The following is a 55,596-nucleotide window of genomic DNA, read 5'->3' as shown; positions in this document are numbered from 1 at the left end:
GACCGGCCTCCCCGCCGCGTCGCGGCCGTACCCGGCCGCGTGCACGACCTTTCCCTGGTACGTCACGACGACCGACATTCCGGGCAGGGCGGTGGATTCCCAGGCTCGGGTGAGATAGGCGTCAACGGCTGCGGATTCGAGCTCCGCGGGGGAGGCCGAGGCGGGGGCCGCGGGCGCGAGAACCAGTCCCGCACCCAGCGCCAGGGTCATGAGCTGCATCTTCTTCATGAGTAGAACCGTAGGAATCACCGGCCTGCCGCCGGATCCGGCGAACGACCACGATCACCCCTGACGAAAGTAGGAGACGTGTCCACAGCACCGGCCGGGTGGGCTGTCCTGAACCACAGAATGCCCTGTTCCGGTACGAATCCTGGAGCACAAATGCCCGCCAAATGCCCTGTCTGTGCCCTGATTTCGCGATCTCCCATGACCAAGACTTAGCCAGGGCCGGTGGGCGGCCCTGTCTGATCTCCGGTTCATCGGCCGGAGAAAAAGGGGTGGTACATGCGCTCTTCATTACGCCGCGGTGGGGCCGCCGCACTGATCGCCGCCGGTGCGGTGGCGATCGCGACATTGCCCGCCGGCTCGGCATCCGGCGTGGCGCGTGGGTCGGCGGCACCCGGTGACGGGTACGGGTTCGTAGCGGACGTCAAGGTAGGCAACGCCGTGCGCGGCTGTTCCGGCGCGCTCGTCGATCCCGAGTGGATCGTGACGGCGAGGGACTGCTTCGTCGAGGGATCCGCTCCGGTGCCGACCGGCCCGCCCTCGCAGCCGACCACCGTCACCGTCGGCCGGGAGGACCTGACCGCCATCGGCAGGGGACAGGTGCGCGGCGCGACCCACGTGGTCCCGCATCCGTCGCGCAACCTCGCGCTGGTCAAGCTGGCCGGCCCGGTGGTCGAGGTGACGCCGGTCAAGGTGAGCGCGACCGCACCGGCCGCCGGGGAGGTGCTGCAGGTCGCCGGCTTCGGGCGTACGGCGACGGAGTGGCTGCCGGAGCGGCTGCACACGGCGCCCTTCTCGGTGAAGAGGGTCAACCCAGGAGCCGTCGAGATCGGCGGCGACCCGTCGGCGCCGGCGAGCATCTGCAAGGGGGACGCCGGCGGGCCGACGGTGCGCAACGTCGCGACCGGCCCCGAACTGGTCGCCCTGCACAGCACCTCCTACCAGGCGGGCTGCCTGGGCACCGCCGCGTCGGAGACCCGTGACCTGGCGATCGAGACGCGGGTGGACAACGTCCGGGACTGGGTACGGCAGACCGTGCGCGGGGGCACCTTCGTCCGCCTGCCCACCAGCGCGCAGGTTCTGGACACCCGGTCGGGGCTGGGCGCGCCCGCCGGTCCGCGGCCCGCGGACAGCCTCACCCCGTTCCAGGTGACCGGAGTGGGCGGCATACCGGCCGGCGGAGTCACCGCGGTGCTGGTCGATGTCACGGCCATCACGACCGCGTCCACCTACCTGACGCTGATGCCGGAGGGCGCGCCCCGCCCGCCGCTCTCGATGCTGAACGCCAGAGGCAACCAGGTCATCTCCAACACCGCGGTGGTGCCCGTGCCCGCCAGCGGGAAGATCGCCGTCTACAGCCACGGCCCAGGCGCGCACGTCTCGGTCGACGTCCAGGGCTACTACACCACCTCGGGGACCGGGCGAGGCTTCGTACCGGTCAACCACACCCGGATCGCGGACACCCGCAGCGATCTGGGCGGTGCGCCCGGCGTCGTGCCGCCCTGGGGATCGCGGACCTTCAAGCTGACCGGTGGTGTCATTCCCGCCGAAGCGTCCGCGGCGCACCTGGACCTGATCGTGACCGGCGCGACGCAGCAAGGCTGGGTCGGCGCCTACCCGGCCGGAGGCGTCAACAATCGCAGCGTCATGGACTTCGTCGGCGGTACGACCGCCCACAGCGTGACGGTGCAACTGGGCACGGACGGGCGCGTGACGTTCACGAACAACAGCAACTCCCAGGTGCATTTCGTGTTGACCGCGCTGGGCTACTACACCGCCAGCGCCGACAGCGGAGCGGGGATGCGCACGATCCCGGCGGCGCGCCGACTGGACACCCGCACGGTCGGCACCGGCGTGCCCGTCCCGGCGAACAGCACCATCGACGTACCGCTCGGCGTGCCCGCGGGCACCACGGCCGTGCTGAACCTGACCGCCGTCGACAACACGGCGAACGGCCACCTCAACGTGTGGCCGCTCGACGGCACCGAGAGCACCACGTCGCTGGTCAACTACGCGCCACCCGGCCAGGGCCCCCGCGCGGGCAACACCCTGGTCAAGGTCGGCACCGGCGGCAAGGTCCGGATCAGGAACGCCAGCTCGGGTTCCGCGCACGTCATGGTCGACCTGCAGGGCTGGTACGCCCCCGACCTCGTACCCGCCGGGGGCACGGCGATGGCCCAGACGGTGCCGGAGCCGGACGACGTGAACGTTCCGGGTCCGACCGTCGAGGATTTCCGCTACCCCGGCGCGGAGTCCATCGACGACATCGAGCTGATCCGCGGCGACGGCCGCATCACGCTGGTGGAGTGCACCACTGACCCGCAACTGATCACGGTGGAGAGCGTCGGCCGGTCGAAGTTCTGCTTCCGGGTCAAGGGCGACACCGGCTGGCTGAGCCTCCGGCTGGACGCCGTCTTCCTGGTGGGCGCCGGCGACCAGGTGGTCGAGGCGACCATCACCGCCAACGGCGAGGAGGAGACGGTCGTCGTGCCCGAGGGCCAGGTACGGCCCACCGGCGCCACCGACCCGAACTTCGCGGTGCTGCTGGAGCTGCGCGCCTCCCCGTGACGGCGCCTGGACGCGGATCCGACTCGGTACACGTTCGGAAGGAGGGCGTCGTGAAGGCGTCCCGACCATGGCTTGGTACGAAGCATCTGCTGGTAGCGCTGCTCGCGGCCGGAGGGATCGCCGTTCCCGCGCACGCGGCGGAACCGGCGGACGGGCGGGCGCGGGCGCTGGAGCTGATGAAGACGGCGGGACCCGGGGTCGCCAGGGCGGCCCAGGTCGCGCTCCTCGGCTCCGACGAGGACGTCCGCCTGTTCCTGGAAACCGACCGGCACCAGCTGGGCGTACAGGACGACCGGGTCCGGACGGCCTACCTCATGGAGGTGAGCGGGCCGGCGATGGTCCAGGCCGGGCAGAGGGCGCTGGCCGGCCCGCCTGAGCAGCTCCGGGAGCTCCTGGAGACCGGCTACCGGCCGATCATGACGCAGGACCGGCGGATCCGTGTCGCCGGCCTCATGGAGGTCGGCGGCCCGTCCACGAAGGCGGCCGGGCGCGCCGCGCTGGACAGCGGCGACGACGCCGTCATCCAGTTCCTGATGGACGGGCGGTACACCGCGGCGGAGCAGGACGACCGGATCGCGGTGACCCGGCTGATGGCCGCCGGCGGGCCCGAGGTCACCCGGGCCGCGCAGGTCGCGCTCCAGGGCACACCGCAGGACGTCCGCGAGTTCCTCGACCACGGCCGGCATGTGGCGCGGGCGCGGGACGAGGAGATCACCACCGTCGCCCAGTTCGCCGAGATCGCGCGGCTGGCGCAGGTGACGGCCGCCCAGGAGACCCAGGCGGCGAAGGAGGAAGCCGAGCGCGCGGTCAACGCGGCCCGGCTGGCGAAGGAGGCGGCCGAACGGGCCGCGGCGGAGACGGCCGCGGCCGGCTCGTCGGCCAAGAAGGCCACCGAGGCGGCCGGCCGGGCCGCCGACGCCGCCCGCCGCGCGGCCTCCGCGGCACAGGAGGCGATCGGGGCGGCGCAGGCGGCCAGCAACGCCGCCCGGGTCGCGGCGAGCGCGGCGTCGCGGGCCGCGTCCGCCGCGGTGCTCGCGGGCCAGGCCTCCGCGCGGGCCTACCAGGCGGCGGCGAACGCGGCGACCGACGCCACCAAGGCCGATGCCGCCCGGCAGGCGGCACAGCAGGCCCGCGCCGTCGCGGCGGCCGCGGAGAAGGCGGCCGACGCGGCGAAGGCCGCCGGTGAGGCCGTGGACCAAGTCAGCGTGGCGGTCGACGCGGCCCGCAGCGCGGTCGGCAACGCGCAGGCGGCCGCGGCGGCGGCCGAGCAGGCCGGCGGCCACGCCAACGTCGCCGCGGCCGAGGCCGCCAGGGCCAGGCAGGCCGCGGCCGAGGCACGCGCCCACGCTGCCCGGGCGGATCGGGCGGCCGACGCCGCCGAGTCCCTGGCCAGGCAGGCGAGGGCGGCGGCGCGGGACGCGGAGCACTGGGCCCGCGACGCGGCGGCCCACGCCAGGGCGGCAGCCGCCGCGGCCGACGAGGCCGCCGCGCACGCGGGGGAGGCGGCGGAGGCGGCCCGGCGCGCTGCGGAGCACGCCAGGAACGCGGCCGTCGCCGCCGCTGCCGCCACCGCGGCGGCCCAGGTCGCGGAAACCGCCGAGACGACCGCCCGGGCGGCCGAGGCGGAGCAACTGCGCTCGTACACCGAGGTGCGGGTCGCGGCAGCCCGCGCGGCGAAGGAGAAGGAGGAGGCACTGCCGGCCGCGATCCCCTGGGACGCGCCCGAACAGGACCGGGTGGACACCGAGACGGCGCGGCTCCTCGCGGCCGCCACCGCCGCCGGCGCCCCCGCCGAGGTCGTGCTCGACAACGGCCGGCGGGCCGCCATGCGCCTCGTGACCGCCGGCGGCACCTGGACCAGGACCGCCGCCGAGGCGGCGCTGGCCGGCTCGGCGGCCGACCTCCGTAAGTGGCTGGAGGCCACCCGCGCCACCGCCGCCGAGCACGACGACCGCTCCCGCGTCGTCCGGCTCGCCGACCTCAGCGACAAGCCGGCGCTGAAGGCGGCCGCCGCGGCGGCTCTGGCCGGTACGCACCAGCAGGTCGTGCGGTTCCTGCGGCTGCCCATGTACGAGGGCAAGATCCAGGACGACCGGATCGCCATCGCCAGAATCATGGAGACCGGCGGCCCGGCGACGGACGCGGCGGCGCAGACGGCGCTCAACGGCACCCCGGCCGACGCGCACCAATTTCTGCGCACCGGGCGCCACGTCGCGGCCGAGCAGGACGACCGCGTCGCGATCGCCCGCGCGATGGAGGCGGGCGGCGCCGAGGTCGACGCCGCCGCGCAGGCCGCCCTCAACGGCCCGCGCCGCTACCTGAGCGAGTTCCTCCGGACGGGGCTGTTCAAGGCCCGCCAGCGCGACCACGACACCGTGCTGCACGTCGCCAACGTCCGCAGGTACGTGAGCGAGGCGGCCGAATCGGCGGCCCGGGCGCGTACGGACGCCGCCGAGGCCGCCCGGGTCGCGGCGATCGCCAAGCAGGCCGCGGACGAGGCGGCGTACTGGGCGGACCAGGCCCGCGCGTCCGCTGACCAGGCCGAGGCGTTCGCCCGGCAGGCGGCCCAGGCCGCCGTCGAGGCCCGCCAGTCCGCCGACCGGGCCGAGGCGTCGGCGCGCACGGCCCGCGAGGCGGCGAACGCCGCCGCCCGGGACGCGAAGGCGGCGGCCCGGTCGGCGGCCCAGGCCGACGCCGCCGCGGCCCGCGCGCAGGCGTCCGCCGCCGCGGCCTACGCGTCCGCGGAGCGGGCCCGGGCGTCGGCGCTGGAGGCCGGCGACGACGCCGCCGAAGCGGCACAGGCCGCCCTGGACGCGCTCAACATCGCGGCGGCCAAGCAGCGCGCCGAGGACGAGGAGCGACTGCGGGCGAACACCCCGCCGCCGACCGGCCCGGAGAGCGGCCTGACCACGTTCGAGACGTACGAGCGGGGAACCCTGCTCGTCGTCTTCGACGGCGCCTGCTATCTCAACGGCTACGAGCTGCCCGGCGATCTCGGCGTCGACTCCTGCGGCGAGCTGGCGAGCGACTTCGACAGGTGGCTGGGCGACTTCGGCGCCTTCTTCGACCTGGCGGGGATAGAGGCGGACGACTGGGCCGCGGTGCTGCTCAAGACGTACTGCACCGGCGAGAACAACCGTGGCGGAGACCCCTGCGGCAACGTCCTGCGCCACGAGCTCCGCGACGTGTCGATGGCGCCGATGGCCGAATTCGGCGGCCCCGGCCTCTTCCCCGGCGTCGGCGGGCGCAGACCGCCGCTGCACAACCTGGCCGCCAGCCGGGCGCTCTTCGAGGAGTACAAGAACATCCTCCGGACCGAGATGGTCAAGCCGTACGTGGTCGACAGCCAGCTCGCCAAGTGGTTCGACGAGCTGTGGCGGCCTGGCGCGACCGTCGGCAACGGCAGCACCGCGGCCGCCGTCCGGTTCGAGCTCAAGTTCGGCGGCTCGGTCGGTGGCGCCCACCACACGCAGAAGGCGAGGAACTACATCGACGCGCTGGAGAAGTGGCTGAAGAACCATCCGACCGCGTCGCCGGGCGACCGCGCGGCGGCGGAAAACGTGATCATCGACCTGCGCAACGCGCTGGCAGGCAGGTGAGACCCGGCCCCGTGACGACCAGGTCGTCACGGGGCCGCCGTCCCATGACCTTTCCGGGAAGAACGTCGGGAGATCCCCCCGCGCACCAGGGGGAGAGGGAACAGCCGTCGCGAGGTGAGCCCGCGGCGACCGTTCCTGTTCAGGGCGCCGGGATCACCCGGGTGGGACCGCGCCGGTCCAGACCACGCGGGCGGCCGAGTAGACCGCCAGCAGTTCGTTGTCGAAGTAGGGGGACAGGCCCGTGTCGTAGCGCAGGTTGCCGTCGGCGTCGGCGACGCTGACGGACAGGCCGTTCAAGTAGCCTCTGGCGCTGGCCGCGTCGTAATTCAGCAGCCAGGAGGAGCCTTGGGCGCCGTGCCCGGTGAACCAGGAGCGCACGGGCAGCAATCGCTCGCCCTTCAGGACGGGGGAGTGGGCGGTGGTCGTGACGCTGCCCACGGTCATCTTGAGGTTCTGTCCGCTGTACGGCCGCACGCCGTCGGGGTGCGGGCCCGCGGGGTAGCCGAAGACGTTCACCGAGTAGTCGAGCGGCTGGTTCCAGGCCAGGCCCAGCCCGCCGACGTTGTCGCCCAGCCTGCCGTAGCCGGTCAGCTCGCCCGTGGCGGAGGGGACGACGCCCTCGTACACGTTGACGAAGGCGTAGCCGCGGTCGAAGTCGCGGTAGACGTCGAAGTCGTAGTGGCCGAAGAGCTGCTTGCCGACGTACAGGCCCAGAGGTGCGGTGCCGTCGGTGTAACGGGGCACGAACACCCACTTGTCGAGCGCGGCGCCGGAGGTCTGCGTGTCGAACGCGCACTGTGCCGCGGTCGCCACGACGTTGCGGTACTGCGAGTTCACGGCGCTGCCCGTGCACCAGTGTGGCTGCCCGTCCGCGCCGATGAAGAAGACCTTGCCCAAGGTGGCCGGGCCGTCGGGTTGCGTCGGAGCGCTGTCGGAAGGAAGCGACGGCGCGAGACGGCCGGGCTTGCCGCTGGGCGTGATGACGGCGCCCGGGAGGGGCGGGTTGACAGCGTCGCGCACGGTGTAGGGGGCGGCGTTGACCAGGTTGGCACCGCCGTCGCCGAGCCAGAACGCGGCGACCTCAGCAGCGTCCTGCGCGGAGGCCAGCGGCTTGGTCACGACGACGGCGTCGACGTCAGCGGCGGTGGGTGCGGCCATCAGAGCGGCCGGCAGAAGACCGGCGGCTAACACACTGAGGGCTCTCCATGACATAGGCATCTCCTGTCTGTTCGCTGTTCTCCAGCCACGATTTCGAACACATTTTCGTGTTCCTGTTGAGACGGTACCTGCCCGGTTAGTGGCGATCAACGGGTTTCACGAACGTGCGGACCGAGCGGGCACGGCAGCCGTTGCGGGAGCGGTGCATCGCGTATCCGCCACCGTGCCGGCTCACTACGATTCCGCCATGCCTCTCGATCTTGTTTTCTACGCCGTCGGAGTGGTGCTCGCCGTACTCGTGGCTCTGCCCCTGATGCTTGCGGCGGGGGCCGTTCCTGCGGCGTTGCTCTCCGCCCCGCCCAACCGCCACGAGTTCACGAGCCGACGAGTCGTCGTCTTGGGACGTCTCACGTCGTTGGCGGGTGCCTTGTTGATGGGGCTCGGAGCGTGGTGGGCGCGTGAAGATCACCGCTACGGCGAAATCGATTTCATCGGGTTCCTGCTGATCACCCTCGTCGGTGCGGGCCTGCTCACCACCGGATTCGGCCCGCTGCCTTCACGGCTGCTGGAGATCCTCGGCCCGTTCTCGGAACGCCTGCCGTCACCCCTCCGCCTCGCCGTCCGTGACCTGTCCGACCGCCGGGCCCGTGCGGTGCTCGCGATCACGCTGGCGATGATGGCGACCGCCTCCGGTCTCTCACTGACGATCATCGCGGTCGGCACAACCGCGCAGAGCAGGGCCGAGTATTCCGCCCGTGGAAGGCCGGGCAGCTTATCGGTCTGGCCAAGCCCTGCGTACCTGGGGCCTTTCTCGGCCGTGGACGTGGCCACCGTTCGGGCAACGATGGAGCGAGAACTGCCCGGCGTGCCGATCGCCCAGAGGGAGATTCTCGCGGACTCGTCCTGGTACTTCGAGGCCACGGCGGAGAGCGTCGAGTTACCGGAGGAGGCCGTCTACTGGGATCAGGCCATCGGTGACGAGAAACTGCTGCGCTACCTCACGGGCGATCAGTCGACGCCGTACGACGAGGGCACCGCCGTGGTGATCACCTCGGCCGACGTGGCGGTCGACTCGGTGACCATCCACTACGAGATCGACGGGAAGCTCGGCGCGAGCAAGACCGTCCGGGCGATCGTCGCCGTGACCTCCGACCCCCATATGGAGACGATCTTCGTCCCCTCGAAGATGGTCCGGGATCTCGGCTATCAGCTCGAACCGACTGAGCTGATCGTCGACCCCGCCCTTCATCGGGTCACGGTCCGGGAGCAGCAGCGCCTCGACGATCGGCTGGACGATGCGGTCGCGGAGGTCCGCGTCGAACGGGGCTTCGTCGCCTCCACCGGGTGGGTGCCCGTCGCTGGGGCGGCGTTCCTCGTCGCTCTCGGGTGCGCGCTGACGCCCGGCTTCGGCCGAACCGCCAACGCGCGCCAGGCGCGGGTCATGAGACGGGCCGGCGGTGGATCGGCCTCGGCCTTCCGGTGGTTCTGCGCCGCCCGCGCCGGCCTGAGCGCCCTGTTCGGAACCGTCCTGGGCGCCGTCATCGGGTGTTCCGCCGGGATGTCGCTGCTGTGGCCGCTGACGATGCGCACCACCTGGGAGGCGCCGGTGCGGGTGCCGTTCGAGACGCCCTGGCCGGCGATCACGGCTGTCGTGGGTGGTCTTCCCCTGATCGCCGCAGCTCTCGGCGCGCTCTTCGCCCGCGAGCATCAGCGGGCATCCGCGCCTCAGCGTTCCGACGCCACCCGCGTTCCCTAGCGCGGACCGTGCTGCTCGCCGGTCTGGAAGCGAGCATCGCCGTCGCGGAGCCGGGCCTCATCGGCCGTCGCGGAGCGGTCTGACCGAGCACCGTCTTGGTCGGCAGGACGATCCCCGGCCAGCAGCAGCCCGAGAGCGGGCCCGAGCGCGAGACCTGCCATGGCCGGCGCGGCCGGAAGGAGCGCGCCCGCCGCGAGCAACGGTGTCACCAGCGCGGTGGATCCGGCCGAGTTGCCGGCCCGTGAGGTGCTCGGTCCCGCGCGCCTGACCGAGCTGGTCAGCCGGTACGGCAAGCCGTTGGCCGTACCCGTGGGCGAGGTGTCACGTACCTTCCGCAGGGCTGAGGCGCTGGCGGAGGCCGGCTCCGGCGGCGTCGAGATCGACTCGGAAGCCGACCCTGGACAGCTCCTCGGCCTGCCGGGGGTCTCGGAGCGCGCCGCCGCCCTAATCCGGATGCGCACCCTCCGCGATCCCGACGCGGCCCTGCCGGGCGTCCCGATCCGTGAGGTGGACCGGTACCGCCCCTGGCGCTCGTACGCGTCACAGCACTTCAGCCCCTGACGGCGTGAACCCGCGCCATGGAGAACGCTGCGGCTCTTTCCCGCATGCGCACGACCTTGCCGATTTCACTTGCATCATGAAAGCGATACCTCTAGGGTTACTTGCATGATGCAAGCGACGCAGCAGAAGCACTTCACCACCACCTTCACGGTCGACAAGACCCCCCGGGAAGCGTTCGAGGCGGTCACCGACGTTCGCGGCTGGTGGTCGGAAGACGTCAAGGGCACCACTGACCGGGCCGGCGCCGTCTTCTACCACCACTTCAAGGACGTCCACCGCTGCACGGTCCAGATCACGGAGCTCGTACCGGATCGCAAGGTCGTCTGGCGGATCCTGGACAACCACTTCAACTTCATCGCCGACCAGAACGAGTGGAAGGGCACCGACGTCGTCTTCGAGATCACCGGCAAGGACGGCGGCGCCGAGGTCCGTTTCACCCACGTGGGCCTGGTCCCGCAGTACGAGTGCTACGAGGTGTGCTCCAACGCCTGGGGCGGCTACATCGACGGCAGCCTGCGCAACCTGATCAACACCGGCAAGGGACAGCCCAACCCGAAGGAGGACGGGGACATCCCCGTCCATCAGCAGGCCGCCACCGCCGCCCGCGCCGTCCGTACGGAGTCGGCGGTCGCCTGAGACGGCTCCATCACCGCTTCCATCCCCGCCTGACACCAGGAGAGACATCATGACCACGTTGAGCCCCGGCAGCATCCTCATCGGCACCACCGACCCGGTGAAGCTACGCGACTGGTACCGCAACACGCTCGCGCCGGAGCAGGAGGGCGAGGGCCCGATCGACTTCGGCGGCTTCCACCTGGTCATCGACCAGCGTGACGACGTCGCCGCGAAGAACGGCGAACCCGGACGTATGATCCTCAACTTCCACGTCGACGACTTCGACGCCGCGGAGGCGAGGCTGCGGGCGGCGGGCGTCGAATGGCTCACCGCCGTCGCGGACCGCCCCGCAGGCCGATTCGGGACGTTCCTCGACCCCGACGGGAACTACCTCCAGATCGTCCAGTTCAAGCAGGACACATAGAACCGGTACGAGGCCCGGCATCCGCAGGAGCTTCGCGGCTCTCCGGCGGAGCACGAACAACGGTCACCCATGGCCGCGCGTCACCCGGCGGCGGCGCCATCAGCGGCCCGGCAGGCGTCCGGTGCCGATGGACGAGCTCGTCGGCCACTATCTGCGTCGAAGGCGGCGACGCGGGCCGCGTCATCCGCGCGTACGGATGACCGCGTGACGCGCACCCGCACGTCACGCGGTCGTCACGATCGTCAGTCGACCAGCGCGCCGCCGGACAGGTTGGCGATGGTTCCGGTCATGACTCCGGATCGGTCCGAGGCCAGGAACGCGGCCGTCTCCGCTATCTCGGACAGCGTGGGCAGCCTCTTGAGCAGCGTGCCCTGGGCCATTCCGCCGCCTTCGAGCAGATCCTGCACCGACTGCCCGGACGCTGCCGCCGTCTGCTCGAAGAGGTCCGCGGTGTAGGAGCCCGCGGCCGGCGCGTCGACGACGGCGTGCGGGCGGATGCCGATGACCCGGACGCCGCCGGGCGCGAGCTCGGCGGCGAGAGTCCGGGTGAAGGCCTCCTTGCCGGCCGCGCTCACGCTGTGCCCCAGGATGCCGCCGATGGCCAGTTTTGAGCCCGGCTCGGACAACGTCAGGATGACGCCGGGACGCTCGCGGCCCATGTGCCGGGCCACGGCCTTGCTGGTGATGAACAGCGTGCGCAGAAAGCCGTCGATCGGCCGCATGAACTCCTCCAGCGAGAGGTCCGCCAGCGGAGTCCCCTGGTCGTGCATGACGCTGACGGCGTTGAGCGCGATGTCGATGCCGCCGGCCGTCGCCGCGACCGCGTCGGCGTGCTTCTCGACCGCGTACGGGTCGAGAACGTCGACGACGGCGGTCTCGGCCTTCCCGCCCGCGGCGGCGATGTCACGCGCCACGGCGTCGAGCTTGGCCCGCGTCCGTCCGGCGATGAAGACCCGCGCGCCTTCCCGGGCGAAGACCCGTGCGACGGCGCCGCCGATGGCGCCCCCGCCTCCGTAGATCACGGCGTTCTTGCCGTCGAGCAGCAGATTACTCATCGGTGTTCTCCAGGTGATCGATTGTCGGGTGTCGAGGCCACCGGGATGGTGATCAACGCGATGTGGCGCCGTGTCCGACCAAGTGTTCTAAAGCCTAACCAGACATGGTTGAAATAAACAACCAGAATTTATTGTGGATTAGGATCGGAGGGGAGGAGGAGGATCATGCCAACCAGCCGCAGCTATCGGGACTCATGCGCCATCGCCCGCGCCCTCGACGTCGTCGGCGAGCGGTGGGCCCTGCTGGTCGTCCGCGAACTGCTCCTGGTGCCGCAACGCTTCTCGGAGCTGCGGCGCGCTCTGCCCCATGTCAGCTCCAACCTGCTCGCGGACCGGCTCCGAGAGCTCGAACAGAACGGGGTGATCCGCCGCAGTCCGGAGCCGGCTGAGGGCCCCCGGGGCTACGAGCTGACCGAGCGGGGCCGGAAGCTGGAAACGGTCCTGATGGCTCTGAGCGACTGGGGGATGGACGCGCCGCAGCCCCCGCCGCCGGCCGCGCTCAGCGCCACCTCTGTGCTGATCTTCCTGCGACGTGCCGCTCGCCCCGACCCCGCGGCGCCGCCCATGAGTTGCCGTCTCGAGCTCGACGGCCGGGTGTGGACGGTCCGCCTGGCGTCCGGACAGGTTGAGGTGAGCCCCGGTGAGACCGCGACGGCGGACGTCTCGCTCCGTACGGATGCCAGGACGTTCAGCGCCCTGTTGACCGACCCCGGCGCACTCGCGTCCGCGTGCGAGGACGGCGGCGTCGCCGTCGTGGGAGATCTGTCGGCCATCGGCCGGCTGCTCCGCGCGGTCACCGACCCGTGGCCTTCCGAGGAGGTCCAGCCGGCTGGCCGGGCGTAGCTCCTGACGGACTCGTCCGGCCGCTCACGCGCCGGCGCGGCGCAGCACGGTCCAGCTGCCCCAGCCGGCCTCGGCCTGGATCGCGTCCCAGGCGCCGCCGAGCGCGGCGATGACGGTGGGCGTGTCCAGGAACAGCGGCCCGTCGGCGCTCAGCTGGTTGGCCCAGATCAGCACGCCGCCGGCGGTCAGCACCCGGGTGATCTCGGCGGGGAACAGCAGCGCGTCGACCAGGACGGCGGCGGCGATCGACCCGGTGGCCAGCGGGAGCCGGGCGGCGTCGGCCTGCAGTCGTGGCGCCAGGTGCGCGGGGGCGTGTCTCAGCATCCGCCGGGGTTCCTCCCGCGGCCGCGCTGTTCCACTCCCTGGCCGACGAGAACCGGCTGCGCATCGTGCAACGCCTGGCCCACGGCGAGGCCCGGGTGGTCGACCTCGTCGCCGAACTCGGCCTGGCCCAGTCCACCGTCTCCAAGCATCTGGCCTGCCTGCGCGGCTGCGGTCTGGTCGACTACCGGGCCGAAGGCCGCCAGTCCTTCTACAGCCTGACCCGGCCCGAGCTGATGGACCTGCTCGCCTCCGCCGAACACCTGCTGGCCGCCACCGGCCGCCCGGTCACGCTCTGCCCCGCCACTCCTCAAGACGGCGGGGTGGTGGCATGAGCGCGGTCGGCCTGCCCGGCCTCGGCCCCGCCCCGGCCCGGCGCGCCGCGCTGCGGCACCGCATCCGCCTGCTGGTCGCGGCGACCATCGCCTACAACGTGATCGAGGCGGCCGTCGCCATCACCGCCGGCGCCATCGCATCCTCCGCCGCCCTCATCGGGTTCGGCCTCGACTCCGTCGTCGAGGTCGCCTCCGCCGCCGCGGTCGCCTGGCAGTTCTCCACTCCCGCCCACGAGAAGCGGGAGAAGGCCGCACTGCGCGTCATCGCGATCTCGTTCTTCGCGCTGGCCGCCTATGTCGCCTTCGACGCCGTACGCGCGCTGCTCGGCGCCGCCGAGGCCGAGCACTCCACGCCCGGCCTGGTCCTGGCCGCTCTCTCGCTGGTGATCATGCCGTTCCTGTCGTACGCGCAGCGCCGCGCCGGTCGCGAGCTCGGTTCCGTGTCCGCGGTCGCCGACTCCGAGCAGACCCTGCTGTGCACGTACCTGTCCGGTGTGCTCCTGGTGGGGCTGGCGCTGAACAGCCTGTTCGGCTGGTCGTGGGCCGACCCGATCGCCGCCCTGGTGATCGCGGCCGTGGCGGTCAAGGAAGGCCGTGAAGCCTGGCGCGGGGACACCTGCTGCGCCGATGCGGACCGCCTGAACCGGTGACGCCGGTATTCGCGCGGTAACCGAGGGACTTGAAAGTGCCGTCTTCCACGCCTGTCCCCAGGGTCCGATGATGCTGTCGGTTACAAGAGGGAACCAGCAGCACGGAGGAAGGCGCGTGGCCAGAGGTCCGCCGGGTCAGGGCTCCAGCGGGTGGAAGTCGACGTCCGGCACCCAGTGCCGCGGATCGGACGGCGACGGCAGAGTGGCGGTGCGCAGGCGGCGGATCAGGGTCTGGAGCATCGGGCGCGTGTTCCGGCGGTGCCACACGACGGACCAGGGCAGCAGCGGTGTCGGATCGACGATCGGGACCCGGCGCAGGCCGCTCCCGCCGGCGTCGATGCTCATCTCGCCCAGTCCTACGGCCTTCTTCTCGCGGTGGAACTGCTCCACCAGGTGGCGCAGGCCGATGGCCGGATCGGTGAAGCGCAGCGGGACGCCGAGGCGGTCGGCGAGCCGCCTGAGGTAGCCGCGCCATTCCGCGGCGCCCGCCGGGTCCGGCATCGAGATGCCCCACTCGCGCAGGTCGGCGGGGCGCAGCTCGCTCCTGTCCGCGAGCAGGTGGTCTTCCGGGAGGAACGCGTGCAGGGGTTCGACATGCACCAGGCGGCGGGCGAGTTCGGGCGGCCACGGCCACGGCAGGTCGTGCACCCGCCCGAACGCCGCGTCGATCTCCCGCCGCCGTACCGCCGGGATCGCCACCGCGAGCCCTTGCCGCATGCTGAGCTCGACCCGCAGCCCCGGCTCACGCTCGCTCGCCTCCCTGAGCAGCCGTAGAGGAGTGAACCGCTCGTCGTAGACGTCCACGCGCAGCGGGTCCCCGCTCGTCCGGATCGCCGCGACGGCCCGGTCGAAGGCCGCCAGGGCCTCCAGCGCCGGCGGCAGGAACCGGTGACCGGCGGCGGTGAGCTCCACGGTCCGGGTGGTGCGCTCGAACAGCGGCGTGCCCAGGGCGGTCTCCAGCCGCCGGATGCGCTTCGACAGCGCCTGCTGGCTGATGAACAGCCGTTCGCCGGCCCGGCCGAAATGCAGCTCCTCGGCGGCCACGGCGAACGCCCGCATGCCCTGGATGTCGGCGTCCATGGACGGAAGCCTGGATAGACAACCAGGCGTTGTCAATTGTGCAGAAATCGCTGTTGGACATCGCCGCTGAAGTGCCGGTTTGCTGGTGAACCATGGACATCGTGGAGATCCGCGCCGACCTGCACCTGCTGATGCTCGGATTCGGTCAGGCGTACCTGTGGAACGACGCCGGGGCGCTCACGCTCATCGACACCGGGATCGCCACCTCCGGCGCCGAGATCGCCGAGGCCGTCAAGAGGCTGGGTTTCCGTACGGGTGACGTACGCCAGGTGGTTCTCACGCATTTCCACGAGGACCACGCCGGCGGCGCGGCCGAGATCAGCTCGTGGGGAGACGTCGTCGTGATGGCTCACCGGCGGGAGGCGCCGGTGCTCCGGGGTGAGGTGCCGGCCCCGCCGCCGAACTTCACCGACGAGGAACGCGCCCTGCACCGCCGGCTCGGCGCCCATCTGCTGCCCCCGGCGCCGCCGTGCCGCGTCGACCGCGAGCTGGAGGACGGCGATCTGATCGACTTCGGCGGCGGGGCCCGGGTGATCGCCACCCCGGGGCACACGGACGGCAGCATCGCCGTCCATCTCCCGGGACCGGGGGTGCTCTTCACCGGGGACACCGTGGCCCACGTGGGCGGGCAGGTCATGCCCGGGGTGTTCAACCTGGACCGCGAGGAGATGCTGCGCTCCTTCCACCGGCTCGCGGCCCTCGGCGCTGAGCTGGCCTGCGTCGGCCACGGCGAGCCCGTCAAGGATGCCCACCTGGCGCTTCCCGCGGTCGCCGCCGGCATCGGCTGACCGGCTCAGCCGGGGTACGGCACGACCCGGTAGTGCGTGGTCAGCCGGCCGTCGCCGGCCAGGACGTGGAAGGCCAGCACCGGCGGCAGTCCGAAGTCGACGCAGTCGTCCATCGACACGCCGCCCTCCCACGGCAGCAGCAGCGTGGAGACCACCCCAGGTGCCACCAGCAGCGGACGCCCGGCGAACGTCGTGGCGGCCGCCGTGTGCGCGTGGCCGACGAGGACGGCGGCCACGTTCGGGTGCCGGCCGACCAGCCCGGCCAGGCGCTCGTCGGGCCGGAGCATGATGGGGTCGACGACCGGGCTGTGCAGCGGGACCGGCGGGTGGTGGAAGGCCACGAAGACCGGCAGGCCCGCGCTGTCGTCCAGGACCCCCGCCAGCCAGGCGATCGTCTCGTCGTCCAGGTCGCCGGAGTCCTGGCCCGGGATGGAGGAGTCGCACATCGCGTACACGGCGGCGGCCGTGCGGTGGACCTGGTTGACCGGGCCGGGCCCCGGGGCCGGATCGCCGAGCAGCACCCGGCGGAACTCCTCGCGCACGTCGTGGTTGCCCGGCCCGACCAGGACGGGGTGGCGCGAGGTCAGCAGCTTGCGCGCCGTTCCGTACTCGTCCGCGGCGCCGTGGTCGGCGATGTCGCCGGTGACGAGCACCGCGTCGAGGTCGCCCGGCAGCGCGTCGAGATAGCGCATCACCGCCTCGGCCCGGCCCGCGCTCGCGGCGGTGGCGCCGATGTGGATGTCGCTCAGATGGGCGATCACAATCATGTGCGGCAGGTTCCTTCCCCGTCCATGTGGCTCTCGCAGCACACGATGCCGGGGGACCGGACCAATCGTAAGATCCGGTTCTGTGCCGAAAAATTGGACCGGTCACGGAGTGGACCTGCACCTGGAGATTTCCGCAGGGAGCGGGCGGCGGCGGGGGCTGGAGGAGGCGCTGCGCCGGGCGATCAGGGACGGGCGGCTGCCGCGCGGCGCCCGGCTGCCGTCGTCCCGCGCCCTGGCCGCCGAGCTGGGGCTGGCGCGGGGCACGGTGATCGCCGCCTACGACCAGCTGGCCGAGGAAGGCTACCTCACCACCCGCCCGGGTGCCGCGACCGAGGTCGCCGCCACGCCCGTGCCACGCCCCCCAGGGCGGGCCGCCGCACCCGCCCTGGGGCCTGCCGACGCGGACGGCGGGTCCGTGCACGACCTGCGGCCGGGGCGGCCGGACGTGTCCGCCTTCCCCGTACGGGCGTGGCTGCGCGCGACCCGGCACGTGTTCACGACGGCGCCCGCCGACGTCCTCGGCCCCTGCGACCCTCGCGGCCGGATGGAGCTGCGGGCCGCGCTGGCCGGATATCTGGGCCGGACCCGCGGGGTGCGCACCACGCCGGACCTGATCGTGGTGACGACGGGCTTCGCGCAGGCGCTCAACCTCCTCGCCGCCGTACTCCCCGGGGGGCCGATCGCGATGGAGGACCCGGGCCACGACTTCTACCGGGAGGTCGTCCGCCGCTCCGGCCGTTCGATCGCACCCCTGCCGGTGGACGCGCTGGGCGCCCGCCCGGAAACGCTCCCGCCGGGGACCGCGGCCGCCGTGGTCACGCCGGCCCACCAGTACCCGACCGGCGTGCCTCTCCACCCCCACCGCCGCCGCGCCTTCTGTGAGTGGGCGGGCCGGCACGGGCGACCGGTGGTCGAGGACGACTACGACGGCGAGTTCCGGTACGACCGCCAGCCGGTGGGCGCGCTCCAGGGCGCCGCGCCCGACCACGTCGTCTACGTCGGCACCACCTCCGAATCGCTCGCCCCCGCCCTCCGCCTGGCCTGGATGGCCGTGCCGCCCGCGCTGATCGGCCGGGTCACCGAGGCCAAGCTGTACGCCGACGCCCACACCGAGGTCATCGGCCAGCTCACCCTGGCCAGGATGATCGAGACGCACGACTACGAACGGCACATCCGCGCCGCCCGCCTGCGGTACCGCCGACGGCGGGAGCTCCTGGTCGCCCGGCTCACCGGCTCCGGCGGCCCGCTCCCCGGCCTCACCGCGCCGGGCGTGGCGGCCGGGCTGCGCGCGCTACTCCTGCTCCCCGAGTACGGTCCCGCGGAGGCCGACGTGCTGGCCGCGTGCCGGCGCCGGGGCGTCGCCCTCCGTGGCGCGGCGCCGCTCTGGCACGACCCGCCGCCGTCGGCGGGCTTGCTCGCCGGGTACGCGGCCCCGTCCGAACGCGCCTACCCGAGCGCGCTCGACGCCCTGGCCGACGCCCTGGCGGACTGCGCCGGGCGGGTCGACCTCGGGTGAAGGCGGTCAGCGCGCCTCCGCGAGCTCCGCGACAGCGGCGGCGACCTCGTCCACCTCCTCCTCGGTGTTGTAGTAATGCGGGGACAGGCGCAGGCACCAGTCCACGTCCTTGTCACCGAAGTCGTACTGGGCGAACTCGCGGAAGCTGAGCGCCGAGTTGATCTTCCGGGCGTCCATGGCGGCCTTGAACGGCTGGGCCTGCCACCCGTCGACGGCGAAGGTGACCAGCGCGCCCAGCTCGGCTCCCCGGTCGAGCACGCGCACCCCCGGCACCTCGGCCAGCGACCGGCGCAGCCGCGCCGCCAGCGCGGGAGTGCGGCCGGCGATGGCGTCGAGGCCGACGCCCCGGGCGTAGCGCGCGGCCTCGGCGCAGCCCAGCAGGGCGGCGTAGGGGAACTCCCAGTCCTCGAAGCGGGCGGCCGTCTCCACCGGTTCGTAGCGGTCCCGCGCCACCCAGCGCGCGCCGTACATGTCGATGAACAGCGGCTCGTACCCGGCGCGCAGGACGCGGTCGGCGACGTAGAGGAAGCCGGTGCCGCGCGGCCCGCGCAGGAACTTGCGGCAGGTGGAGGTGAGCAGGTCACAGCCGATCTCGTGGACGTCGATCGGGTACTGGCCGAGCGACTGGCAGGCGTCGACCAGGTAGAGCAGGTCCAGCTCGCGGCAGTGCCGGCCGATCTCGGCGACCGGCTGGACGAGGCCGGAGTTGGTGGGGATGTGGGTGGCGGCGACCAGCCGGGGCCGGTGCTCCCGCATGAGCGCGGCCATGGCGTCCACGTCCACTCCGCCCTCCGGGACGTCGGGGGCGTGGACCACGCGCACGCCGTGTCGCTTGCGCAGCGACAGGAAGGCGATCTGGTTGGAGATGAAGTCGTTGCGGGTGGTCAGGATGACATCGCCCGGCTGGAAGGGGATCGCCGACAGCGCGGTGGTGTAGGCGTGGGTGGCACTGCCGGCGAAGGCGATGTTGCCGGGGCCGCAGTTGATCAGGGCGGCCACCTCGTCGTAGAAGCCCCGGACCTGCTCGGCCCGGGCGGCTGCCGCCTCGTAGCCGCCGATCTCCGCTTCCAGCCGCAGATGGTCGAGCATCGCGGTCAGCACCGAGGCCGGCGCGAGGCCGCAGCCGGCGTTGTTGAAGTGCACGACGTTCGCGACGCCCGGGGTGTCGGCCCGCAGGGCCAGTAGTGATTCCCGGCTGATCTCAGAAGTGCTACTGTCATCTCTCATGTACGACGGTAGCACTTCTGAGGAGTTGGCGGCCAACCTGCGGACGCTGGTGGCCGGGCTGACCCCCGGCGATCGGCTGCCGAGCAGCCGCGAGCTGACCGAGAGGCACCGGGTCGGCCCGGGGACGGTGTCGCGCGCCATCGCGACGCTGGCCGCCGAAGGGCTCGTGGTGACCCGGCCCGGCTCCGGCACCTTCGTCGCGCCGCGCCGCCGCGAGCCGGGCGACGAGGTCGCCGACACCTCCTGGCAGGCCGTCGCGCTGGCCGGACGCGACTATGACACGGCCAACGCCATCGAAGCCGCGCAGCCTCTCCCGGCCCAGGGGATCGCCATGTCGGGCGGCTACCTGCACGGATCCCTCCAGCCCACCCGGGCCCTGAGCGCCGCCCTGTCCCGGGCGGCACGTCGGCCCGACGCCTGGCATCGCGCGCCCACCGCCGGCCTGGAGTCCCTCCGGACGATCTTCGCCAGGCAGATCGGTTCCGACGTCACCCCGCAGGACGTGCTGATCACCGGCGGCGGCCAGAGCGGGCTGTCCATGCTGTTCCGGGCGATCGTCGCACCCGGCAGCCCGGTCCTGATGGAGTCGCCCACCTACCCGGGCGCCCTGACCGCGGCCCGCGCCGCCGGGCTGCGGCCGGTCCCGGTCCCCATGGACGACGAAGGCGTCCGCCTCGACCTGCTCGCCGACGCCTTCGCCATGACCGGCGCACGGCTGCTGTACTGTCAGCCCACCTTCCACAACCCGACCGGCACGGTGCTGGCGCCCGAACGACGCGCCCACATCCGCGACGTCGCCCACGCCGCCGGAGCCTTCCTCATCGAGGACGACTTCGCCCGCCACCTCGGACACGGCCGCCCGCTGCCCCCGCCCCTGGTCGCCGAAGACCGCCACGGCACGGTGGTCCACCTCACCTCGCTCACCAAACCCGCCTCGCCCAGCCTGCGCATCGGCGCCGTCGTCGCCCGCGGCCCGGTGATGCGCAGGCTGCAGGGCATGCGCTACGTGGACGACTTCTTCGTCGCCCGCCCCCTCCAGGAAGCCGCCGTCGACCTGCTCAGCGCCCCCGCGTGGGGCCGCCACCTGCAGACCCTCTCGACCTCCCTGTACGAGCGGAGCGCCGTGCTGGCGGACGCACTCGCCCGGGACCTCCCCGGCTGGCGGCCCACCCGGCTTCCGGCGGGCGGCCTGCACCAGTGGATCCGCCTGCCCCCCGGAACCGACGACTCCGCCGTCGCCGCGGCGGCCCGCGCCCGCGGTGTCACCGTCGACGCCGGACACCGGTTCTTCCCGGCGGAGGCCCCCGGCGCGTACCTGCGGCTCAGCTTCGCGGCCGCGGCCCGTCCGGCGGAGCTGGCCGAGGGCGTCCGCCTGCTCCGCTCGGCGGCCGCGCCTTGACGCAGCCTGTACGCGTGCGCGGGACCGTTCGAGCCCGCTGCCGTCAGCGGGGCGTCTCGGGGGTCGGCGAGAACGCGGGACCGTGCGGGCCACGACACCGGAGGACGTGCCGACGAGGGTCGTGATGTCCTCATGGGTGTGCCCGGGCGTGCGGATCAACCGTCCAATCCAGCCGATCGGACGGGATGCCGTCAGGCTCATGGACGCGTCGATCCCTCGTCGCCGGTCCCGGCCTTCAGTGCTGGACGGTGACGACGACCTTGCCGACCTGGGTGTTCGATTCCAGGTAGCGGTGCGCCTCCGCGATGTCCGCCAGATCGAACGTACGGTCTACGGCGGGCTTCAGCGTGCCGGCGCGGAGTCCCGCCTCGATGAAGGCCCGGGCGCGGCTCATCCGGTCGGGGTCGGCCGTGATGGAACCCACGTTGAAGCCGTGGACGGTGATGGGCCAGTTCATGGGCAGAGGCGCCGGTCGCGGGTCGAGCCAGCCGTAGACGACCAGCAGGCCGCCGGCCGCCACGGTCTCGGCGAGCTCGCTCAGGCCGGGACCTCCGACGGCGTCGAAGACGATCCTCGCCCCCTCGCCGCCGGTGACGGCGTGCACCCGGCTGACGAGGTCGCCCTCGTCGGCGGCGATGACGTGGGCGGCGCCGGCCTCAAGCAGTCGCGTGGACTTGGCGGCGGTCCGGGTGACGGCGACGGGGACGGCGCCGAGGTGGTTGGCGATCTGGATGGCCGCCAGCCCGACGCCGCTGGACGCGGCGGTGATGACGACGCTGTCGCCGGGGTTCGCGCGGCCCACTTCCGCCAGGGCGCCGTAGGCGGTCAGGTACGTGGTCCACACGGCGGCGCCGGTGATCGCGTCGACCGGCGCGGGCCGGGGGAGGAGGGACCGGGCCGGGACGTTGACGCGGTCTGCGTAGACCCCGTGGCGTGACATTTCCTGATCGCTGATGATGCTGACCGCGTCGCCCGGCGCGAAGCCCGTGACCTCCGGGCCGACCTTCTCCACCGTGCCCGCCGCTTCGAAGCCGAGCCGGGAGCCGGGAAGAGTGGGCTGGTAGTAGTAGGTGCCGGCGCGGAAGAGAGCCTCGGCACGGTTGAGCCCGATGGCCTCGACCCGGACCCGGACCTCACCGGGGCCCGGGGCGTCGAGTCGCACGTCCTCGATCTTCAGGACGTCGGGGCCGCCGAGTTCATGAAAGCGCACCGTTCGCGCGTGGATCGCCATGGGAAGGACGCTATCGATCGGCGTACGAGACGCTCCATGTCACAGGATCTCTCCTTTCTGTCTGATCGTCTTAGCTGATGGATGTCCGACTATGATCGACCGCATGGACGTCCTCAGCGATGCCATCACCGCCATGCGCACCGGCGTCCCCCATTCCTCGCGCACGCTCAACGCGGCGCCGTGGGGCATGCGGTTCGCCCCTTCCGACGGGGCCGGCTGCCACATCGTCCTGCAGGGCTCCTGCTGGCTCCTGCCGCCCGGGCGGGAGCCAATCCCGCTCGCCCCCGGCGACGTGGTGTTCCTCGCGCACGGGCTCGGGCACGCGATCGCGGACGATCCCGCGACGCCGCTGGTCGACGTCATCCAGGACCAGGACGGGACCTGGGTGCTGACCGAGGAGGCGCCGCAGGGCACGGGCCCGGCCACGCTCCTGCTGTGCGGCGCCTACCGGCTCAGCCGGGCGCGGGCACACCCGCTGCTCACCGGCCTCCCCGACGTCGTCCACCTGCCGGCCAGGATCGGCACGCACCCCGCGCTGCGGGCCGCCGTGGATCTGCTGGGCGCCGAGCTGGAGCGGCCGGGGCCGGGCTCCGACGCGCTGGTGCCGGCGCTGCTCGACTCGCTGCTGCTCTACATCCTGCGCGCCTGGCTGGACGAGCACGGCGGGCAGGCGGCCACCGGATGGGCCGCGGCGCTGGCCGACCCGGCGATCGCCGACGCGCTGCACGCACTCCACCGCGATCCCGCCCGCCCCTGGACCGTCGAGGAACTCGGCGCGCGCGCCGGCCTGTCACGCGCGGCCTTCGCCCGTCGGTTCACCACGGTCGTGGGCCAGCCGCCCCTTGCCTACCTGACCTGGTGGCGCATGACGGTGGCCGGCCGGCTGCTGACCACCAGCGACGCCCCGCTGCGCGTCGTCGCCGAACGCGGCGGCTACTCCTCGGAGTTCGCCTTCGCCAAGGCGTTCAAGCGGGAGTTCGGGGTGTCGCCCGGCCGGTACCGCAGAGAACACGACGGCAAGCCCGGGTGAGGGCGCCACTTCCCTTGATCACTTGTAGGGTGAGGCGTCCGTACCCACGACTGAGCCCCCCAGGAAGCGCCCCGTGTTATCCCGTCACCGTTCAGCCCTGCCCGCCCCGCTCGTCACCGGCCTGTACGGCGCCGCGCTGACGGTCGCCGTCGCCATCGCCCTGTTCTCCGGGGATCTCGGCCCGTTGCGGTGGCTGACACTGTTCGCGGGCGGGGCCGAAGGCGTCGCGGCGACCGGGCAGAACGTACTCCTCCTGGTCCTGGCCGGGCTGGCCTGGGTCTGGGGAATCTGGCAGATCCTGCGCGTGCCGTCGGCCGGGACCCCGTCCCAGCAGGACCGGAACACTCTGCGGTTGCGCGTGGCCCTCTACGTCGCGACGGCCACGGTGTGGCTGCTCCACCTCGTCCCGCCCGGCATCTGGGCGGTGGCCTCGGTGCTCGACAGCGCGGTGATGTGGGTGGTGGTGTTGCTGTTCATGCGGGTGCTGGGCGGCGACCGGGAGTACGCGAGGGGTGCGGGGGTGCTCGGGTACGGCGGGTTCGCCGTTCTCGGCATATTCGACCTCGTCGGCTGGCGGGTCCCGAGCGGGGCGGAGTCGATCTGCGCCCTGGCCGCCCTGGCCTGGACGGTGCTGGTCCTGTGGGCCCAGGCGCACGACGGCCGCTGGGGGAGGGCGACCGTCGCGTACGGCGTCGCCGGCCTGGTGGTGCCGATTCTGCTGATCCTGGCGGCCATGCCGTTCATGGACGAGGGAAGCGCTGTCGAGGCGCTGGGCGTGGTCTCGAGCGTCCTGATCATGATCTGGCTGGCCCGCTCCGCCCACGACCTCGCCGCCCCACGCCGCCGACCGGCGGCCGTCGAGCCGTCCTGAGGACGACACCCGGCTCAGTCCGGGGCGGGCAGCCGGATCGAGACGAGCTTGGCCGGGTCCACCACGATGTGGACGCCGGTGATCCGGCCTCCGGCGACGGTGAAGGCGATGACCGACCGCGTCCGCCTCGCTACGGAGTCCCGGCCGTTGTCGACGATGCTCAGATGAGACGGCGGCAGTGGCGGCGGCGGGACTCGTCGGCCGCGGCCAGTTCGGCCGGGTCGCTCAGCGTGTCGAGCGTCGCGAGCCACCCGTCGAGGACGTCGGCGATGCGGTGATCGAGCTTCCGGTAGATGCGCCGCGCCACGTGCCACTGGGCGCGGGCGGTGTCCGGATCCTCGTGGACCAGGGCGGAGGCGAGGCTGTCGTGGGCGGAGGCTCTCCGCAGCGGGTCGCCGAGCTCTTCGGCGAGCCGCAGCTGGTGCTCGGCGTGGCGGAGGGCCGCGGGCCGGTCGCCCTCACGTAAGGCGATCTCGGCCAGGTTGTGGTGGGCGTAGCAGGCCTGTTGCGTGTCGTCGACGGCCTCGGCGAACGTGAGGGCCTGCCGCAGCGCGTCGGCCGCCTCCGGATACCGTTCCGAGTCGATGAGCGCGCAGCCCAGGTTGATGTGGGCCGCGACGGCGTACTGAGGACTTTGCCCGTATTCCGGGATGGACAGGGCGATCCGCAGGTGGCGCAGGCCGGCCTCCAGGTCGCCCTCGTTGATGGCGAGGCCGCCGAGGTTGGCGTTGAAGGCGGCGATCATGCGCGGGTTGCCCGCCTCCGCGGCCAGGTCGATCGCCAGCTTGTAGTGTTCGCGCGCCGCGTCGTATTCGCCCAGCTGCTTGTGGACCACCCCGAGGGCGTTCCGCATGTGCGCCATGGCCTCGGGGTCGCCGCTCAGCTCGGCCGACCGCAGGCCCGTGCGGAGCACGCACAGCCACTCCGGCCAGCGTCGCCGGATGATGAAGTAGGCGAGCAGGTCGGCGGTCGACTGCCACGCCCGGCGATGCCAGCCGCGCGCGCCGGCCAGAGCGACGACTCCGGCCAGGTTCTCCAGCTCCTGGTCGTGCCAGTCCAGCGCTGATGTCCTGTCGGCGAAGGCGGGGCGCTCACGCGGGGGATGGACGATCTCCCGCTCGCCGGCCGGCCGGCGGGGCTGCAGCAACGGGTAGGCCTCGTAGACGGTCTCGGCGTAGAAGTCGACCAGGCGCCGGGCCGCCACCTCCCGGGCGGCCTCCGGCTCGTCCGCCTCCAAGGCGCGGACGGCGTAGCTGCGCAGCAGGTCGTGCATCGTGTACCGGCCGGGACGATGTTCGCCGACCAGGTGGCCGATGCACAGTTCCTCGAGCCGGGGGCGCACCTCGGCGAGCGTGACGCCGAGCAGGGCGGCCGCCGCGGCCGGCCCGAAGTCCTGTCCGGGCACCAGGCTCAGCATCCGGAACAGACGCCGCGTCTCGGCGGGGAGTGCCTGGTACGAGAGACGGAACGCGGCGCTGACCGCCCCGTCCAGGTCGCCGTGTTCGTCGAGCACGGCCAGCGTGTCGCCGGTCGTCAGCTGCCGGGCGTAGTCGGCGACCGTCAGGTGCCGCTGGCCGATCAGTTGCGCCGCGGCCAGGCGCAGCGCCAGCGGCAGGTACGCGCACCGCAGGGCCACCTGTTCGGTCGCGGCGTCCGCTTCGGGGTGCGGGGCTTCGCCGGTCATGGCGGCCTTCTCGGCCAGGGCGGCGCGGAGCAGGTCGGCGGCCTCGTCCTCGGTGAGCGGGCCGAGCGGGAGCGGACGGGCGCCTTCGCGGGCCACCAGCGCGCGTAACCGGTTGCGGCTGGTCACCAGGACGGCGCAGTCCGCCGAGCCGGGCAGCAGCGGCCGTACCTGGTCGGCGCCGTGGGCGTTGTCCAGCACGAGCAGCATGCGGCGCCGGGCGAGCAGCGACCGGAACAGGGCAGCGGCCTCGTCCACGTCCTCGGGAACGGCGCCCGGCTCCACCCCCAGAGCGGACAGGAAGCGCCGCAGGATGTCGTAGGGCCTCGACGGCGCTCGATCCTGGTCGAACCCCCGCAGGTTCGCATAGAGCTGCCCGTCCGGGAACCGGTCACGGTGCCGGTGGGCCCAGTGGACGGCCAGCGCGGTCTTGCCGACGCCGGGGCTGCCCACGACCAGCACCACGGGCGGCGTGTCCCGCGCCTCCGTCATGAGGTCGAGTTCGGCGAGCTCGCGGTCCCGGCCGGTGAACCCCCGCACGTCCAGGGGCAGCTGGGCCGGCGCGGCGCCGACGGGTGACGCCGAGACCGTCACAGCCGGGGCCGGCAGGTCGAGGGCCGGGTCGGCGTTGAGAACGGCGTTCTCCAGCGCCGAGAACCGGGCGCTGGGATCGAGCCCCTGCTCCTCGACCAGCCGGTTGCGCAGGCGCCGGGCCGTCAGCAGGGCTTCGGCCTGCATGCCGGCCCGATACTGGGCGAGCATCAGCTGGCAGACCAGGCGCTCGCGCAGCGGGTGTTCCTCGACGAGCTTGCTCAGCTCCGGGAGCAGGGTGTCGTGGCGGCCGAGCGCGAGCTCGGTGTCGGCGAGCGACTCGTGCGCGCTCAGCCGCCGCTCGTGCAGCGCCTGCCGGGCCGCGTGCGCGTACGCCGCCCTGATGTCGGCCAGGGCGTGACCGCGCCACAGCCCGAGCGCGGTGCGCAGTCTCCGGACGGATTCCTCCGGCTGGCCGCGCCGGCGCAGCTCCCCCGCCGCCTCGACGTGGCGGCCGAACACGTCGGCGTCCAGGTCGTCGTCCCTCCGGACCAGCAGGTATCCGCCGGGCCTGGTCGCGATCACGCCGTCCAGCCCCCGCTCCCGCAGGGCACGCCGCAGCTCCGACAGCGCGACGTGGATCTGGGAACGCGCCGAACTCGGCTCGGCGCCACCCCACATCGCCTCGATGAGCTGGCCGGGCGTCACCACCTGGTCGGGGTGGAGCAGCAGATAGGCGAGCAGCGCCCGATGCCTGGGCCGGGCGATCGACCCCGGTCCATGATCCGTCGCCACCTCGACAGGACCGAGGATGCCGAACCGCAACGCCTGCCCCCCGCAGCGTCAGCAAGATCTTGATTTCCGGGCAAGCGTATCCATAAGCGAATGGCAAGTCGCTGTATAAAGTGCCCTGTTTATTGTTCGGATCATGTCAACCTAAACCGCACAGGACGACCTAAAAGCTGATGGTTGTGGCTTTAACCGGATCTGGGCGGTTTGTGGACGGTGGCCTGACGGCGCCGTCTGTGAGAGGAGACGCATGGGTTCGAAACTCAAGCGGGTGCTGCAGGCGGCCGCGATCGGCGGGGTCATGGCCGGCACCATGGCCCTGCCGACGACGGCCGCGCATGCCACGCCCTACAACTGCAGCAGCACGGCGTACGGCCACAACGGCTGGTGGGCCTTCTGCGGCAAGGGCACCGGCACCTACCAGGCGTGGGTCCGCTGCTACAGGATCGGTACGAGCAAGTACACGATCAGGTGGGGCCAGTGGCGCTCGCCCGGCGGCACGCCCTCCACCGTCAACTGCCAGAGCACCGAAGAGGTGGGTGGCGGCGGCTACATCCTCTCCTAGTCGGATCGCGTACGGCACGGCGCCCGTCGGGGTGCCGTCCATGAGAGGAGAGATATGAGGACGAAGGTCGGGCGGGCCCTGCGGGCCGTCGCGATCGGCGGGATCGTGGCCGGTGCCATGGCCCTGCCCGCGACGGCCGCGCACGCCCAGCCCAGCGGCTGTCAGGTGACGACCAGCCTGAAGACCGTGTCCGCGTACTGCCAGACCGGAACGGGGGAGTACCAGGCGGTGGCCCGGTGCTACGAGCCGGGCAGCTCCATCCCCACGCTCCGGTACGGACAGTGGCGGTCTCCGGGCGGCCAGCCGTCCACCGTGAGCTGCCAGTTCGGCGAAGAGTTGCGGCAAGGCCACCTTCGCTTCAGGTAATTCGAGTCTGACGCTCCGCGCCCTGGGGTCTTGGGCGCGGAGCGTCATCCCGACCGGAAGAACTCTGCCACGACCCGGGTGTGCAACGGGAAGGCCGGCTCGCGCGGCCCGTCGATCAGCAGTGCGCCGGAGGGTTGGCCGGTGGAGAGGGCGGGCAGCGAGGCGGAAGGACAACCGCGCGCTCCAGGATGAGACACCGCCCATGAACAAGAGCATCATCGAGGCCGTCGGCGAGGCGATAGACCTGGCCGGAGTCGCGGTCATCGTGATCGGCGCCCTGGTGACCACCGTCCTCTTCGGCCACCGGCTGCTCCGGCGGCGTTCCGTCCAGGACGCCTACCAGAGGTACCGCCGCGGCCTGGGCCGGGCGATCCTGCTCGGGCTGGAGTTCCTCGTCGCCGCGGACATCATCCGCACCGTCGCCATCTCACCGACGTTCACCAGCGTCGGCGTGCTCGCCGTGATCGTCCTGGTGCGTACCGTCCTCAGCTTCTCGCTGGAGGTGGAGCTCGAAGGCCGCTGGCCCTGGCAGGCCCGATCCGTCAGCGGGCAGGACCCGGCCTGATCCTCGGCGAGGTCAGGCGGCTCAGGGCGGCGAGCCGGGCGTGGGTAGTGGCCGCCGGCGGCGATGATGTGGCGGGCGTGCTCGTGCCGGGTGTGCAGAGCGTCGGCGGTGATCACCATGCCTGTCAGGTCCAAGTGGGACAGCAGGGGCGCGAAGGCGGGATCCCCGGGCCTGGCGATGGAGCTGGTGGAGTGGATCCACGCGCGGGAGATCGCCGCGCTGGCCATGGACAACATCGCCGTCGGGGTGGTGCCGGCGCGGCCGTACGACGGCAGTTACCCCGTGCACGCCCGCTATCGGGGAGCCCGCCAGGACGGGGAACGTCCCAGCGCCGCCACGAGCTCGTCGACGAGGGAACCGCCGTCCGGCGCGACGACCGGGGACGCGTAGGCGCGTCCGTGCCCGCGCAACGGGCCGTCGGCGGGCAGCGCCCGGGCGATCGGCACGGCCACGCTCAGCAGGTCGGCAGGCAGGTCGACGGGGTGATCGATGGCTCTGCCGATGTCCCAGTAGTGCGTGAGCATGTCGGCCAGGTGCACCGAGAGAACCTGCCGGCAGGGGAGCCGGATGCCGTACCCCGGCAGGTGAACGTCCTCCTCCAGCACCCCGGGCCGGCCGAATGCCGCTCTCCACCGGCTGGTCGCCTGGGCGAAGGCGACGCGCGGGTCGGCGTCCAGCGGTTCGGAGGCGGGCAGGAGCGCGTGGGTGATCGCCTCGTGCTCCGTGTTCATGTGGTCGACGAGGTCGCGCACGGTCCAGCCCGCACAGGGCGTCGGCGCGGTGAGCTGCTCGTCCGTCAACTTTCCGACCAGGTCGTCGAGGAGGTCCAGGGCCGCCGAGTCTTGTGTGTGAATGTCCACCCCGCCAGAATAACGTACGGTCGTTCGCTAATCGATAGTGAACGCTCGTACGTTATGATGCGGTCGTGAGCCCTCGAAGCTCGAAAGCCGAAGCCGCCGCCACGCGTTCGAAGATCGTCGACGCGGCCCTCGCGGCCGCGCGGATCGACGGGTTCGAGGCGCTCAGCCTCGGCCGGCTGGCCGACACGCTGCACATGAGCAAGGCCGGTGTCGTCGGTCCCTTCGGGTCCAAGGAAGCGCTGCAGGAAGCGGTGTTCCGGGCGGCCGTGGTTCAGTTCGATCGGCTGGTTCTCGGCCGGATCGCGGGCGAGTCGCGGGGGCTGGCGCGCCTCACACGGTTGTGCGACGCGTGGATCGACTACCTGGCCGGCGAGGCCGCCGCGCACGGGGGATGCCTGCTCACCACCGCCGCCAGTGAGTACGACGCCCGGCCGGGGCTGCTGCGTGATCACGTCGCGGAGGCGTCCCGGCTCTGGGAGGCCAGGCTCGTCGCCGAGATCGAGGGCGCGGTCGCCGCCGGTGACCTGCCGGCCGCCACGGACGCCGCCCAGCTGGCCTTCGAGCTGCAGGGGATCGCCCTCGTGACCAACCAGATGATCCAGCTCCACCGGGATCGCTCCGCGCCCGACCGGGCCCGCCGCGCCGTCCGGCGTCTCCTGGGCTGAGCGGCACACCGTCTGGACAGAATGTCCATCATGGACATAAAGTCCCGCCATGAGTGCTTCCGAGGATCGAGATCCCCGGGTGCGGGCGTGGGCGCCGGTCTGCCAGGCGGTCGCCGCGCTGCTCAGCCCGTACGCCGAGGTCGTGCTCCACGACCCGGCGACCGATCGCGTGCTGGAGATCTGGAACCCGATGACCCCGCGTGGCCCGGGAGATCCGTCCCTGCTGGGAGAGCTGGACCAGCTCGACCCCTCTGGCACCGACGTCTACGGCCCGTACGAGAAGCTCCTCGCGGACGGCCGCCGCCTGTCCTCGGTGAGCGCGATCCTGCGGGATGTGGATGGCAAGCCGTCGGCGGTGCTGTGCGTCAACCTGAACCGGACGCCGCTGGAGCAGGCCGCCGCCGTGCTGTCCGCCTTCGCGGCGCCGACGCAGCCGCGCCCAGAACCGTTGTTCGAGCAGGACTGGACGGAGCGTCTCCACCACGTGATCGGCGCGTACGTGCGTGAAAGCGGCCGGCCCGTCGAACGCTTCACGCGCCAGGACCGCCTGGCCGTCATCGGCCGGCTGAAGGAAGCCCGGATATTCGCGGTACGCCGCGCCGCCCCCGTCGTCGCGGGCGCGCTGCGGGTGTCCAGGTCCAGTCTCTACGCCCTGCTGGCCGAGCTGCGGGCGTCACGCGCGGAGGAACAGCCATGACCCGACTTCCCGACTTCCGCCTGGAGACCTACTTCTCCCGGTGGGAGTTCACCGCCCGCCACCACCTGACCGCCTCCGACGCCGAGACCATGACGCTCGCCGAACTGCTCGCCCTGGCCGACGACCAGGACCGGGAGGCGTTCGAGAACCTGTCCCTGGGCTACACCCAGACCTTCGGCGACCCGGGCCTGCGCGAGGCGATCGCGGCCACGTACGAACACGCCGAAGCCGACGACGTCATCTGCTTCGCGGGCGCGGAAGAGGCCATCTACCTGGCGATGAACGTCCTGCTGGGCCCGGACGATCACGCGGTGGTGCTGACGCCGAACTACCAGGCCGCCGAGACGGTGCCGCTCGCGCTGTGCGAGGTCACCGGGGTGGCCCTCGACGCCGATCGGGACTGGGCGCTGGACCTCGACGAGGTGGCGGCGGCGATCCGCCCGAACACCCGCCTGGTCTCGGTGAACTTCCCCAACAACCCCACCGGCAAGGTCCTCGACAGGGCCGACTTCGTCGCGCTGGTGCGGTTGTGCGACGAGCGCGGCATCCACCTGTTCAGCGACGAGGTGTACCGCGGCCTCGAATGCGGCCCGGTCGGCGCCCTGCCGCAGGCGGCCGACCTGTCGGAGCGCGCGCTGTCCCTGAACGTCACGTCCAAGGCCCTGGGCCTGCCGGGGCTCCGCATCGGCTGGATCACCTGCCGCGATCGTGCCCTGCGCGCGCGGCTGGAGCGGGCCAAGCACTACACCACCATCTGCAACTCCGCGCCCAGCGAGGTCCTGGCCCGCATCGCGGTGAAGGCCCGGGAGACGATCCTGGACCGCAACCGGGCGTTGATCAGATCCAACCTGCCGTTCTTCGCGGCGTTCTTCGCGGAGTTCGCGGACGACTTCGAGTGGCGCGCCCCGGACGGGGGATGCGTCGCCTACCCGCGCTATCTCGGCGCCGACGGGGTGGAGACGTTCTGCACCCGGCTGGTCGAGGAGGCAGGTGTCCTGCTGCTTCCCGCGAGCATCTACCGCTCCGAGCTCACCGCCACCCCCGATGACCGGTTCCGCATCGGTGTCGGGCGCCGCAGCGCGGAAGAGGATCTGGCGGCCTTCGCCCGGTGGATGCGGGCGGGCCGGTGAGCCTGCCCGTCTTCGGCGCGGCGGCATCCGCCCTGCCCGACCTCCGGCGGCATGGCGCCGGCCAGGAGTTCGGACGCGGCGAACGCGCTCCCGAACAGCGCCATGGCTCCCGTGAGCACGAGATGGACAGCCAGGGCCGAACCCTGCCGTGGGGACGCAGGCACGACGCCGCCCTTCTCCTCGTGCGTGATGGGGTGCGCGAAGCTGACAGGTGAGGCGGCATCGCGTTGATCGCGTACGGATTCCGCCGGTTCAGCGTGCCTGACGGGTGACCGGGGAGTCCAACGACGGCGCGCCGGTGAACAAACCGAACTCGACGATGGATCCGAACCGCTGATCAGTGATCCCCGGCACCTGACGGACCTGGGCCATCGGCCAGTCCCTGGGCCGGGGACAGTACGCCGTGCCCGCGTACTGAGAAATGCGTCCGGTAGGGCCTGGCTCGTCTCCTCACCACCCATCGGCGTTCGACGCGCTGTCGGTGGCTGTCCGGGAATCCCCGGTCCTCGCCTGCGTCCACCTCAACAGCGACGGGAGGCGAGGCAGTGAACTGGCCACGTTTCCGGGATGCCTTGCGCGAATCGCTCACCTCCGGCCCCTCCATGACCGCCGGCCGGGTACCGATGATTTCCGGGTGGGGTCGGAGTCTGGAACACGAGTGACAGGCCGACAGGCGCTGCCGTACGGGGCGCGAGCGCGCACCCCGGCGGCCCGAGACCACGGAGTTCATCATGCGGCAGCTGGTAGCGACAGTGTTCAACTACTCACTCGACGGTCTGCTGGCCGACGAGGGCACCGACTTCTGGAAGTTCTGTTTCAGCCTGCCGGAGAACAGCTCGCCCGACGACCCGGCGTACCTCGACTTCATCCGGGGCGCCCACGCGCACGTCATGGGCCGTACCGCCTACGAAGGCATGGCCGAGGGCATGGCGTCCTCGCCCGACCACCCGTTCGCCGACATCCTGAACGCCGGGCGCAAGGTCGTCTTCTCCCGGACCATGAAGACGGCCGACTGGGCGCACACCACGGTCGTCTCCGGTGACACGGCGGAAGAGATCGACAAGCTCAGGGTCGGCGGCGACGGCTACGTCATCGTCTGGGGCGGCGTCACGCTCTGGCGGTCGCTCATGCGGCTCGACCTGATCGACGAGCTGCGGGTGGCCCTGTTCCCCTACGTCGCGGGGGAGGGGACCCGGCTGTTCGACGGCGTCCCCGCGTCGTACCAGCTCCGCCTGGTCTCCAGCACCGCCTCCGGCAACGGGATGGTCGCGCTGCGGTACCGGCGGCACCGCTGAGTTCTCGTGGATGCCATGGTGAAGCCGGGACGAGGCTCGCTGCTGTAGGGGAAAGGCGGGCTTCAGGTGGGCAGGTGCGGGCGGTAGGGTGGGTGCTGTGACGACGTTCCGGATCAGTGAGGCCGCGGCGCTGCTCGGGGTCAGCGCCGACACGGTCCGCCGGTGGGTGGACGCCGGCCGGCTGCGGGCCGAGCGCGACGACCACGGCCACCGGCAGGTCGACGGCGCCGATCTGGCCGCCTTCGCCCGCGCCCAGGTCGAGGCGGTCGAGTGCGGTCGTTCGTCGGCGCGCAACCACTTCCGCGGGATCGTCACCGAGGTGATCCGCGACGCGGTGATGGCGCAGGTGGAGATCGCCGCCGGGCCGTTCCGGGTGGTGTCGCTGATGAGCCGCCAGGCCGCCGACGAGCTGGGCCTGGAGCCGGGCGTGGTGGCGGTCGCCGTCATCAAGTCCACCAACGTCGTCGTGGAGGTCCCCGATCACGAACGCGTCGCCGGCCCGTTGTGAGGAGCGCCCCTTGGCCTTCAGTCGTCTTTCCCGGTGGGCGGTCGCCCTGCCCGTCGCGCTCGCGCTGGCGTCGGCGGGTTGCGGATCGGCGTCCGCCGGCGGTGGCGGGCAGGAGGTGACGGTGTTCGCGGCGGCGTCGCTGACCGGGACGTTCACCGAGCTGGGCAAGGCTTTCGAGGCCGCGCATCCGGGCACGACGGTACGGTTCAACTTCGGCTCCAGCGCCACCCTGGCGCAGCAGATCGTGCAGGGCGCCCCGGCCGACGTGTTCGCCGCCGCCAGCCCGGCCACCATGAAGACCGTCACCGACGCCTCCCTGGCCGCCGGGCCGGCCACGTTCGTGCGCAACAAGCTGCGGATCGCGGTGCCCGCCGGCAACCCGGCCCAGGTGGACGAGCTGAAGGACCTCGCCGATCCCGGGGTGAAGGTGGCGCTCTGCGCCGAGCAGGTGCCGTGCGGCGCGGCCGCGGCCAAGGCGCTGGACGCGGCCGGGCTCAGCGTCACCCCGGTCACCCTGGAGCAGGACGTCAAGGCCACGCTGACCAAGGTCGTGCTGGGCGAGGTGGACGCGGCGCTGGTCTACGCGACCGACGTCATCGCCGCCGGCGGCAAGGTGCGGGGCATCGCGTTCCCCGAGGCCGACCAGGCGGTCAACGACTATCCGATCGCCGTGCTGGCGAAGGCCCCGGCCGGTGACGCCGCCCGGCGGTTCGTCGAGCTGGTGCTGTCGGGGCAGGGCAGGGATGTGCTGACCAAGGCCGGCTTCGAGGCTCCCTGATCACGATGGGTTCGTCACCGGAGCAGGTCGATCTCCCCGCCGCGGGCCGGGAGATCTCCGGGCGGCTGCCGTGGATGCTGGTCGTGCCCGCGCTGGCGGGGCTGGTGTTCCTGGTGCTGCCCCTGGCCGGGCTGCTGGTCCGCGCGCCCTGGTCCACCCTGCTGGAGCGGCTGGCCGAGCCGCAGGTGCTGGAGGCGTTGCGGCTGTCGCTGGTGTCGGCCACCGTCGCGACCGTCGTGTGCCTGATCCTCGGGGTGCCGCTGGCCTGGCTGCTGGCCCGGGTCGAGTTCCCCGGCCGGAGGCTGGTGCGGGCGCTGGTCACCGTGCCGCTGGTGCTGCCCCCGGTGGTGGGCGGCGTCGCGCTGCTGCTGGTGCTGGGGCGGCGCGGGCTGGCCGGGCAGTGGCTGGAGGCCACGTTCGGCATCACGCTGCCGTTCACCACGGCAGGGGTGGTCATCGCCGAGGCGTTCGTCGCGATGCCGTTCCTGGTGATCAGCGTGGAGGGCGCGCTGCGCGGCGCGGACCGGCGGTTCGAGGAGGCCGCCGCCACGCTCGGCGCCTCCCGGTGGACGGTGTTCCGGCGGGTGACGCTGCCCATGGTCATGCCGGGGGTGGTCGCCGGGGCGGTGCTGTGCTGGGCGCGGGCGCTGGGCGAGTTCGGCGCCACGATCACGTTCGCAGGCAACTTCCCCGGCACCACCCGCACCATGCCGCTGGCCGTCTACCTCGCGCTGGAGACCGAGCCGGAGGCCGCGATCGTGCTCAGCCTCGTCCTGCTCGCGGTCTCCGTCGTCATCCTGGCCAGCCTGCGCGACCGGTGGGTGAGCGCGCCGTGACCCTCGACGCCCGGCTGGTGGTCACCCGGCCCGCCTTCACCCTCGACCTCGCCCTGAAGGTCGAGCCGGGGGAGGTGGTCGCGCTGCTCGGCCCCAACGGCGCAGGCAAGACCACCGCCCTGCGCGCCCTGGCCGGGCTCACCCCTCTGTCCGGCGGCCGGATCAGCCTGCGCGGCCGGCCGCTGCACGCCCTGCCCGCCGAGAACCGCCCGATCGGCATGGTCTTCCAGGACTACCTGCTGTTCCCGCACCTGAGCGCGCTCGACAACGTCGCCTTCGGGCCGCGCTGCCAGGGCGTCTCCAAAGCCGAGTCCCGCCGTACCGCTGCCGCCCTGCTGGAACGGGTCGGCCTGGCCGACCGCGCGAACGCCAGACCCCGGCAGCTGTCCGGCGGGCAGGCCCAGCGGGTCGCGCTGGCCCGCGCGCTGGCCGTGCGGCCCGAGCTGCTGCTGCTGGACGAGCCGCTGGCCGCGCTGGACGCCCACACCCGGCTGGAGGTCAGGTCCGGGCTGCGCCGCCATCTGGCCGACTTCGACGGCGCGACCGTCCTGGTCACCCATGACCCGCTCGACGCGATGGTGCTGGCGGACCGGCTGGTCGTCATCGAGAACGGCGCGATCGTCCAGCAGGGCCCGCCGGGCGAGGTCGCCCGCCGCCCGCGCACCGACTATGTGGCCAGGCTGGTCGGGCTCAACCTGTATCGCGGGGTGGCGGACAGGGGCCGGGTCAAGGTGGGCGAACTGCTGCTGCACACCTCCGAACGGCTGGACGGGCCCGCCTTCGTCGCCTTCCCGCCCGCCGCCGTGGCGCTCTACCGGACCCGCCCCGACGGCAGCCCGCGCAACCTGTGGCAGGCCACGATCGACGGCATCGAACGGCACGGCGACCACGTCCGCGTGCACCTCGACGGCCCCGTCACCGCCTTCGCCGACATCACCCCGGCCGCGCTCGCCGACCTCGACCTGACCCCCGGCCAGCGGATCTGGGCCTCGGTCAAGGCCACCGAGACCCACGCCTACCCGGCGTGAACCGGCGGCGGAAGCACCGCGCGGCAGGTGGCGGCGATCAGCTCGTCGACCACCGGCGGGGGTGATCGCCGCTCCAGCAGGTGGCGCCGGACCGCGCCGTAGGGGACGTCGATCACGGCGAAGAGCAGCCGTTCGCGGTCGAGGCCGGGGTGGCGGGCGGTGAAGGAGGCGAGCGCGTCCGAGAGCTGAGCGGTCAGCGTGCCGAGGTCCGCGCCGAGCTCGTCAGGCCAGCGGGCCGTCAGGTCCTGACGGCGATGCAGCAGCAGCACCGTGGCCTCCGCGGGGTGTTCGCGGCACCAGCGCGGCGTGTGCAGGGCGGCCGCCAGGGCGTCGTCGGCGGCCAGGGCCGCGGCGAACCCGTGCTGGAACCCGCTGACCACCCGCACCCACAGGGTGGCCAGCAGCAGATCGCGTGAGGCGAAGCGGTGGTACAGCGACCCGGTCGGGGCGCCGAGCCGGGCGGCGATGGCGTCCATGCGGGCGGCGCCGGGCCCGTCCTCGGCGATGATCGCCAGCGCGGTGTCCAGGATCTGATCCTGGCTGAACTTGGCAGGTCTTCCCAACGCCCATCTCCCACGGTAATAATGGCAACGTTCTAGAATGTAGTCTCTATTACGGGGGTGGCCCGTGTCCACAGCGTTCCATGTCGTCGAGCGGTTCTACCGCGCCGCCCAGGAGGGCGACGGGGCCGCGATCCTGACCCTGCTGCACCCGCGGTTCGAGGTGCACACCGCCCCGGGCCTGCCCTGCGGCGCCGGGGGCTCATTCCGGGGGCCGCAGGAGGCGCTCACCCGCGTCTGGGGAGCGGTCTACGCCCATTACGACACCGCTCCGTACCCGGAGTCGTGGCATGAGACCGCCGACGGGCTCACCGTGGTGACGGGCCACTACCGGGGCGCCGCTCGCGGCACCGGCCGCCCCCACGAGGCCGAGTTCGTCCACCTGTGGCGGGTCACCGAAGGACGGCTCTCCTGGCTGCACCAGTACACCGACACGGCGCGCTGGTACGAGGCGCTCGTGCCGGCGGCCGATCAGCCTGGGGTCTCGTCGTAGCGGGTGTAGAGGGCGGCCCCGGTCCGTGACGGGTCCAGCTCGGCCAGGATGGCGTCGCCGATGGCGGTGAGCTGGTCGATCTGCTCGTCGGTGAGCACGTCGACCACGTGGCGCCGGACGGTGACCGTGTGGCCGGGCGCGGCCTGCCGCACCTTCGCCCACCCGTCGTCGGTGAGCCGGGCGTTGATCGCCCGGCGGTCATCCGGGCAGGGGAGGCGCTCCAGGAGGCCGCGGCCCTCCAGGCGGGTCACCACGTGCGAGAGCCGGGGCAGCGTCGCGTTGGTCTGCCGGGCCAGCTCGGTCATGCGCAGGGTGCGGTCCGGCGCCTCGGACAGCATCGCCAGCGTGTAGTACTCGAACTCGGTCAGACCGGCGTCGCGCCTGAGCTGCGCGTCCAGGACCCCGGGGAGCAGTTCGAGCACCGCACGCAGGCGGATCCAGGCGCGCAGCTGCCTCCGGTCGAGCCAGGGTGTGTCCACGGTCGGTTCCTCGCCAGGAATAGTTGTAGCGACAAGTTTGCTCTTTCAGATACCCGTCGTGCGATAAATCAACTATCAAGGCAAGGAGCCCCGCCGTGACCGCACCCACCACGACCGCACCCACCACGACCGCAGCCGACGCCCGCATCCCCGCCGCGCACCCGTTCGCCGCGCACCTCAAGCGCGCCGCCGCCACCGAGGCCGCCGACCCGCACCGGCCGTGGACGGCGCATGACGGGCCGCTGCCCAGCCTCTACCTGTCGCACGGCGGCGGGCCCCTGCCCTTCCAGAGCCCCGAATGGCTCACCCCGCTGCACGACTGGGCCAGGTCCCTGCCCAAGCCGAAGGCGATCCTGGTCGTCTCCGCGCACTGGGAGTCCGCGCCCCTCTCGGTGAGCGCCGAACGTCCCGGTGAGCTGGTGTACGACTTCGGCGGCTTCGACGCGTTGTACTACACCTTCCGCTACGACACGCCCGACGCCGGAGAACTGGCGCGGCAGGTCGTCGGCGTCATGCCGGACACCGGGCAGGTGCACCGGCACACCAGCCGCGGGCTGGACCACGGCGCCTGGGTGCCACTGAAGATCATGTACCCGGCCGCCGACATCCCGGTGCTGCAGCTGAGCCTGCCCACCGAGGACCCCGACCGGCTGCTGGCCATCGGCGAGCGGCTGCGTCCGCTGCGCGAGCAGGGCGTGCTGGTGATCGGCTCGGGCCACATGACGCACGGCCTGCCGTACCTGACCAGGGAGATGTTCCAGGAGAACAAGGTGCCCGGCTGGTCGTCCGACTTCGACGCCTGGGCCGCGGACGCGCTCGCCCGCGGCGACGTCGCCGAGCTCGCCCGCTTCCGCACCCTCGCCCCCGGCATGCCGTACGCGCACCCGACCGTGGAGCACTTCACCCCGATCTTCGTCACCCTGGGCGCGGCCACCGACCCCACCGCGCCGGTGGTCACGACCCTCGACGGCTACGGCGTCGGCCTGTCGCGGCGCTCCTTCCAGGCGGCCTGAGCGCCCCCGGAAGGGGTCACGAGCGGCCGGGACTTGTTACCGGAGCCCATTCGTCGCGGTCGGTAATGCGGCGGGTAACAGAGCGCGATCACGATCCCCCCTAACGCGTCGGGGGGCGCATACCGTGACCAGCCGATGGGACCATCGCCATGCCGAACAGAGCCGTGCCGAACAGAGCCATGCCAAACCGGGTCATGCCGAACCGGGTCATGCCGAACCGGGTCATGCCGAACCGGGTCATGCCCACCAGAACCAACCGCCCCGCCCGCTCCCGACGGCTCGCGGCCGTCGCCCTGGCGGCCTCTACCTTGATCTCGATCGCGGCGTGCTCGGCCGAGGACGAGGTCGCGTCCGCCGCGCAGCCCGCCGCCTCGTCCGGCGCGGCTCCGCTCAAGCTCGTCGGCATCCTGACCGTGTCCGCGCCGTCCGTCGGGTTCCCTGACCAGGCGGCGGCGATCGAGGCCGCCGTGGCCGCGGTGAACGACGCCGGCGGCATCGCCGGGCGCAAGGTCGAGCTGACGGTCTGCAACGACCAGGCCGACCCCAACGTGAGCGCGAAGTGCGCTCAGGACGCCGTCGCCCAGGGGGCCATCGCCGTGATCGGCGGCCTGTCGGTCGGCGGCAGCGGCATGGTGCCCGTGCTCGAACAGGCCGGCATCCCGCTGCTCAGCCACCCGATCAACCCCCTCGAGTTCACCAGCCCCAACTCCTGGCCGATCCCCGGCGGCACGCCGGTGTCGTTCAGCGGGGCCGCGATCGGCCTGGTCAAGACCTACGGCTGCAAGAAGGTCGACGCGATCACGCAGTCGCTGCCGTCCTCGATCGCCTCGGCCGACTTCGCCGACGCGGGCCTGAAGTCGCTCGGCATGAAGCTGAACGCCAAGATCGCCGTGCCGACCACCAACGCCGACTACGGAGCCCCGGTCGCCCAGGTGGTGTCGAACGGCGCGGACTGCGTCGTGATCGCGCTGCCGCCGGGCGAGGCGGGCAAGGCGATCGCGGCACTCGGCGCCGGCGCGCCGGGGGTGAAGGCCGGGCTCGCCGCCGCGTCGCTCACCCAGGCGCTCATCGAGCAGGTGGGCAAGCCCGCCGAAGGCGTGCTGCTGTCCGACTCGTTCCTGCCGGTCAACAGTGACGAGCCCGGCATGGTCGCCTTCCGCGACGCGATGAAGAAGTACAAGCCGGACGCGAATCCGACGTCGGCCGGCGTGGTCGCGTGGTCGGCGGTGGCGGTGGTGAAGGCGGCCGCCGAAGCCATCCAGGGCCCGATCGACGCCAAGGCGATGCAGCAGACGCTGGGCACCCTCGACGCCGTCGAGACCGGTGTCGGACCGGCCATCGACCTCACCACGCCGCTCGGCATCAAGGACTTCAGCCGGATCCTCAACACCAACGTCGTCACGTACACGGTCAAGGACGGCACCTACGGCCCGGCGGCCGAGCCGTTCAGCGTGCTCGACGCCGTCAAGGCGGACGGGTGAGCCGGACCGGCGACCGGACGGAGCCGATCCTCGAGGCGGTAGACCTCGAGGTCGGCTACGGCCATCTCCCCGTGCTCAAGGGGGTGTCGGTGGCGGTGCGTCCGGGTGAGATCGTCGCGCTGCTGGGCGCGAACGGCGCCGGCAAGACCACGACCCTGCTGGCCCTGGCCGGGGTCCTGACGCCGATCTCCGGCTCCGTCCGGCTCGACGGGCGGCCCGCGCCCGAGGGGCTGCACCGCAGGGCCGACGCCGGCATGGCGCTGATCTGCGAGGACCGCTCGGTCTTCATGGGCCTCACCTGCCGGGAGAACCTCCGGCTCGGCCGCGGCGGCGTCGAGGAGAGCCTGGCGCTGATGCCCGAGCTGGAGCCGCTCCTGGACCGGAAGGTGGGGCTGATGTCGGGTGGCGAGCAGCAGATGCTCACCCTGGCCCGGGCGCTGGCCGGTGCGCCGAAGGTGCTGCTCGCCGACGAGCTGACCCTCGGCCTGGCCCCGCTCATCGTGGCCCGGCTGCTCACCGGTCTGCGCGCCGCCGCCGACCGGGGCGTCGGCGTGCTCATCGTCGAGGAACGGGTGCAGCGCGCTCTCCAGGTGGCCGACCGCGTCTGCGTGCTGCGCCGGGGAGAGATCGTGATCGAGGGCACGGCCGCCGAGATGGGATCGCGGCTGGCCGAGATCGAGGCCAGCTACCTGTCGGCGGCGTCCGAACAGGCCGACGACGCGCCCGCCGCGATCGGAGGTCACGGGTCATGAACGGCGCCATCCAGCTCGCGCTGGTCGGGATGTCGTCGGGGTCGCTCCTGGCGTTGACCGCGCTCGGCATCGTGATCGCCTACCGCGGGTCCGGCATCATCAACTTCTCCCACGGCATCGTCGGGACCGTCGCGGCGTTCGCGTACTGGGAGCTGAACGCGGGCCTGGCGCTCTCGCCCGTGCTCGCGGTGCCCGGCGCGCTGCTCGCCGCCGCGCTGTGCGGCTTCCTGACCTACCGGCTGGCGATCCAGCGCATGGCGCGCACGTCGACGCTCAGCCGCACCTGCGTCTCGCTGATCGTGCTCGTGGTCGTGCAGTCGGCGCTGACCTTGAGGTACGGCGCGGAGGAGCGCATCGTCCAGCCGCTCTTCCCCACCGATCCGGTGTCGCTGTTCGGGATCCACCTGGGCCAGGACCGGATCATCACCTTCCTCATCGCCACCGTGCTCGTCGCACTGCTCACCGTCTGCTACGGCCGCACCCGGTTCGGGCTGGCCACCTCGGCGCAGGCGGAGAACCCGATCGCGTCGGCGGCGCTGGGCGTCTCCCCGGTCCGGATCGCGACCGCCAACTGGGTGATCGGCTCGGTGTTCGCCGGGGTCGCCGGTGTCCTGCTCGCGCCGATCGTCGGGGTGCAGATCGTCACCCTGACCCACCTGATCGTCCCCGCGCTCGCCGCCGCGCTCATCGGCGGGCTGCGGTCGTTCCCGCTGACGTACCTGGGCGCCCTGCTCATCGGCGTCACCCAGGCCGAGGTGACCCGCTACGTGGCCACGCCCGGCTGGGCGGACGCGGTGCCGTTCCTGCTGATCGTGCTGGTGATGGTGTGGCGCGGCACGGGCGGCCGGATCCGCACGGCCCTCGTCGAGCGGCGGCCCAAGGTCGGCGACGGCCACGTCCGCCCGCTGATCCTGCTCGTGCTCGTCGGCGCCGCGATCGTGCTGCTCACGACGGTGTTCGACCTGTCGTACGTCACCGCGCTGACGATCACCTGCACGTACGGGATCATCCTGCTCTCCAGCGTCGTCATCACCGGCTACACCGGCCAGTTGTCGCTCAGCCAGTTCAGCTTCGCCGGCATCGGCGCGGTGATCACCGGGCTGTTGCTGACCCGTACCGGGATGCCGTTCCTCCTGGCGATCGCGCTCAGCCTGGTCGCGACGTTCGCCGTCGGCGCGCTGCTCGGCGTGCCGCTGCTGCGCACCCGCGGGGTGAACTTCGCGGTGGCGACGCTCGGCTCCGCCGTGGCGATCCAGGGCGTGCTGCTGCAGAACCCGACGTACTCCGGCGCCTACACGCCGCTGCCGGGGCCGCTGACGGTGTTCGGCTGGCGGGTCGACTCGCTCGTCCATCCCGAGCGCTGGGCGATCGTGTGCCTGGTCGCGTTCGTCCTCGCCGGACTCGTGGTCGCCAACGTGCGGCGCGGCCGCGTCGGGCGGCGCATGATCGCGGTCCGCACGAACGAGCGGGCCGCCGAATCCGTCGGGCTGAACCCGTGGCGGGTCCGCCTCTACGCGTTCGCCCTCTCGGCGGCGATCGCCGCGCTGGGCGGGATCCTCGTGGTGTTCCGGCAGCCGACCATGGTGTTCGAGCGGGGCTTCGCGGCCTTCGACTCGATCCTGGGCATGTCCCAGGTGGTCCTGGGCGGCATCGGATACATCGCCGGGCCGTTCCTCGGCGTGCTCGGGCATCCCGGCGGTTTCATCTCCACGCTGCTCGACTCGGAGAGCGCGACGACGCCGCTGTGGATCGCGCTCGTGGGCGGCGTGCTGTCCATCTGGTACCTGCAGGCGCGGCCGGACGGGGCGGCGGAGGGCCTCGGGCGGCACATCCACCTGCCCCGCAGGTCCCGCCCGGCTCCGGTGACCGCCGCCACCGCCGCCCCGCCCGCCCGTGTGCCGGGGCGGATGCTGCGAGGTCAGGGGCTGACGGTCGCCTTCGGCGGTGTGGTCGCGGTCGACGACGCCTCGCTGGACGTCGCGCCGGGCGAGGTCGTGGGCCTCATCGGGCCCAACGGCGCGGGCAAGACGACCCTGATCGACGCCGTCACCGGCGCGACCAGGCCGAAGGCCGGCACGGTCACGCTCGGCGACAAGCCGATCGGGTCCATGAAGATGTACCGCCGGGTCCGCGAGGGCATCGGCCGGTCGTTCCAGAGCCTCGAACTCTTCGACGACATGACCGTGGCCGACAACCTCAAGGCGTCGGTCGACGCCCGGTCCGGCAGCGCGTACGTGACCGACCTGGTCTGGCCGCGCCCGACCGCCTTCACCGCGGGGGCGCTCGCCGCCGTCGAGCTGTTCGAGCTCGGCCCCGACCTCGACCGGCTGCCCACCGAACTGCCGTACGGCCGCCGGAGGCTGGTCGGCATCGCCCGCGCGGTGGCCGCCGAGCCGTCCGTCCTCTGCCTCGACGAGCCCGCGGCCGGGTTGAGCTCGACCGAGTCGGCCGAGCTGGGCGTGCTGCTCCGGCGGCTCGCCGACGAGCGCGGCATGGGAGTGCTGGTCGTCGAGCACGACATGGAGCTGGTCATGCGGGTGTGCGACCGGGTGATCGTGATGGAACGCGGGCGGATCATCGCCGACGGCACCCCGGGCGAGGTGCGCCGTGACCCCCGGGTCATCGCCGCGTACCTCGGCGACGGGTCGGCGGAGGAGGAACCGCCGGAGCCGGGAGAAGCACCGGACGAGACCGTACGGACGAAAGAGGGAGCCGGGCAATGAGGTCGGACGATCGGATCGACAAGGCGCTCGCCCGCGCCGTCGAGCTGGGCGAGGTGGGCGTGCAGGTCGCGGCCTACCTGGGCGAGGAGCTCATCGTCGACGCGTGGACCGGCGTCGCCGACCCGCGGGACGGCCGGCCGGTCGACGGCGACACGCTGTTCCCTGTCTTCTCGGTGAGCAAGGCGCTGCTCGCGACGGCGATCCAGCTCCAGTGCGAGCGCGGGCTCGTGGACATGGACGAGCCGGTCGCGACGTACTGGCCGGAGTACGGGCAGCGGGGCAAGGAACGCATCACCGTCGGTCAGGTGCTCACGCACCGCGCCGGGGTGCCGCACATGCCGCCGGACCTGGACGCCGCCGGCCTGGCGGACTGGGACGCCATCACCTCCTGGCTCGCGGGCGTCGAACCGCTGCACCCGCCGGGCGAACGCTCCCTCTACCACTCGATCAGCTTCGGGCACATCCTCGGTGAGGTCATCCGCCGCACCGATCCGGGCCATCGCCCGTACGACCGGTTCCTCCGCGAGGAGCTGTGCCTGCCGATCGGCGCCGACGACGTCTGGGACGTGCTTCCCGCGGAGCACGAGCCCCGGGTCGCCCGGCTGACCTGGGGATCGAACCCGCCCAAGCGGGCGCCGATGACCGGCGTGCCGCTGCTGTCGATGCCGCCGGAGATCCGCCCGGACGCCGACCGCTGGAACGACCCCAGGTTCCGGTCGGCGTCGGTCCCGGCGGCCGGCGCGGTGATGTCGGCCCGGGCCGGCGCGCGGTTCTTCAGCCTGCTCGCCAACCGCGGCGAGCTGGGTGGCCGCCGGTACCTCTCGGCCGACCGGCTGCTCGCCCTGACCCGGCCGCGACCGGGCGCCGGCGAGTTCGACGAGGTCTACCAGGGCCACACCTGGATCGGCACCGGCGGCTTCTGGCTGGGCGGCGAGTCCCCGCCCGCCGACCCGCTGCTCGGCAGGTCGGAGCAGGTGCTCGCGCACGCCGGGGTGGGCGGGTCGATGGGCTGGGCCGACCTGGCGAGCGGCCTGGCCGTCGTCATCACGCACAACCGGATGTTCCTCGGCGCCGCGCCGGGCGCCGAGCCGTTCGTCCCGCTGGCCGATGCTGTGCGCGCGGTCGCGGGCGTGGAGTGAGGAGTGACCGGGATGGAGTACCGGCCGTTCGGGCGGACCGGCGTGCGGGTGAGCGCCCTGGGTCTCGGGTGCTGGATGTTCGGCGACCGGGCCGACGAGGCAGAGTCGGCCCGGATCATCGATCGGGCGCTCGACCTCGGCGTCAACTTCTTCGACACGGCGAACAACTACGGCGGGGCGCCGGGCCGCAGTGAGTCGATCCTGGGGGCCAACCTCGGCGGGTCGTCCCGGCGGGACCGGGTGGTGATCAACACCAAGGCGTACATGCCGGTCGACCCCGACGATCCCAACGGGCGGGGCGTGAGCCGCCGCCATCTGATCCGCCAGTGCGAGCAGAGCCTGCGGCGGCTGCGCACGGACCACGTCGACGTGTTCACGCTGCACCGGTTCGACCCCGGCACGCCGGTCGACGAGCCGTTGCGCGCCCTGGACGACCTCGTCCGCGCGGGCAAGGTCCGTTACCTCGGGGTGAGCACGTCCGCCGCGTGGGAGGTCGTCGAGTCGCTCTGGGTGGCCAAGGAGCTCGGGCTCAACCGGATCGTGGCCGAGACCCCGCCGTACAACATCCTCGACCGGCGGGTCGAGCGTGAGCTGCTGCCGATGGCCGAGACGTTCGGGATCGCGGTCAACCCGTGGGCGCCGCTCGGCGGCGGGGTGCTCACGGGACAGTACCGGCGCGGCGAACCGCCGCCCGACGGCAGCAGGTACGGCGCGGGCGGGGTGCTCGCCGGCTTCGCCGGTGACCGGTTCAGCCACGCCGTGTTCGACGTGCTCGACGTGCTGGAGGAGATCGCTGCGCGGCACGGCGTGACCGTGGCCCAGCTCGCCTTCTCCTGGGTGGTGCGCCGGCCCGGCGTGACGAGCGTGCTGTGCGGGCCGGAGCGGCTGGCCGACCTCGACTCGTGCGCGGAGTCGCTGGCGATCGCGTGGACCGTCGAGGAGCTGGCCGCGATCGACGCGGTGGCCCCGCCCGGTGACAAGGTCGCCAGTTGGTACGAGGCGCTCGGCGGACCGCGGTTCCGGCCGCACCCCGACAGGATCTGACCGGCCACCGCGGCGGGCGGGACCTTCAGGTGGCGTCCGGACCGTCGCCCGGGCACCGGGCGACGGTCCGTTCGACGTCGATCAGGGCTTCGAGCTGCCGGGCGGACAACGAGCCGGTGAAGTGGCGGCGGATCGAGGCGAGGTGGGCCGGGCGGGCTTCGGCGTGGATCTTCCTATCTGGTGGAGGCCGAGCGCCCGTTCGCCGCCGCCTCCCGGCCCTTCGGCGAGGCGGGCATGCGGGCCATGGCCACCCGGGTGGCCGACCGTACGGTGAACGTCGCCGCCCAGGTGACCAACCCGTTCATGATCGACGCCGGGGAGCCGTGGCGGGGCCGGCTCGGGCGGATCGCCGTGCCGACGCTGGTGCCGCACGGCGCCGAGGACCCGATGTTCCCCGTCGAGCACGGCCGCGCCCTGGCCGGGGAGATCCCCGGGGCGCGCTTCCTGGCGATGGAGCAGACCGGCCACGAGGTCTTCCCCCGCGCCCGGTGGGACACCGTCGTCCCGGCCGTCCTGGGGCACACCGCGCCCCGGCGGGCCTGATATAGAGCGGAACGCCTGATCCGCTGGGCCTCTTCTCCGGTGTCAGGCGGATAATATATGCGCCGGTGCGGGTGTCGTACGGCACGCCGCCCCTCTAGGATCTTCAGCGCGACACCCGCCGGGACGGCCGGCGCGAGAGGCGGTGCGATGGGCGCGAGGGCGGCAGAGGCGGGGCGTCCGCAGCTCAGCGAAGACGCCGCCGCCTACGTGCGCAGCATGATCATGTCGGGGCAGTGGCGGCCGGGCGACTCGGTGCGGCCGGAGGCCGTCGGCCAGGCGCTCGGCATCTCCGCGACCCCGGCCCGCGAGGCGCTGCACGTGCTGCGCGTGGAGGGCTTCCTGGAGCTGCTGCCCCGGCGCGGTTTCCAGGTGGCGCCGCTGACCGGGCAGGACGTCCGCGACCTGTTCGAGGCGCACGCGCTGATCTCGGGGGAGCTGGCCGCCAGGGCCGCCGTCCGGGCGACGCCCGATGAGCTCGACGAGCTCGACGCCCTCCACCACGAGCTGCTCGCGGCGGCGTACCGCAAGGACCTGGCGCTGCTGGAGGAGAAGAACCACGCCTTCCACCGGCTGATCAACCTGGTCGCCGGCGCCCGCAAGATCACCTGGGTGCTGACCCTGACCGGGCGCTACATCCCCACCCGTTTCTACTCGGAGATCGAGGGCTGGCCGCAGGCCACCCTGCACGACCATTCGAGGATCCTGGAGGGCCTGCGCGCCCAGGACGCTGAGGCGGCGCGGGCGGCGATGCGCGATCACATCGCCAACGCCGGCGACCTGCTGGCCCGGCAGTTCGACAGGCGGGCGGCGGACGAGCAGCACTCCGCCTAGCCGGACGTCTCTATATAGTTGACCGGCCCTGGAAATCCCTGTTCAGACGATGGTCATCGTGGCAGGTCTGGTGTTTCGTACCCAGATTATATATTTTATTTTGGGACGAAAGGGAAGACGTGCTGCCACTTACAGGGATCACCGTGGTCGCGCTCGAGCACGCGGTGGCCGCGCCGTTCGCGACCCGCCAGCTCGCCGACCTCGGCGCCCGGGTGATCAAGATCGAGCGTCCCGGGTCCGGCGACTTCGCCCGGCGCTACGACGAGTCGATCAAGGGACAGTCCAGCTACTTCGTCTGGCTCAACCGGTCCAAGGAGTCGGTGACGCTGGACGTGAAGACCCCGCGCGGCCGGGAGATCCTGCACGAGCTGGTCGGCCGGGCCGACGTGCTGGTGCAGAACCTCGGGCCGGGCGCGGCCGACCGGCTCGGGCTGTCGGCCGCCGCCGTGCGGGCCCGCGACCCGCGCAAGATCGTCCTCGGCATCACCGGCTGGGGGAGCGACGGGCCGTGGGCCGGCCGCAAGGCCTACGACCTGCTCGCCCAGTGCGAGGCCGGGCTGGTCTCGCTGACCGGGTCCGCGGACGAGCCCGCCCGGGTCGGCATCTCGGTCGCCGACATCGCCGCCGGGATGTACGGCTTCAGCGCCATCCTCACCGCCCTCTACCAGCGGCAGCTCACGGGCGAGGGCGCCACCCTGGAGGTCTCGCTGTTCGAGGCGCTGGCCGAGTGGATGGGCCAGCCCGCCTACTACACCGCCGGCAGCGGCCGCCAGCAGCCGCGCGCGGGCGCCCGGCACGCCACCATCGCCCCGTACGGGCCGTTCACCGCGGGCGACGGGCGCACGGTCCTGATCTCGATCCAGAACGAGACCGAATGGGTGCGCTTCTGCGCGGAGTTCCTCGACGAGCCCGAGCTCGCCACCGATCCACGCTTCGCCACCAACCCGCTCCGCGTGACCAACCGCGACGCGCTCGAAGCGATCGTGGCCGCCCGCTTCGCCGCCTTCGGCTCGGCCGAGGCCTCCGCCCTGCTCGACCGGGCGGGCATCGCGAACGCCGGCGTCAACACGGTCGACGACTTCCTGCGCCACCCGGTGCTGCGGGAGCGCGGCCGCTGGCGGGACGTCGACACGCCGGGCGGTTCCATCCGGGCGCTGCTGCCCCCGGTCTCGCTCGGCGGCGAGGAGCCGCGGATGGACCCGGTGCCCGCCGTCGGCGAGCACACCGCGGCCGTCCTGGCCGAGCTGGGCCACTCACCCGAGAAGATCGCCGACCTGGCGAACGAGAAGATCATCTGACCGCGCCGAAGGAGTACCGATGACGTTGAACGCCGAAGAGACGGCCATGGTCGAGGCGGTGCGCGACTTCGTCGACCGCGAGGTGCGGCCGGTCGTGCGGGAGCTGGAGCACGCCAACACCTACCCGGGCGAGCTGATCGACCAGATGAAGCGGATGGGCGTCTACGGCCTGGCCATCCCCGAGCCGTACGGCGACGTCCAGGTCTCGACCCCGTGCTTCGCGATGATCACGGAAGAGCTGGCCCGGGGATGGATGAGCCTCGCCGGGGCGATGGGCGGCCACACCGTGGTGGCCAGGCTCATCCTGGCGTACGGCACCCAGGAGCAGAAGGACCGCTACCTGCCGCGGATGGCGACCGGCGAGCTGCGCGCGACGATGGCGCTCACCGAGCCGGGCGGCGGCTCCGACCTGCAGGCGATGCGCACCGTGGCCCGGCGCGAGGGCGACGAGTACGTGATCGACGGCACCAAGACCTGGATCAGCAACGCCCGCAGGTCGGGCCTGGTGGCGCTGCTGTGCAAGACCGACCCCGAGGCCGAGCCCCGGCACCGCGGCATCTCCGTCCTGCTGGTGGAGAAGGTCCCCGGGGTCACCGTCACCGCCGACCTGCCCAAGCTCGGCTACAAGGGCGTGGAGAGCTGCGAGCTGGTCTTCGACGGCGCGCGGGTCCCGGCGGACGCGCTGCTCGGCGGCGTGGAGGGCGCCGGCTTCGGGCAGATGATGCGCGGCCTGGAGATCGGCCGCATCCAGGTGGCCGCGCGGGCGACCGGGGTGGCCAGGGCCGCGTTCGACGACGCCCTCGCCTACGCCCAGCAGCGCGAGTCGTTCGGCAGGCCGATCTGGCAGCACCAGGCCGTCGGCAACCACCTCGCCGGGATGGGCACCAAGCTGACCGCCGCCCGCCGGCTGCTGCTGTACGCGGCCGAACGCTACGACTCGGGCGAGCGCAGCGACATGGAGGCGGGCATGGCCAAGCTGTTCTGCTCGGAGGTCGCGATGGAGATCGCCCTCGACGCGATCCGGGTGCACGGCGGCTACGGCTACTCCACCGAGTTCGACGTCGAGCGCTACTTCCGCGACGCCCCGCTGATGATCGTGGGCGAGGGCACCAACGAGATCCAGCTCAACGTCATCGCCCGGCAGCTCGTCGAACGCGGCGGCCTGCCCTCCTGACGGCCTCGCACGGGCCGGGTAACGCCGGACGGCCGCCGGGCGCACACCCGGTTAACGCCGCGTCCGTAGCCTCCCGGCATGGCTGAAGCTTTCATCATCGATGCCGTCCGTACCCCGGTGACCAGGCGCGGCGGGCCGCTGAGCACCGTCCATCCCGCCGACCTGGGCGCCCACAGCATCCGCGCCCTGGTCGAGCGGACCGGGATCGACCCCGGGCTCGTCGACGACGTGGTGTTCGGCAACGTGGACTCGGTGGGTCCGCAGTCGTTCGACATCGCGCGCACCTGCTCGCTCGCGGCGGGGTTCCCGTTGCACGTGCCCGGCGTGACCATCGACCGGCAGTGCGGGTCGGCCCAGCAGGCCGTGCACTTCGCCGCGCAGGCCGTGATGAGCGGGACGATGGACCTGGTCGTGGCCGGCGGGGTGCAGAACATGAGCATGGTCCCGCTCATGTCGGCGGCGAACGCCGGGCAGGCGCTCGGCTTCGACGACCCGTTCTCCACCTCGCCCGCCTGGACCGCGCGGTTCGGCGACGGCGAGGTCAGCCAGTTCCGCGGCGCGGAGATGATGGCCACGCACTGGGACATCTCCCGCGAGCAGATGGAGGAGTTCGCCGTCGAGTCGCACGAACGGGCGCTGCGGGCGAACGCCGCCAAGCTCTTCGAGCCGGAGATCGCGCCGCTGAACGGCGTCAGCGCCGACGACGGCCCGCGCGAGCCGAACTGGGAGAAGATCCGGTCGCTGCCTACGCTGCTGCCCGGCGGGCGCATCACGGCCGCCTGCGCGAGCCAGATCAGCGACGGCTCCGCGGCCCTGCTGATCGCCGGCGAGCGCGCGGTGAAGCACCTCGGGCTGACCCCCAGGGCGCGGATCCACCACATGAGCGTGATGGCCGACGACCCGATCATGATGCTCTCCGCGCCGATCCCCGCGACGGAGCGGGCCCTGCGGCGGGCCAGGATGACACCGGCCGACATCGACGCCGTCGAGATCAACGAGGCGTTCGCGCCGGTGGTGCTCGCCTGGCTGAAGGAGACCGGCTTCGACCCGGCCAAGGTCAACCCCAACGGCGGGGCCATCGCCCTGGGTCACCCGCTCGGCGCCACCGGCGCGCGGCTGATGACGACGCTGCTCAACCACCTTGAGCGCACCGGCGGACGCTACGGCCTCCAGACGATGTGCGAGGGCGGCGGCCAGGCCAACGTCACCATCATCGAACGCCTGTAGTAGCGAGGAACGCCTGTAGGGGCGGGGAAACGAGACGGCCGGGCCGGCGGGGTCACCGCCGGCCCGGCCGTTTCCACCTGGCCACCTGAGGTCGCGTCAGGCCAGGTAGGTCTCCAGGAGGCTGTTCTCGTCGAGGTCGGCGCTGCGGCCGGAGGTGACGACGTCGCCGACGACCATCACGTAGGCCCGGTCGGCCACCTCCAGCGCCAGGCCGGCGTTCTGCTCCGCGATGAGGACGGCGGTGCCGGTGGCGACCACCCGCTGCAGCGCCTCCAGCACGTCGCCGACGACGCGCGGGGCGAGCCCCATCGACGGCTCGTCGATCATGAGCAGCCGCGGCCTGGCCATGAGCCCGCGGGCGATCGCCAGCATCTGCTGCTCGCCGCCGGAGAGCACCCCGCCGAGGTCGTCGAGCTTGCGCCCGAGCACCGGGAACAGGTCGATCATCTCGGCCATCCGGGCGTCGATCCCGCCGGCGGGCAGCCGGTAGCCGCCCATGAGCAGGTTGTCCCGCACGGTGAGCGTGGACAGGATCGCGCGCCCCTCGGGCACGTGGCTGACGCCGAGCCGGGCGATCCGGTACGCGGCCGTCCGTCCCATCACGCGGCCGTCGATCGCGACGGTGCCGGCGGCGGGCCGCACCAGGCCGGAGATGGTGCGCAGCAGGGTGGTCTTGCCGGCGCCGTTCGGTCCGACGATGGCGACGGCCTCACCGGCGCCGACCGTGAGGCTCACACCGTGCAGCGCCTCCACAGCGCCGTAGCGGGTCACGAGGGAATCAACGACCAGCATCGGGTGCCTCCACTGCGTGACGGTCGTGGGTGCCGAGATAGGCCGTCTTCACCCGCTGGTCCTGCCAGACCTCGGTGGGCCCCGCCTCGGTGAGGACGCGGCCCCAGTCGAGCACGACGACGCGGTGGCAGACCGCCGTGACGAGCCGGACGTTGTGGTCGACGAGCAGCACCGTCACGCCCTCGGCGTTGATCGACAGGATCAGCTCGCCGATCTCGTCGGACTCGGTGCGGTTCATCCCGGCGGTGGGCTCGTCGAGCAGCAGCAGCCGGGGCTCGGTGGCCATCGCGCGGGCGATCTCGACGCGTCGCCGCATGCCGTAGGAGAGCTCCGCCACGTCGGCGTCGATCACGTCGGTGAGGCCCACGCGGTCGATGAGCCGCCGGGCCACCTCGTGCTGCTCGGCCTCCTCCCTCGTGCGGGTCCGGCCCATCTGCCAGCGGCGGCCCTTGAAGGACAGGTGGCGGCCGATGAGGACGTTCTCCAGGACCGTGCTCTCCTCGAAGAGCTGCAGATTCTGGTACGTGCGGGCGACGCCCGCGGCGGCGAGGCGATGCGGCCGCAGGTCGGCCGCGTTCTCCCCGGCGAGCCGGATGGTCCCGCTCGTCGGCTTGAGATAGCCGCTGATGAGGTTGACGACGGTCGTCTTGCCGGCGCCGTTGGGCCCGATGAGGCCGCAGACGGCGCCCTGCCGCACGGTGAACGAGACGTCGTCGACGGCTTTCATCCCACCGAAGTGCTTGCTCACTCCGGACAGTTCCAGCAGGGCGGTCATGGGCTCGCCACCTTCTCCGCGGGTTCGTCGATCTTGGGCGGCGGCGGGTTCCCCCGGTCCCGCCATCGTCGTCTCAGCCCCCGGTAGAGCGAGCGGTCGGACAGGCCGTTCGGCGCGACCAGCAGCACCACCACGAGCAGCACGCCGTAGACGATGTCCTCCCAGTGCGAGCCGGCGACCGCCAGGAAGTCGCGCAGGATCGTCAGCCCCCAGGTGACCAGGACCGGCCCGGCCCAGTGCCCGTTCCCGCCGACCAGCACGTACGTGAACACGATCACCAGGGTGGCGAAGCCGTACTGGTCGGGGCTGATCACCATGGTCCGGTGCGCCTCCAGCGCCCCGGCGCAACCGGCGATCGCGGCGGCCGCGGTGAAGGCCACGAACCGCACCCGGAACACGTTCACGCCCAGGCCCTCGGCGGTGCGCTCGTCCAGCCGCACCGCCTTGGCGGCCCGGCCGAAGTAGGAGCGGTGGCCGAGCTCCAGGACGAGGAAGGCCACGACCAGCGCGATGACGAGATACTCGGTCCGCACCTCGACCGGGATGCCGGCGATGCCGTTCGGCCCGTTGGTGAAGTCGCTGATCCGGATCAGCACCACGATGGCCTGCGCCAGGGCGAGGCTGCCAAGGGCCATGTAGATGCCGCGCAGCCGCAGCACCGGCGGGGCGAACAGCGCGCCGATCGCGCCGGCCAGCACCGTCGCGGCGAGGAGGCCGACGGCGAACGGCAGCTCCGACTTGGTGGAGATGAGGGCCGCCGTGTAGCCGCCGACCGCGGCGAACCCCATCGGGGCGAGCGACATGATGCCGACCCGGAACGTGACGTGCACGCTCACCACGAGCAGGGTGAGGATGAGAGCGGTGTCCAGCCGGAAGAGCTGGAGCGGTTCGAGCCACTCAAACACGGGCGGCCTCCTTCTTGCCGAAGAACCCGGACGGCCGCACGACCAGCACCGCGAGGATGGTCGCGAAGGCGATGATCTCCCGGAACACGCTGGAGACGTACGAGGTCGCGTACACCTCGATGACCCCGAGCACGAGGCCGCCGACGATCGCGCCCTTCACCGAGCCCATGCCGCCGAGGATGATGACGGCGAAGGCCACCAGCAGGAGCCCGTCACCGGACGAGTACGACACCTGGGCCGCCGACGCCGCGACGAAGATGCCCGCCACCGCGGCGAGGCCGCCGGCGACGAAGAAACAGACCGAGAAGACGAGCTGGCTGTTCACGCCGAGCAGTTCGGCGGTCTCACGGTTGTGGGCGACCGCCCGCACGGCCCGGCCCGACCTGGTGCGGTTCAGCCAGAAGGCGAGGCCGGCCATCGCCACGACCGCGATCGCCAGCATGACGACCTGGAGCCGCGGCACGTTCTGCCCCGCCACCTCGAAGGCCCCCACCGGGAAGCCCTGCCGGGGGAACGCCTCGGTCTGCGCGTCGGTGTAGGCGCGCAGGATCGTGGTGAGGACGAGGGACACGCCGATCGTCGCGACCACGAAGGAGAACTCGGGCGCCTTCCTGGACCGGAGCGGGGCGAGGACGGCGAGGTCGAGAAGCACCGACAGCACGCCGGCCGCCACCATGCCCACCAGGATGGCCAGCGGCACCGGCACGCCCAGGTGCAGGGCCGCCAGCGCGGCGAAGCTGCCCCAGGTCAGGATCTGCGCGTGCGCGAAATTCAGGATGCCGAGGACACCCCACACCAAGGTGACGCCCACGCCCAGCAGGGCGTACGTACTTCCCAAGGCCAAGCCGTTAATGGTCTGCTGCACACCATCCTCCGCTCCCTCTCACAGCCTTGGGGACCAGGCTGGTTTCGGTGTGACGAGATCGGGGCCCAGCGTTCCGCCTGCTCGTTAACGCCACCGTTACGTGGCTCGTCGCCCCGGCGCGGGCGTTATCCACGGCCGGAACCGAGTTCCGGGAACTCCATGAGGTTCAGCATGATCCCGTCCGGGTCGCGGATCGTGACCACGTGGCGGTGCCGGCCCGGCATGGGGGTGAGCGTGACCGGCCCGGCGACCACGGGCACGTCCAGCTCGCGGATCCGGGCGAGCGTCGCCGTCATGTCGCGGACGCGCAGGCCGAGCCGGGCCAGGCCGGGCTGCTTGGCCGTACGGGGGACGGGCTCGCCGCGTTCGTCGAGGTAGCACAGCAGGTCGAGGTAGGTCGCGGCGTCGTCGTCGCTCCAGGTGAGCAGCGCCGCCTTGCAGCGCACCGAGCCCGTGACGTCGAGGATCGCCTGGAAGTCCGCGCCGGCGTCGAACTCGAAGACCGTCCCGAGCAGGCGGGCGCCGAGCACGCGGGTGTAGAAGTCGAACGACCGGTCGAAGTCCGTGCAGACCACGTTGGCGTGGACGAGATGGCTGATGCCCAAGGTCATGGTGAAGGTCCTTTCTGCGGGCCCGCAACGGCGCCGCCCCGGCACGCCGGGTGGAGTGGCGTGCCGGGGCGGCGGGGGTCGGGGGCGGGGGTGTCGCGGGTGGGGTCAGCTGCAGCTTGTGGCCGTCTGCGGGTCGAACAGCTTGATCGTGCTGTCCACGATCTGGAGCTTGGTGCCCTTGATGCTGGCGGCGCGGTTCTCGGTGAAGCCGATCTTGCCGAACGGCGTGTCGATGCCGTCCAGGGCGGCGAGCGTGTCCCGGACGGTCTTCTTGTCGGTGCTGCCCGCCGTCTTGAACGCGTGCGCCATCGACCAGAGAGACGCGTAGCCCGCCGCCTCGAACACGGTGGCGGAGCGCTTCGCGCCGTGCTGCTGCCAGTAGTCGAGGAAGTGCGGGTTGTTCCCGTCGGTGCTCTGGCCGTTCCATGCCGTCACGTACACGAAGCACTGCATGGCCTTGCCCGCCTGCTCCATGGTGGCGTCGCTCACGTCCGGCGCCATGAAGACCGGGCCGTCGTAGCCGATCTCGTCGAGCTGCAGGTAGATCGTGCTCATCATGCCGGGCAGCGGCATGGTCA

55 protein-coding genes (2 of these 55 running past the window's edge) are annotated in these 55,596 nt (G+C 72.4%); 37 read left to right on the top strand and 18 right to left on the bottom strand.

The window, feature by feature from the left end; all coding sequences use genetic code 11:
- On the bottom strand, nucleotides 1-228 hold the 5' end (the start) of the coding sequence (locus ACGFI7_RS37480; RefSeq protein ID WP_393413264.1) for a serine hydrolase domain-containing protein. Its footprint begins 1,206 nt before the window's first position; the window shows 228 of its 1,434 coding nt (coding positions 1-228); its start codon is at nucleotides 226-228; its stop codon lies off the left edge, out of view.
- 276 nt (nucleotides 229-504) lie between these two features.
- On the opposite strand from ACGFI7_RS37480, the gene ACGFI7_RS37475 reads away from it, so the two are divergent.
- Entirely contained in the window at nucleotides 505-2,793 is a 2,289-nt protein-coding gene (locus tag ACGFI7_RS37475) for a S1 family peptidase (protein ID WP_393413262.1), read from the top strand.
- A gap of 50 nt (nucleotides 2,794-2,843) precedes the next feature.
- Entirely contained in the window at nucleotides 2,844-6,392 is a 3,549-nt protein-coding gene (locus ACGFI7_RS37470) for an ALF repeat-containing protein (protein WP_393413260.1), read from the top strand.
- A gap of 153 nt (nucleotides 6,393-6,545) precedes the next feature.
- On the opposite strand, the gene ACGFI7_RS37465 is transcribed toward ACGFI7_RS37470, so the two are convergent.
- Nucleotides 6,546-7,550: a hypothetical protein gene (locus ACGFI7_RS37465; protein ID WP_393413258.1), complete on the bottom strand. Its 1,005-nt coding sequence runs from the start codon at nucleotides 7,548-7,550 to the stop codon at nucleotides 6,546-6,548.
- Between the two features lie 247 nt (nucleotides 7,551-7,797).
- Here ACGFI7_RS37465 and ACGFI7_RS37460 point away from each other — a divergent pair, with 247 nt between their 5' ends.
- The 4 genes from ACGFI7_RS37460 (at nucleotide 7,798) to ACGFI7_RS37445 (ending at nucleotide 10,906) form a co-directional block, all read left to right on the top strand.
- The gene (locus tag ACGFI7_RS37460) at nucleotides 7,798-9,306 is read left to right on the top strand and encodes a hypothetical protein (RefSeq protein WP_393413256.1); all 1,509 of its coding nucleotides are present in this window, start codon (nucleotides 7,798-7,800) and stop codon (nucleotides 9,304-9,306) included.
- A 159-nt stretch (nucleotides 9,307-9,465) separates the two neighbouring features.
- On the top strand, nucleotides 9,466-9,867 hold the full coding sequence (locus ACGFI7_RS37455; RefSeq protein ID WP_393413254.1) for a hypothetical protein: 402 nt from the start codon (nucleotides 9,466-9,468) through the stop codon (nucleotides 9,865-9,867).
- 105 nt (nucleotides 9,868-9,972) lie between these two features.
- Nucleotides 9,973-10,503 (top strand): SRPBCC domain-containing protein, encoded by a 531-nt coding sequence (locus tag ACGFI7_RS37450; protein WP_393413252.1) that lies wholly within the window; start codon nucleotides 9,973-9,975, stop codon nucleotides 10,501-10,503.
- Nucleotides 10,504-10,552: 49 nt separating this feature from the next.
- Entirely contained in the window at nucleotides 10,553-10,906 is a 354-nt protein-coding gene (locus ACGFI7_RS37445) for a VOC family protein (protein WP_393413250.1), read from the top strand.
- A gap of 242 nt (nucleotides 10,907-11,148) precedes the next feature.
- Here the strand turns inward: ACGFI7_RS37445 and ACGFI7_RS37440 are convergent, their stop codons facing one another.
- A complete protein-coding gene (locus ACGFI7_RS37440) occupies nucleotides 11,149-11,961 on the bottom strand; it encodes an SDR family NAD(P)-dependent oxidoreductase (protein ID WP_393413248.1) in 813 nt (270 codons plus the stop codon).
- 165 nt (nucleotides 11,962-12,126) lie between these two features.
- On the opposite strand from ACGFI7_RS37440, the gene ACGFI7_RS37435 reads away from it, so the two are divergent.
- Nucleotides 12,127-12,804, top strand: a complete 678-nt coding sequence (locus ACGFI7_RS37435) for a winged helix-turn-helix transcriptional regulator (protein ID WP_393413246.1) — start codon at nucleotides 12,127-12,129, stop codon at nucleotides 12,802-12,804.
- 24 nt (nucleotides 12,805-12,828) lie between these two features.
- Here the strand turns inward: ACGFI7_RS37435 and ACGFI7_RS37430 are convergent, their stop codons facing one another.
- On the bottom strand, nucleotides 12,829-13,128 hold the full coding sequence (locus ACGFI7_RS37430; protein WP_393413244.1) for a hypothetical protein: 300 nt from the start codon (nucleotides 13,126-13,128) through the stop codon (nucleotides 12,829-12,831).
- Between ACGFI7_RS37430 and ACGFI7_RS37425 the strand changes: the two genes are divergently transcribed.
- The gene (locus ACGFI7_RS37425) at nucleotides 13,095-13,460 is read left to right on the top strand and encodes an ArsR/SmtB family transcription factor (RefSeq protein ID WP_393413242.1); all 366 of its coding nucleotides are present in this window, start codon (nucleotides 13,095-13,097) and stop codon (nucleotides 13,458-13,460) included. The two genes, ACGFI7_RS37430 and ACGFI7_RS37425, sit on opposite strands and share 34 nt — an antisense overlap.
- Nucleotides 13,457-14,110, top strand: coding sequence for a cation transporter (locus tag ACGFI7_RS37420; protein ID WP_393413240.1), 654 nt, complete (start codon nucleotides 13,457-13,459; stop codon nucleotides 14,108-14,110). The genes ACGFI7_RS37425 and ACGFI7_RS37420 overlap by 4 nt, the downstream gene beginning before the upstream one ends.
- A gap of 135 nt (nucleotides 14,111-14,245) precedes the next feature.
- On the opposite strand, the gene ACGFI7_RS37415 is transcribed toward ACGFI7_RS37420, so the two are convergent.
- On the bottom strand, nucleotides 14,246-15,190 hold the full coding sequence (locus ACGFI7_RS37415) for a LysR family transcriptional regulator (RefSeq protein ID WP_393413238.1): 945 nt from the start codon (nucleotides 15,188-15,190) through the stop codon (nucleotides 14,246-14,248).
- A gap of 92 nt (nucleotides 15,191-15,282) precedes the next feature.
- Here ACGFI7_RS37415 and ACGFI7_RS37410 point away from each other — a divergent pair, with 92 nt between their 5' ends.
- Entirely contained in the window at nucleotides 15,283-15,978 is a 696-nt protein-coding gene (locus ACGFI7_RS37410; RefSeq protein ID WP_393413236.1) for an MBL fold metallo-hydrolase, read from the top strand.
- Between the two features lie 5 nt (nucleotides 15,979-15,983).
- Here ACGFI7_RS37410 and ACGFI7_RS37405 read toward each other — a convergent pair whose 3' ends face one another.
- Nucleotides 15,984-16,745 (bottom strand): metallophosphoesterase, encoded by a 762-nt coding sequence (locus ACGFI7_RS37405; protein WP_393413234.1) that lies wholly within the window; start codon nucleotides 16,743-16,745, stop codon nucleotides 15,984-15,986.
- 82 nt (nucleotides 16,746-16,827) lie between these two features.
- Here ACGFI7_RS37405 and ACGFI7_RS37400 point away from each other — a divergent pair, with 82 nt between their 5' ends.
- Nucleotides 16,828-18,261, top strand: a complete 1,434-nt coding sequence (locus ACGFI7_RS37400) for a PLP-dependent aminotransferase family protein (RefSeq protein WP_393413232.1) — start codon at nucleotides 16,828-16,830, stop codon at nucleotides 18,259-18,261.
- A gap of 6 nt (nucleotides 18,262-18,267) precedes the next feature.
- Here ACGFI7_RS37400 and ACGFI7_RS37395 read toward each other — a convergent pair whose 3' ends face one another.
- Complete coding sequence (locus ACGFI7_RS37395; protein ID WP_393413230.1) at nucleotides 18,268-19,488, bottom strand: aminotransferase class V-fold PLP-dependent enzyme; 1,221 nt, start codon at nucleotides 19,486-19,488, stop codon at nucleotides 18,268-18,270.
- On the opposite strand from ACGFI7_RS37395, the gene ACGFI7_RS37390 reads away from it, so the two are divergent.
- Entirely contained in the window at nucleotides 19,487-20,887 is a 1,401-nt protein-coding gene (locus ACGFI7_RS37390; protein ID WP_393413228.1) for a PLP-dependent aminotransferase family protein, read from the top strand. The two genes, ACGFI7_RS37395 and ACGFI7_RS37390, sit on opposite strands and share 2 nt — an antisense overlap.
- A 235-nt stretch (nucleotides 20,888-21,122) precedes the next feature.
- On the opposite strand, the gene ACGFI7_RS37385 is transcribed toward ACGFI7_RS37390, so the two are convergent.
- A complete protein-coding gene (locus tag ACGFI7_RS37385; protein WP_393413226.1) occupies nucleotides 21,123-22,118 on the bottom strand; it encodes a zinc-dependent alcohol dehydrogenase family protein in 996 nt (331 codons plus the stop codon).
- A 103-nt stretch (nucleotides 22,119-22,221) separates the two neighbouring features.
- Here ACGFI7_RS37385 and ACGFI7_RS37380 point away from each other — a divergent pair, with 103 nt between their 5' ends.
- Together ACGFI7_RS37380 and ACGFI7_RS37375 are read left to right on the top strand one after the other, a co-directional pair.
- Nucleotides 22,222-23,148: an AraC family transcriptional regulator gene (locus ACGFI7_RS37380; protein ID WP_393413224.1), complete on the top strand. Its 927-nt coding sequence runs from the start codon at nucleotides 22,222-22,224 to the stop codon at nucleotides 23,146-23,148.
- A 73-nt stretch (nucleotides 23,149-23,221) separates the two neighbouring features.
- Nucleotides 23,222-24,019, top strand: a complete 798-nt coding sequence (locus tag ACGFI7_RS37375) for a hypothetical protein (protein WP_393413221.1) — start codon at nucleotides 23,222-23,224, stop codon at nucleotides 24,017-24,019.
- 160 nt (nucleotides 24,020-24,179) lie between these two features.
- On the opposite strand, the gene ACGFI7_RS37370 is transcribed toward ACGFI7_RS37375, so the two are convergent.
- Nucleotides 24,180-27,056 carry a BTAD domain-containing putative transcriptional regulator gene (locus ACGFI7_RS37370; RefSeq protein ID WP_393413219.1) on the bottom strand — a complete coding sequence of 959 codons (2,877 nt, stop codon included), beginning with the start codon at nucleotides 27,054-27,056 and terminating at the stop codon, nucleotides 24,180-24,182.
- Between the two features lie 214 nt (nucleotides 27,057-27,270).
- Here ACGFI7_RS37370 and ACGFI7_RS37365 point away from each other — a divergent pair, with 214 nt between their 5' ends.
- From ACGFI7_RS37365 to ACGFI7_RS37355, 3 genes are all read left to right on the top strand, one after another.
- Entirely contained in the window at nucleotides 27,271-27,585 is a 315-nt protein-coding gene (locus ACGFI7_RS37365) for a hypothetical protein (protein ID WP_393413218.1), read from the top strand.
- A 54-nt stretch (nucleotides 27,586-27,639) separates the two neighbouring features.
- Nucleotides 27,640-27,951: a hypothetical protein gene (locus tag ACGFI7_RS37360; protein ID WP_393413216.1), complete on the top strand. Its 312-nt coding sequence runs from the start codon at nucleotides 27,640-27,642 to the stop codon at nucleotides 27,949-27,951.
- A 202-nt stretch (nucleotides 27,952-28,153) separates the two neighbouring features.
- Complete coding sequence (locus ACGFI7_RS37355; protein ID WP_393413214.1) at nucleotides 28,154-28,516, top strand: DUF1622 domain-containing protein; 363 nt, start codon at nucleotides 28,154-28,156, stop codon at nucleotides 28,514-28,516.
- Between the two features lie 293 nt (nucleotides 28,517-28,809).
- Here the strand turns inward: ACGFI7_RS37355 and ACGFI7_RS37350 are convergent, their stop codons facing one another.
- The gene (locus ACGFI7_RS37350; RefSeq protein ID WP_393413212.1) at nucleotides 28,810-29,376 is read right to left on the bottom strand and encodes a TIGR03086 family metal-binding protein; all 567 of its coding nucleotides are present in this window, start codon (nucleotides 29,374-29,376) and stop codon (nucleotides 28,810-28,812) included.
- Between the two features lie 65 nt (nucleotides 29,377-29,441).
- On the opposite strand from ACGFI7_RS37350, the gene ACGFI7_RS37345 reads away from it, so the two are divergent.
- From ACGFI7_RS37345 to ACGFI7_RS37310, 8 genes are all read left to right on the top strand, one after another.
- On the top strand, nucleotides 29,442-30,041 hold the full coding sequence (locus tag ACGFI7_RS37345) for a TetR/AcrR family transcriptional regulator (RefSeq protein WP_393413210.1): 600 nt from the start codon (nucleotides 29,442-29,444) through the stop codon (nucleotides 30,039-30,041).
- A 49-nt stretch (nucleotides 30,042-30,090) separates the two neighbouring features.
- Nucleotides 30,091-30,738, top strand: coding sequence for a transcriptional regulator (locus ACGFI7_RS37340; protein ID WP_393413208.1), 648 nt, complete (start codon nucleotides 30,091-30,093; stop codon nucleotides 30,736-30,738).
- Nucleotides 30,735-31,868 (top strand): aminotransferase class I/II-fold pyridoxal phosphate-dependent enzyme, encoded by a 1,134-nt coding sequence (locus ACGFI7_RS37335; RefSeq protein ID WP_393413206.1) that lies wholly within the window; start codon nucleotides 30,735-30,737, stop codon nucleotides 31,866-31,868. The genes ACGFI7_RS37340 and ACGFI7_RS37335 overlap by 4 nt, the downstream gene beginning before the upstream one ends.
- A 731-nt stretch (nucleotides 31,869-32,599) precedes the next feature.
- A complete protein-coding gene (locus ACGFI7_RS37330; protein WP_393413204.1) occupies nucleotides 32,600-33,163 on the top strand; it encodes a dihydrofolate reductase family protein in 564 nt (187 codons plus the stop codon).
- A 97-nt stretch (nucleotides 33,164-33,260) separates the two neighbouring features.
- The gene (locus ACGFI7_RS37325) at nucleotides 33,261-33,671 is read left to right on the top strand and encodes a molybdopterin-binding protein (RefSeq protein ID WP_393413202.1); all 411 of its coding nucleotides are present in this window, start codon (nucleotides 33,261-33,263) and stop codon (nucleotides 33,669-33,671) included.
- 10 nt (nucleotides 33,672-33,681) lie between these two features.
- Complete coding sequence (gene modA / locus ACGFI7_RS37320) at nucleotides 33,682-34,449, top strand: molybdate ABC transporter substrate-binding protein (protein WP_393413200.1); 768 nt, start codon at nucleotides 33,682-33,684, stop codon at nucleotides 34,447-34,449.
- Between the two features lie 5 nt (nucleotides 34,450-34,454).
- On the top strand, nucleotides 34,455-35,285 hold the full coding sequence (locus tag ACGFI7_RS37315; protein WP_393413198.1) for an ABC transporter permease: 831 nt from the start codon (nucleotides 34,455-34,457) through the stop codon (nucleotides 35,283-35,285).
- Nucleotides 35,267-36,313 (top strand): ABC transporter ATP-binding protein, encoded by a 1,047-nt coding sequence (locus ACGFI7_RS37310; protein WP_393413196.1) that lies wholly within the window; start codon nucleotides 35,267-35,269, stop codon nucleotides 36,311-36,313. The genes ACGFI7_RS37315 and ACGFI7_RS37310 overlap by 19 nt, the downstream gene beginning before the upstream one ends.
- Here ACGFI7_RS37310 and ACGFI7_RS37305 read toward each other — a convergent pair.
- Entirely contained in the window at nucleotides 36,301-36,876 is a 576-nt protein-coding gene (locus ACGFI7_RS37305; RefSeq protein WP_393413194.1) for a TetR/AcrR family transcriptional regulator, read from the bottom strand. The two genes, ACGFI7_RS37310 and ACGFI7_RS37305, sit on opposite strands and share 13 nt — an antisense overlap.
- A gap of 64 nt (nucleotides 36,877-36,940) precedes the next feature.
- Between ACGFI7_RS37305 and ACGFI7_RS37300 the strand changes: the two genes are divergently transcribed.
- Nucleotides 36,941-37,366 (top strand): nuclear transport factor 2 family protein, encoded by a 426-nt coding sequence (locus tag ACGFI7_RS37300; RefSeq protein WP_393413192.1) that lies wholly within the window; start codon nucleotides 36,941-36,943, stop codon nucleotides 37,364-37,366.
- On the opposite strand, the gene ACGFI7_RS37295 is transcribed toward ACGFI7_RS37300, so the two are convergent.
- Nucleotides 37,345-37,845, bottom strand: coding sequence for a MarR family winged helix-turn-helix transcriptional regulator (locus tag ACGFI7_RS37295; RefSeq protein WP_393413190.1), 501 nt, complete (start codon nucleotides 37,843-37,845; stop codon nucleotides 37,345-37,347). The genes ACGFI7_RS37300 and ACGFI7_RS37295 overlap by 22 nt on opposite strands.
- Before the next feature lie 95 nt (nucleotides 37,846-37,940).
- Here ACGFI7_RS37295 and ACGFI7_RS37290 point away from each other — a divergent pair, with 95 nt between their 5' ends.
- The 11 genes from ACGFI7_RS37290 (at nucleotide 37,941) to ACGFI7_RS37240 (ending at nucleotide 51,070) form a co-directional block, all read left to right on the top strand.
- A complete protein-coding gene (locus ACGFI7_RS37290) occupies nucleotides 37,941-38,858 on the top strand; it encodes a dioxygenase (protein WP_393413188.1) in 918 nt (305 codons plus the stop codon).
- 179 nt (nucleotides 38,859-39,037) lie between these two features.
- Entirely contained in the window at nucleotides 39,038-40,339 is a 1,302-nt protein-coding gene (locus ACGFI7_RS37285) for an ABC transporter substrate-binding protein (RefSeq protein WP_393413186.1), read from the top strand.
- On the top strand, nucleotides 40,336-41,091 hold the full coding sequence (locus ACGFI7_RS37280; protein WP_393413184.1) for an ABC transporter ATP-binding protein: 756 nt from the start codon (nucleotides 40,336-40,338) through the stop codon (nucleotides 41,089-41,091). Before ACGFI7_RS37285 ends, ACGFI7_RS37280 begins: the two co-directional genes overlap by 4 nt.
- Complete coding sequence (locus ACGFI7_RS37275; RefSeq protein ID WP_393413182.1) at nucleotides 41,088-43,814, top strand: ATP-binding cassette domain-containing protein; 2,727 nt, start codon at nucleotides 41,088-41,090, stop codon at nucleotides 43,812-43,814. The genes ACGFI7_RS37280 and ACGFI7_RS37275 overlap by 4 nt, the downstream gene beginning before the upstream one ends.
- The gene (locus ACGFI7_RS37270; protein WP_393413180.1) at nucleotides 43,811-44,953 is read left to right on the top strand and encodes a serine hydrolase domain-containing protein; all 1,143 of its coding nucleotides are present in this window, start codon (nucleotides 43,811-43,813) and stop codon (nucleotides 44,951-44,953) included. The genes ACGFI7_RS37275 and ACGFI7_RS37270 overlap by 4 nt, the downstream gene beginning before the upstream one ends.
- Before the next feature lie 12 nt (nucleotides 44,954-44,965).
- On the top strand, nucleotides 44,966-45,997 hold the full coding sequence (locus ACGFI7_RS37265; protein WP_393413424.1) for an aldo/keto reductase: 1,032 nt from the start codon (nucleotides 44,966-44,968) through the stop codon (nucleotides 45,995-45,997).
- Between the two features lie 180 nt (nucleotides 45,998-46,177).
- Entirely contained in the window at nucleotides 46,178-46,540 is a 363-nt protein-coding gene (locus ACGFI7_RS37260) for an alpha/beta fold hydrolase (RefSeq protein WP_393413178.1), read from the top strand.
- A gap of 147 nt (nucleotides 46,541-46,687) precedes the next feature.
- Nucleotides 46,688-47,371 (top strand): GntR family transcriptional regulator, encoded by a 684-nt coding sequence (locus tag ACGFI7_RS37255; protein WP_393413177.1) that lies wholly within the window; start codon nucleotides 46,688-46,690, stop codon nucleotides 47,369-47,371.
- A gap of 119 nt (nucleotides 47,372-47,490) precedes the next feature.
- Entirely contained in the window at nucleotides 47,491-48,669 is a 1,179-nt protein-coding gene (locus ACGFI7_RS37250; protein ID WP_393413175.1) for a CaiB/BaiF CoA transferase family protein, read from the top strand.
- Nucleotides 48,670-48,688: 19 nt separating this feature from the next.
- Complete coding sequence (locus ACGFI7_RS37245) at nucleotides 48,689-49,843, top strand: acyl-CoA dehydrogenase family protein (protein ID WP_393413173.1); 1,155 nt, start codon at nucleotides 48,689-48,691, stop codon at nucleotides 49,841-49,843.
- Nucleotides 49,844-49,921: 78 nt separating this feature from the next.
- The gene (locus ACGFI7_RS37240) at nucleotides 49,922-51,070 is read left to right on the top strand and encodes an acetyl-CoA C-acetyltransferase (protein ID WP_393413171.1); all 1,149 of its coding nucleotides are present in this window, start codon (nucleotides 49,922-49,924) and stop codon (nucleotides 51,068-51,070) included.
- Nucleotides 51,071-51,166: 96 nt separating this feature from the next.
- On the opposite strand, the gene ACGFI7_RS37235 is transcribed toward ACGFI7_RS37240, so the two are convergent.
- The 6 genes from ACGFI7_RS37235 to ACGFI7_RS37210 form a co-directional block, all read right to left on the bottom strand.
- Nucleotides 51,167-51,862, bottom strand: a complete 696-nt coding sequence (locus ACGFI7_RS37235; RefSeq protein WP_393413169.1) for an ABC transporter ATP-binding protein — start codon at nucleotides 51,860-51,862, stop codon at nucleotides 51,167-51,169.
- Entirely contained in the window at nucleotides 51,849-52,637 is a 789-nt protein-coding gene (locus tag ACGFI7_RS37230; RefSeq protein ID WP_393413167.1) for an ABC transporter ATP-binding protein, read from the bottom strand. The genes ACGFI7_RS37235 and ACGFI7_RS37230 overlap by 14 nt, the downstream gene beginning before the upstream one ends.
- Nucleotides 52,634-53,542, bottom strand: a complete 909-nt coding sequence (locus ACGFI7_RS37225) for a branched-chain amino acid ABC transporter permease (protein WP_393413165.1) — start codon at nucleotides 53,540-53,542, stop codon at nucleotides 52,634-52,636. Before ACGFI7_RS37225 ends, ACGFI7_RS37230 begins: the two co-directional genes overlap by 4 nt.
- Entirely contained in the window at nucleotides 53,535-54,386 is an 852-nt protein-coding gene (locus tag ACGFI7_RS37220) for a branched-chain amino acid ABC transporter permease (RefSeq protein ID WP_393413163.1), read from the bottom strand. Before ACGFI7_RS37220 ends, ACGFI7_RS37225 begins: the two co-directional genes overlap by 8 nt.
- Before the next feature lie 146 nt (nucleotides 54,387-54,532).
- Entirely contained in the window at nucleotides 54,533-55,018 is a 486-nt protein-coding gene (locus tag ACGFI7_RS37215) for a VOC family protein (protein WP_393413161.1), read from the bottom strand.
- 105 nt (nucleotides 55,019-55,123) lie between these two features.
- A protein-coding gene (locus tag ACGFI7_RS37210; protein WP_393413159.1) for an ABC transporter substrate-binding protein crosses the window boundary here: on the bottom strand, nucleotides 55,124-55,596 show its end. Its footprint extends 724 nt past the window's final position; only the last 473 of its 1,197 coding nucleotides appear in the window; its start codon lies beyond the right edge, outside the window — the gene reads right to left on this strand; the stop codon is at nucleotides 55,124-55,126.

Origin of the sequence: Nonomuraea sp. NPDC048826, assembly GCF_043198225.1 — a bacterium.
GTDB lineage: Bacteria > Actinomycetota > Actinomycetes > Streptosporangiales > Streptosporangiaceae > Nonomuraea.
The sequence above is the reverse complement of the archived record's forward strand: the minus strand, read 5'-3'. Positions and strand labels throughout refer to the sequence as shown.

Excerpts from the sequence above, each read along its gene's own strand:
- ACGFI7_RS37475 (WP_393413262.1), top strand. The coding sequence starts at position 505 with ATGCGCTCTTCATTACGCCGCGGTGGGGCCGCCGCACTGATCGCCGCC.
- ACGFI7_RS37465 (WP_393413258.1), bottom strand. The coding sequence starts at position 7,550 with ATGGCCGCACCCACCGCCGCTGACGTCGACGCCGTCGTCGTGACCAAG.
- ACGFI7_RS37460 (WP_393413256.1), top strand. The coding sequence starts at position 7,798 with ATGCCTCTCGATCTTGTTTTCTACGCCGTCGGAGTGGTGCTCGCCGTA.
- ACGFI7_RS37455 (WP_393413254.1), top strand. The coding sequence starts at position 9,466 with ATGGCCGGCGCGGCCGGAAGGAGCGCGCCCGCCGCGAGCAACGGTGTC.
- ACGFI7_RS37450 (WP_393413252.1), top strand. The coding sequence starts at position 9,973 with ATGATGCAAGCGACGCAGCAGAAGCACTTCACCACCACCTTCACGGTC.
- ACGFI7_RS37445 (WP_393413250.1), top strand. The coding sequence starts at position 10,553 with ATGACCACGTTGAGCCCCGGCAGCATCCTCATCGGCACCACCGACCCG.
- ACGFI7_RS37440 (WP_393413248.1), bottom strand. The coding sequence starts at position 11,961 with ATGAGTAATCTGCTGCTCGACGGCAAGAACGCCGTGATCTACGGAGGC.
- ACGFI7_RS37435 (WP_393413246.1), top strand. The coding sequence starts at position 12,127 with ATGCCAACCAGCCGCAGCTATCGGGACTCATGCGCCATCGCCCGCGCC.
- ACGFI7_RS37430 (WP_393413244.1), bottom strand. The coding sequence starts at position 13,128 with ATGCTGAGACACGCCCCCGCGCACCTGGCGCCACGACTGCAGGCCGAC.
- ACGFI7_RS37420 (WP_393413240.1), top strand. The coding sequence starts at position 13,457 with ATGAGCGCGGTCGGCCTGCCCGGCCTCGGCCCCGCCCCGGCCCGGCGC.
- ACGFI7_RS37415 (WP_393413238.1), bottom strand. The coding sequence starts at position 15,190 with ATGGACGCCGACATCCAGGGCATGCGGGCGTTCGCCGTGGCCGCCGAG.
- ACGFI7_RS37410 (WP_393413236.1), top strand. The coding sequence starts at position 15,283 with ATGGACATCGTGGAGATCCGCGCCGACCTGCACCTGCTGATGCTCGGA.
- ACGFI7_RS37405 (WP_393413234.1), bottom strand. The coding sequence starts at position 16,745 with ATGATTGTGATCGCCCATCTGAGCGACATCCACATCGGCGCCACCGCC.
- ACGFI7_RS37390 (WP_393413228.1), top strand. The coding sequence starts at position 19,487 with ATGTACGACGGTAGCACTTCTGAGGAGTTGGCGGCCAACCTGCGGACG.
- ACGFI7_RS37395 (WP_393413230.1), bottom strand. The coding sequence starts at position 19,488 with ATGAGAGATGACAGTAGCACTTCTGAGATCAGCCGGGAATCACTACTG.
- ACGFI7_RS37385 (WP_393413226.1), bottom strand. The coding sequence starts at position 22,118 with ATGGCGATCCACGCGCGAACGGTGCGCTTTCATGAACTCGGCGGCCCC.
- ACGFI7_RS37380 (WP_393413224.1), top strand. The coding sequence starts at position 22,222 with ATGGACGTCCTCAGCGATGCCATCACCGCCATGCGCACCGGCGTCCCC.
- ACGFI7_RS37365 (WP_393413218.1), top strand. The coding sequence starts at position 27,271 with ATGGGTTCGAAACTCAAGCGGGTGCTGCAGGCGGCCGCGATCGGCGGG.
- ACGFI7_RS37360 (WP_393413216.1), top strand. The coding sequence starts at position 27,640 with ATGAGGACGAAGGTCGGGCGGGCCCTGCGGGCCGTCGCGATCGGCGGG.
- ACGFI7_RS37355 (WP_393413214.1), top strand. The coding sequence starts at position 28,154 with ATGAACAAGAGCATCATCGAGGCCGTCGGCGAGGCGATAGACCTGGCC.
- ACGFI7_RS37340 (WP_393413208.1), top strand. The coding sequence starts at position 30,091 with ATGAGTGCTTCCGAGGATCGAGATCCCCGGGTGCGGGCGTGGGCGCCG.
- ACGFI7_RS37335 (WP_393413206.1), top strand. The coding sequence starts at position 30,735 with ATGACCCGACTTCCCGACTTCCGCCTGGAGACCTACTTCTCCCGGTGG.
- ACGFI7_RS37330 (WP_393413204.1), top strand. The coding sequence starts at position 32,600 with ATGCGGCAGCTGGTAGCGACAGTGTTCAACTACTCACTCGACGGTCTG.
- ACGFI7_RS37315 (WP_393413198.1), top strand. The coding sequence starts at position 34,455 with ATGGGTTCGTCACCGGAGCAGGTCGATCTCCCCGCCGCGGGCCGGGAG.
- ACGFI7_RS37285 (WP_393413186.1), top strand. The coding sequence starts at position 39,038 with ATGCCAAACCGGGTCATGCCGAACCGGGTCATGCCGAACCGGGTCATG.
- ACGFI7_RS37275 (WP_393413182.1), top strand. The coding sequence starts at position 41,088 with ATGAACGGCGCCATCCAGCTCGCGCTGGTCGGGATGTCGTCGGGGTCG.
- ACGFI7_RS37270 (WP_393413180.1), top strand. The coding sequence starts at position 43,811 with ATGAGGTCGGACGATCGGATCGACAAGGCGCTCGCCCGCGCCGTCGAG.
- ACGFI7_RS37265 (WP_393413424.1), top strand. The coding sequence starts at position 44,966 with ATGGAGTACCGGCCGTTCGGGCGGACCGGCGTGCGGGTGAGCGCCCTG.
- ACGFI7_RS37255 (WP_393413177.1), top strand. The coding sequence starts at position 46,688 with ATGGGCGCGAGGGCGGCAGAGGCGGGGCGTCCGCAGCTCAGCGAAGAC.
- ACGFI7_RS37245 (WP_393413173.1), top strand. The coding sequence starts at position 48,689 with ATGACGTTGAACGCCGAAGAGACGGCCATGGTCGAGGCGGTGCGCGAC.
- ACGFI7_RS37240 (WP_393413171.1), top strand. The coding sequence starts at position 49,922 with ATGGCTGAAGCTTTCATCATCGATGCCGTCCGTACCCCGGTGACCAGG.
- ACGFI7_RS37235 (WP_393413169.1), bottom strand. The coding sequence starts at position 51,862 with ATGCTGGTCGTTGATTCCCTCGTGACCCGCTACGGCGCTGTGGAGGCG.
- ACGFI7_RS37230 (WP_393413167.1), bottom strand. The coding sequence starts at position 52,637 with ATGACCGCCCTGCTGGAACTGTCCGGAGTGAGCAAGCACTTCGGTGGG.
- ACGFI7_RS37215 (WP_393413161.1), bottom strand. The coding sequence starts at position 55,018 with ATGACCTTGGGCATCAGCCATCTCGTCCACGCCAACGTGGTCTGCACG.